54 protein-coding genes and 1 tRNA gene (1 of these 55 only partly in view) are annotated in these 56,614 nt (G+C 68.4%); 36 read left to right on the plus strand and 19 right to left on the minus strand.

Annotated features, from left to right (window positions below):
* The first annotated feature begins 87 nt into the window (after positions 1-87).
* The 4 genes from PQV94_RS00585 to PQV94_RS00600 are packed head-to-tail and all read left to right on the plus strand — an operon-like array spanning position 88 to position 3,703.
* Positions 88-1,452, plus strand: a complete 1,365-nt coding sequence (locus PQV94_RS00585; protein ID WP_274286878.1) for an ABC transporter substrate-binding protein — start codon at positions 88-90, stop codon at positions 1,450-1,452.
* 16 nt (positions 1,453-1,468) lie between these two features.
* Positions 1,469-2,458: a carbohydrate ABC transporter permease gene (locus PQV94_RS00590; protein WP_274286879.1), complete on the plus strand. Its 990-nt coding sequence runs from the start codon at positions 1,469-1,471 to the stop codon at positions 2,456-2,458.
* Positions 2,445-3,362: a carbohydrate ABC transporter permease gene (locus tag PQV94_RS00595; RefSeq protein ID WP_274286880.1), complete on the plus strand. Its 918-nt coding sequence runs from the start codon at positions 2,445-2,447 to the stop codon at positions 3,360-3,362. Before PQV94_RS00590 ends, PQV94_RS00595 begins: the two co-directional genes overlap by 14 nt.
* Positions 3,359-3,703 carry an L-rhamnose mutarotase gene (locus tag PQV94_RS00600; RefSeq protein WP_274286881.1) on the plus strand — a complete coding sequence of 115 codons (345 nt, stop codon included), beginning with the start codon at positions 3,359-3,361 and terminating at the stop codon, positions 3,701-3,703. Before PQV94_RS00595 ends, PQV94_RS00600 begins: the two co-directional genes overlap by 4 nt.
* Positions 3,704-3,757: 54 nt before the next feature.
* On the opposite strand, the gene PQV94_RS00605 is transcribed toward PQV94_RS00600, so the two are convergent.
* From PQV94_RS00605 to PQV94_RS00655, 11 genes are all read right to left on the minus strand, one after another.
* Positions 3,758-4,522, minus strand: coding sequence for a FadR/GntR family transcriptional regulator (locus PQV94_RS00605; protein WP_274286882.1), 765 nt, complete (start codon positions 4,520-4,522; stop codon positions 3,758-3,760).
* Positions 4,523-4,531: 9 nt separating this feature from the next.
* Positions 4,532-5,710 carry a mandelate racemase/muconate lactonizing enzyme family protein gene (locus tag PQV94_RS00610; RefSeq protein ID WP_274286883.1) on the minus strand — a complete coding sequence of 393 codons (1,179 nt, stop codon included), beginning with the start codon at positions 5,708-5,710 and terminating at the stop codon, positions 4,532-4,534.
* A gap of 55 nt (positions 5,711-5,765) precedes the next feature.
* Positions 5,766-6,518 carry an SDR family NAD(P)-dependent oxidoreductase gene (locus PQV94_RS00615; RefSeq protein ID WP_274286884.1) on the minus strand — a complete coding sequence of 251 codons (753 nt, stop codon included), beginning with the start codon at positions 6,516-6,518 and terminating at the stop codon, positions 5,766-5,768.
* Positions 6,515-7,366 carry a fumarylacetoacetate hydrolase family protein gene (locus tag PQV94_RS00620; RefSeq protein ID WP_274286885.1) on the minus strand — a complete coding sequence of 284 codons (852 nt, stop codon included), beginning with the start codon at positions 7,364-7,366 and terminating at the stop codon, positions 6,515-6,517. The genes PQV94_RS00615 and PQV94_RS00620 overlap by 4 nt, the downstream gene beginning before the upstream one ends.
* Positions 7,367-7,398: 32 nt before the next feature.
* Positions 7,399-8,355 carry a sugar kinase gene (locus tag PQV94_RS00625; protein ID WP_274286886.1) on the minus strand — a complete coding sequence of 319 codons (957 nt, stop codon included), beginning with the start codon at positions 8,353-8,355 and terminating at the stop codon, positions 7,399-7,401.
* Positions 8,352-8,999 carry a bifunctional 4-hydroxy-2-oxoglutarate aldolase/2-dehydro-3-deoxy-phosphogluconate aldolase gene (locus PQV94_RS00630; protein WP_274286887.1) on the minus strand — a complete coding sequence of 216 codons (648 nt, stop codon included), beginning with the start codon at positions 8,997-8,999 and terminating at the stop codon, positions 8,352-8,354. Before PQV94_RS00630 ends, PQV94_RS00625 begins: the two co-directional genes overlap by 4 nt.
* Positions 8,996-9,754, minus strand: coding sequence for an SDR family oxidoreductase (locus tag PQV94_RS00635; protein WP_274286888.1), 759 nt, complete (start codon positions 9,752-9,754; stop codon positions 8,996-8,998). Before PQV94_RS00635 ends, PQV94_RS00630 begins: the two co-directional genes overlap by 4 nt.
* Positions 9,751-10,776: a zinc-dependent alcohol dehydrogenase gene (locus PQV94_RS00640; protein ID WP_274286889.1), complete on the minus strand. Its 1,026-nt coding sequence runs from the start codon at positions 10,774-10,776 to the stop codon at positions 9,751-9,753. The genes PQV94_RS00635 and PQV94_RS00640 overlap by 4 nt, the downstream gene beginning before the upstream one ends.
* The gene (locus tag PQV94_RS00645; protein ID WP_274286890.1) at positions 10,773-11,645 is read right to left on the minus strand and encodes an amidohydrolase family protein; all 873 of its coding nucleotides are present in this window, start codon (positions 11,643-11,645) and stop codon (positions 10,773-10,775) included. The genes PQV94_RS00640 and PQV94_RS00645 overlap by 4 nt, the downstream gene beginning before the upstream one ends.
* Positions 11,642-12,601: an aldo/keto reductase gene (locus PQV94_RS00650; protein WP_274286891.1), complete on the minus strand. Its 960-nt coding sequence runs from the start codon at positions 12,599-12,601 to the stop codon at positions 11,642-11,644. Before PQV94_RS00650 ends, PQV94_RS00645 begins: the two co-directional genes overlap by 4 nt.
* Positions 12,602-12,710: 109 nt before the next feature.
* The gene (locus PQV94_RS00655; RefSeq protein WP_274286892.1) at positions 12,711-13,637 is read right to left on the minus strand and encodes a DUF368 domain-containing protein; all 927 of its coding nucleotides are present in this window, start codon (positions 13,635-13,637) and stop codon (positions 12,711-12,713) included.
* Between the two features lie 88 nt (positions 13,638-13,725).
* Here PQV94_RS00655 and PQV94_RS00660 point away from each other — a divergent pair, with 88 nt between their 5' ends.
* The 3 genes from PQV94_RS00660 to PQV94_RS00670 all read left to right on the plus strand — a co-directional run bounded on the left by PQV94_RS00660 (position 13,726) and on the right by PQV94_RS00670 (position 17,132).
* Positions 13,726-15,243: an SDR family NAD(P)-dependent oxidoreductase gene (locus PQV94_RS00660; RefSeq protein WP_274286893.1), complete on the plus strand. Its 1,518-nt coding sequence runs from the start codon at positions 13,726-13,728 to the stop codon at positions 15,241-15,243.
* A gap of 472 nt (positions 15,244-15,715) precedes the next feature.
* On the plus strand, positions 15,716-16,498 hold the full coding sequence (locus tag PQV94_RS00665; RefSeq protein ID WP_274286894.1) for a hypothetical protein: 783 nt from the start codon (positions 15,716-15,718) through the stop codon (positions 16,496-16,498).
* A 169-nt stretch (positions 16,499-16,667) separates the two neighbouring features.
* Positions 16,668-17,132 carry a hypothetical protein gene (locus tag PQV94_RS00670; protein WP_274286895.1) on the plus strand — a complete coding sequence of 155 codons (465 nt, stop codon included), beginning with the start codon at positions 16,668-16,670 and terminating at the stop codon, positions 17,130-17,132.
* A gap of 249 nt (positions 17,133-17,381) precedes the next feature.
* On the opposite strand, the gene PQV94_RS00675 is transcribed toward PQV94_RS00670, so the two are convergent.
* The gene (locus tag PQV94_RS00675) at positions 17,382-18,422 is read right to left on the minus strand and encodes a GTP pyrophosphokinase (RefSeq protein ID WP_274286896.1); all 1,041 of its coding nucleotides are present in this window, start codon (positions 18,420-18,422) and stop codon (positions 17,382-17,384) included.
* Positions 18,423-18,920: 498 nt separating this feature from the next.
* On the opposite strand from PQV94_RS00675, the gene PQV94_RS00680 reads away from it, so the two are divergent.
* Positions 18,921-19,358, plus strand: a complete 438-nt coding sequence (locus PQV94_RS00680; protein WP_274286897.1) for a Panacea domain-containing protein — start codon at positions 18,921-18,923, stop codon at positions 19,356-19,358.
* A gap of 32 nt (positions 19,359-19,390) precedes the next feature.
* Entirely contained in the window at positions 19,391-19,870 is a 480-nt protein-coding gene (locus PQV94_RS00685; protein WP_274286898.1) for a hypothetical protein, read from the plus strand.
* Positions 19,871-20,134: 264 nt separating this feature from the next.
* Here PQV94_RS00685 and PQV94_RS00690 read toward each other — a convergent pair.
* Positions 20,135-20,205: transfer RNA gene (locus tag PQV94_RS00690), tRNA-Gly, on the minus strand.
* Positions 20,206-20,255: 50 nt separating this feature from the next.
* On the opposite strand from PQV94_RS00690, the gene dcd reads away from it, so the two are divergent.
* Positions 20,256-20,861: a dCTP deaminase gene (gene dcd / locus PQV94_RS00695; protein WP_137418612.1), complete on the plus strand. Its 606-nt coding sequence runs from the start codon at positions 20,256-20,258 to the stop codon at positions 20,859-20,861.
* Between the two features lie 6 nt (positions 20,862-20,867).
* On the opposite strand, the gene PQV94_RS00700 is transcribed toward dcd, so the two are convergent.
* Complete coding sequence (locus PQV94_RS00700) at positions 20,868-23,417, minus strand: rhomboid family intramembrane serine protease (RefSeq protein ID WP_274286899.1); 2,550 nt, start codon at positions 23,415-23,417, stop codon at positions 20,868-20,870.
* 106 nt (positions 23,418-23,523) lie between these two features.
* On the opposite strand from PQV94_RS00700, the gene PQV94_RS00705 reads away from it, so the two are divergent.
* The 4 genes from PQV94_RS00705 to PQV94_RS00720 all read left to right on the plus strand — a co-directional run bounded on the left by PQV94_RS00705 (position 23,524) and on the right by PQV94_RS00720 (position 27,581).
* A complete protein-coding gene (locus PQV94_RS00705; protein WP_274286900.1) occupies positions 23,524-24,705 on the plus strand; it encodes a sensor histidine kinase in 1,182 nt (393 codons plus the stop codon).
* Between the two features lie 73 nt (positions 24,706-24,778).
* On the plus strand, positions 24,779-26,452 hold the full coding sequence (locus tag PQV94_RS00710; RefSeq protein ID WP_443192727.1) for a BCCT family transporter: 1,674 nt from the start codon (positions 24,779-24,781) through the stop codon (positions 26,450-26,452).
* Positions 26,449-26,907, plus strand: coding sequence for a GNAT family N-acetyltransferase (locus PQV94_RS00715; RefSeq protein ID WP_274286902.1), 459 nt, complete (start codon positions 26,449-26,451; stop codon positions 26,905-26,907). Before PQV94_RS00710 ends, PQV94_RS00715 begins: the two co-directional genes overlap by 4 nt.
* Before the next feature lie 38 nt (positions 26,908-26,945).
* The gene (locus PQV94_RS00720) at positions 26,946-27,581 is read left to right on the plus strand and encodes an NADPH-dependent F420 reductase (protein WP_274286903.1); all 636 of its coding nucleotides are present in this window, start codon (positions 26,946-26,948) and stop codon (positions 27,579-27,581) included.
* A 115-nt stretch (positions 27,582-27,696) separates the two neighbouring features.
* Here PQV94_RS00720 and PQV94_RS00725 read toward each other — a convergent pair whose 3' ends face one another.
* A complete protein-coding gene (locus PQV94_RS00725) occupies positions 27,697-29,055 on the minus strand; it encodes an MFS transporter (RefSeq protein WP_274286904.1) in 1,359 nt (452 codons plus the stop codon).
* A 261-nt stretch (positions 29,056-29,316) separates the two neighbouring features.
* Between PQV94_RS00725 and dnaK the strand changes: the two genes are divergently transcribed.
* The 17 genes from dnaK (at position 29,317) to PQV94_RS00810 (ending at position 47,979) form a co-directional block, all read left to right on the plus strand.
* A complete protein-coding gene (gene dnaK, locus PQV94_RS00730; protein WP_274286905.1) occupies positions 29,317-31,188 on the plus strand; it encodes a molecular chaperone DnaK in 1,872 nt (623 codons plus the stop codon).
* Between the two features lie 11 nt (positions 31,189-31,199).
* Positions 31,200-31,772 (plus strand): nucleotide exchange factor GrpE, encoded by a 573-nt coding sequence (locus PQV94_RS00735; protein WP_137418619.1) that lies wholly within the window; start codon positions 31,200-31,202, stop codon positions 31,770-31,772.
* A gap of 9 nt (positions 31,773-31,781) precedes the next feature.
* Positions 31,782-32,774, plus strand: a complete 993-nt coding sequence (locus PQV94_RS00740) for a DnaJ C-terminal domain-containing protein (protein ID WP_274286906.1) — start codon at positions 31,782-31,784, stop codon at positions 32,772-32,774.
* A gap of 81 nt (positions 32,775-32,855) precedes the next feature.
* Entirely contained in the window at positions 32,856-33,299 is a 444-nt protein-coding gene (locus PQV94_RS00745) for a heat shock protein transcriptional repressor HspR (protein WP_243226395.1), read from the plus strand.
* A gap of 76 nt (positions 33,300-33,375) precedes the next feature.
* Positions 33,376-34,035: a GntR family transcriptional regulator gene (locus PQV94_RS00750; protein WP_137418626.1), complete on the plus strand. Its 660-nt coding sequence runs from the start codon at positions 33,376-33,378 to the stop codon at positions 34,033-34,035.
* 148 nt (positions 34,036-34,183) lie between these two features.
* Positions 34,184-35,176, plus strand: a complete 993-nt coding sequence (locus PQV94_RS00755; protein WP_274286907.1) for a phosphoglycerate dehydrogenase — start codon at positions 34,184-34,186, stop codon at positions 35,174-35,176.
* Between the two features lie 41 nt (positions 35,177-35,217).
* Positions 35,218-36,525: an ABC transporter substrate-binding protein gene (locus tag PQV94_RS00760; RefSeq protein WP_274286908.1), complete on the plus strand. Its 1,308-nt coding sequence runs from the start codon at positions 35,218-35,220 to the stop codon at positions 36,523-36,525.
* Between the two features lie 56 nt (positions 36,526-36,581).
* Positions 36,582-37,508 carry a carbohydrate ABC transporter permease gene (locus PQV94_RS00765; RefSeq protein ID WP_234073980.1) on the plus strand — a complete coding sequence of 309 codons (927 nt, stop codon included), beginning with the start codon at positions 36,582-36,584 and terminating at the stop codon, positions 37,506-37,508.
* On the plus strand, positions 37,505-38,398 hold the full coding sequence (locus PQV94_RS00770) for a carbohydrate ABC transporter permease (RefSeq protein WP_274286909.1): 894 nt from the start codon (positions 37,505-37,507) through the stop codon (positions 38,396-38,398). The genes PQV94_RS00765 and PQV94_RS00770 overlap by 4 nt, the downstream gene beginning before the upstream one ends.
* A 1-nt stretch (position 38,399) precedes the next feature.
* Positions 38,400-39,137, plus strand: a complete 738-nt coding sequence (locus tag PQV94_RS00775) for an SDR family oxidoreductase (protein WP_274286910.1) — start codon at positions 38,400-38,402, stop codon at positions 39,135-39,137.
* A gap of 35 nt (positions 39,138-39,172) precedes the next feature.
* Entirely contained in the window at positions 39,173-40,042 is an 870-nt protein-coding gene (locus PQV94_RS00780) for a dihydrodipicolinate synthase family protein (protein ID WP_274286911.1), read from the plus strand.
* A 7-nt stretch (positions 40,043-40,049) separates the two neighbouring features.
* Positions 40,050-40,955 (plus strand): ribokinase, encoded by a 906-nt coding sequence (locus PQV94_RS00785; protein WP_274286912.1) that lies wholly within the window; start codon positions 40,050-40,052, stop codon positions 40,953-40,955.
* The gene (locus tag PQV94_RS00790; RefSeq protein WP_274286913.1) at positions 40,952-42,583 is read left to right on the plus strand and encodes a fucose isomerase; all 1,632 of its coding nucleotides are present in this window, start codon (positions 40,952-40,954) and stop codon (positions 42,581-42,583) included. Before PQV94_RS00785 ends, PQV94_RS00790 begins: the two co-directional genes overlap by 4 nt.
* A 29-nt stretch (positions 42,584-42,612) precedes the next feature.
* Complete coding sequence (locus PQV94_RS00795; RefSeq protein ID WP_274286914.1) at positions 42,613-43,380, plus strand: potassium channel family protein; 768 nt, start codon at positions 42,613-42,615, stop codon at positions 43,378-43,380.
* Positions 43,381-43,470: 90 nt separating this feature from the next.
* Positions 43,471-45,198 (plus strand): ABC transporter ATP-binding protein, encoded by a 1,728-nt coding sequence (locus PQV94_RS00800; protein WP_274286915.1) that lies wholly within the window; start codon positions 43,471-43,473, stop codon positions 45,196-45,198.
* Positions 45,195-47,309: an ABC transporter ATP-binding protein gene (locus PQV94_RS00805; RefSeq protein WP_274286916.1), complete on the plus strand. Its 2,115-nt coding sequence runs from the start codon at positions 45,195-45,197 to the stop codon at positions 47,307-47,309. Before PQV94_RS00800 ends, PQV94_RS00805 begins: the two co-directional genes overlap by 4 nt.
* A 10-nt stretch (positions 47,310-47,319) precedes the next feature.
* Positions 47,320-47,979: a DMP19 family protein gene (locus PQV94_RS00810; protein ID WP_274286917.1), complete on the plus strand. Its 660-nt coding sequence runs from the start codon at positions 47,320-47,322 to the stop codon at positions 47,977-47,979.
* 9 nt (positions 47,980-47,988) lie between these two features.
* Here the strand turns inward: PQV94_RS00810 and PQV94_RS00815 are convergent, their stop codons facing one another.
* Positions 47,989-48,582, minus strand: a complete 594-nt coding sequence (locus PQV94_RS00815; RefSeq protein ID WP_274286918.1) for a hypothetical protein — start codon at positions 48,580-48,582, stop codon at positions 47,989-47,991.
* A 107-nt stretch (positions 48,583-48,689) separates the two neighbouring features.
* On the opposite strand from PQV94_RS00815, the gene PQV94_RS00820 reads away from it, so the two are divergent.
* Both PQV94_RS00820 and PQV94_RS00825 read left to right on the plus strand, forming a co-directional pair.
* Positions 48,690-49,907: a glycosyltransferase gene (locus tag PQV94_RS00820; RefSeq protein WP_443192697.1), complete on the plus strand. Its 1,218-nt coding sequence runs from the start codon at positions 48,690-48,692 to the stop codon at positions 49,905-49,907.
* Complete coding sequence (locus PQV94_RS00825; RefSeq protein WP_274286919.1) at positions 49,904-51,037, plus strand: glycosyltransferase family 4 protein; 1,134 nt, start codon at positions 49,904-49,906, stop codon at positions 51,035-51,037. Before PQV94_RS00820 ends, PQV94_RS00825 begins: the two co-directional genes overlap by 4 nt.
* A 285-nt stretch (positions 51,038-51,322) precedes the next feature.
* On the opposite strand, the gene PQV94_RS00830 is transcribed toward PQV94_RS00825, so the two are convergent.
* Complete coding sequence (locus tag PQV94_RS00830; protein WP_274286920.1) at positions 51,323-51,643, minus strand: hypothetical protein; 321 nt, start codon at positions 51,641-51,643, stop codon at positions 51,323-51,325.
* A gap of 86 nt (positions 51,644-51,729) precedes the next feature.
* Here PQV94_RS00830 and PQV94_RS00835 point away from each other — a divergent pair, with 86 nt between their 5' ends.
* Positions 51,730-52,707, plus strand: coding sequence for a helix-turn-helix domain-containing protein (locus PQV94_RS00835; RefSeq protein WP_274286921.1), 978 nt, complete (start codon positions 51,730-51,732; stop codon positions 52,705-52,707).
* Positions 52,708-52,744: 37 nt separating this feature from the next.
* On the opposite strand, the gene PQV94_RS00840 is transcribed toward PQV94_RS00835, so the two are convergent.
* A complete protein-coding gene (locus tag PQV94_RS00840; RefSeq protein ID WP_274286922.1) occupies positions 52,745-53,092 on the minus strand; it encodes a DUF4870 domain-containing protein in 348 nt (115 codons plus the stop codon).
* Between the two features lie 223 nt (positions 53,093-53,315).
* On the opposite strand from PQV94_RS00840, the gene PQV94_RS00845 reads away from it, so the two are divergent.
* Positions 53,316-53,993, plus strand: coding sequence for a TetR/AcrR family transcriptional regulator (locus PQV94_RS00845; protein ID WP_274286923.1), 678 nt, complete (start codon positions 53,316-53,318; stop codon positions 53,991-53,993).
* Here the strand turns inward: PQV94_RS00845 and PQV94_RS00850 are convergent.
* Positions 53,945-54,592, minus strand: a complete 648-nt coding sequence (locus PQV94_RS00850; protein WP_274286924.1) for an ECF transporter S component — start codon at positions 54,590-54,592, stop codon at positions 53,945-53,947. The two genes, PQV94_RS00845 and PQV94_RS00850, sit on opposite strands and share 49 nt — an antisense overlap.
* A gap of 90 nt (positions 54,593-54,682) precedes the next feature.
* Between PQV94_RS00850 and PQV94_RS00855 the strand changes: the two genes are divergently transcribed.
* Positions 54,683-56,614, plus strand: the 5' portion of a protein-coding gene (locus tag PQV94_RS00855) for an ATP-dependent Clp protease ATP-binding subunit (protein ID WP_243226415.1). Its footprint extends 276 nt past the window's final position; 1,932 of the gene's 2,208 nt are visible here — the first part of the coding sequence; its start codon is at positions 54,683-54,685; its stop codon lies beyond the right edge, outside the window.

Below are 56,614 nucleotides of genomic sequence, written 5' to 3' on the forward strand. Positions count from 1 at the left end.
GCGATTAGGTGAGATGTATGATGTACTAGCTCCCGCCGTCACACGACGGCCCTGTCGTCAAAGACGCCGACCAGAAAAGGACGCGCAATGGCTTCACAGCACCGACGCTCTCGTCTCCTGACCCGCTCCCTCGCCCTGACCGTGGGATTCGCCGCCGTTGCGGCGCTGACTGCCTGCTCCGGTGGAACCGATGGCGGAGGCGGATCCGAGTACGGCTTCGACGCCGCCGAACAGGACGCGAGCGCTCCCATCACCGTGTGGGTCGACTCCTCCCGCGAACCGATCGCCAACGCGTTCAAGGCCGCCAACCCCGACCTCACGGTCAACATCGAGACCTACGATGGCAACTCCGGCGGGAGCGACTCGTTCAAGACGAAGATCGCGCTCTTCGACCAGTCCGACTCCGGCTGGCCGGACGTCGTCTTCTCGACGCAGCAGAACGACACCTCGTGGGCGAGCAAGTCCAACAACGGCGGTCAGCCCTTCGCGGCCGTCCTGAACAAGGGTCTTCTCTCCGACGACTTCCTCAGCGGCTTCACCAAGGGCGCCAACGACCCGATGACGGTCGACGGCAATGTCTACGGCGTGCGCAACGACCTCGCTCCCGTCGTCTACTGGTACAACGACGCGCTGATGAAGCAGTTCGGCTACGAGATCCCGAAGACGTGGGAGGACTACCAGGCGCTCAGCGACAAGGTCGCGGCCGAGCACCCCGGCTACATCCTCGGCTCGGTGGGCGACTCGTTCCAGGGTCCCTACATCTACTACTGGGGCTCCGAGGCGCCGATCTTCCAGGTCGACGGCGACACCTTCACGAGCAACTTCTCCGACCCGAACTCCGAGAAGGCCACCAAGCTCATCGACCACATGCTCGCGAACAAGACACTGGTCAACGACAGCGTCTTCGGCGCCGACTTCGTGCAGAAGTACAGCGACAAGGTGCTCGGCATGCCGGGACCTGCCTGGTACTCCGGCGCTCTGTTCCAGAACAAGGACAGCCTCAACGCCGCCACGGGCACCATCGGCGCCGCAGCGCCCCTCTACTGGGACGGCTCGGACAAGGTGACCGGCAACGTCGGCGGTGGCGTCTGGTACGGCTCGAGCCACTCCAAGAACCTCGCGGCCGTCGCGAAGTTCCTCGAGTACGTCACGAGCTCCGACGACGCCGTGAAGCTCGCCGCGGGTCTTCCGGCCTACCAGTCGGCCGCAGACAAGTGGCTCTCCGAGCAGTCGAGCTCCGGCTACTACGTGGGCGACTTCCAATCCGCGCTGTCCACCGCTGCCGGTAGCGTGTGGAACGGTTGGGGCTACCCGTCGTTCAGCGCTGAGACGGCCTACGCCTCGATCGTGGTCCCGGGTATCGCCGCAGGCAAGAGCCAGTCCGACCTGGTGGATGCGCTCCAGAAGGAGTACCAGAACCAGGCGCAGGTGCAGGGCTACACCGTCAAGTAATTCCCGTTCCACGCGGATGCTGCCGCATCCGCCGCGAGCAAAGGAAGACATCATCGTCACCTCGGTCACCGCTCCCGTCGCCGCTTCCGCCTCTTCTGAGGCGGGGCGGCGGCGGGAGCCCCGTTCTCCCGCCCGTCGCCGACCCGATCACTCGCAGAGTCGTATCGGCTACGTGTTCGTCTCCGGCTACACCGTTCTGCTGCTGGCGTTCGGCATCTTCCCGACGCTCTACGCGGTGTATCTGTCCTTCACGAAGGACGGCGCCTTCGCCGGTGTGCAGAACTTCGTGAAGGTCTTCGCCGACTACCGGTTCCTCCCGGCCGTCATGCACGTCGGCGTCTACCTGGTCTTCTATCTGATCTCGCTGCTCGTGTTCGTCGTGCTGCTGGCGCTGCTGGTGCACGGGGTCGGACGGCGCTGGCTCTCCAGCAGCTACCGCTTCGTCTACTACATCCCCGGGGCGCTCGCCGGTGCCTCGAGCGTCATGCTGTGGCTGTTCCTCCTCGACCCCACCGTCAGCCCGGTCGCGTTCGTGCTGCGCTGGTTCGGGTTCGAGAACTTCGTGCAGACCGTCTCGGTCGACAACCTGCCGATCATCTTCACGATCATCGCGTTCTGGACCGGGGCGGGTGGATGGATCGTGATCATGTACGGCGCGTTGAACAACATCTCGGCGGACGTGCTCGAAGCCGCGCGCATCGACGGCGCGGGTCCGGTGAAGACCGCCATCCACATCCAGATCCCGCTGCTGCGCAAGTGGATCTCCTACATGGCGATCATGTCGTTGGCGGCCGGTACCCAGCTCTTCGTCGAGCCCCGTGTGCTTTCGCAGGCGTCGAAGGGCGTCGTGCCCCCGGACTACTCCATCAACCAGCTCGCGTACCTGTACGCGTTCCGCCAGGGCGATTTCAACGGCTCGGCCGCGATCTCCCTCCTGCTGCTGCTCGTCGCGGGCGCACTGTCGGCGGTCTTCGTCTTCCGAGGAGGACTCTTTGAGCGCGACTAGCATCGACACGCGTGTGCGCCGAGCGCGCTCAGCGATCTCGCCGGCGCAGTGGATGGGTAAGGCGCTCGTCGCGGTCGTCCTGATCTTCTTCGTGCTGTTCTTCGTGGTGCCCATCGTCTGGCTGCTGCTGGCGCCGACGAAGACGCCCAGGGAGCTCCTGGTGGACGGCCCGTTCAGCTTCGGCGGCTTCGACACGCTCGCCGCCAACTGGAACGATCTCATGCAGTTCCAGAACGGCATCGTGTGGACGTGGATCGGCAACTCGGTGCTGTACACGGGCGTTGCGCTGATCGTCACGCTCATCGTGACGATCCCCGCCGGCTATGCTCTGGCGCTCACCGAGTTCAAGCTGCGCAAGACGCTCCTCATCGTCACGCTGATCGTCATGCTCATTCCGAGCACCGCGCTGGTGCTGCCCGTCTTCCTGGAGATGTCGGCGGTGAAGCTCGTCGGCAACCCACTCGCGGTGATCCTGCCGTTCTCGTTCTTCCCGTTCGGCGTGTACCTCACCTACATCTACTTCTCGACCAGCGTGTCGAAGGATCTCCTGGATGCGGGGCGCATCGACGGCGCGGGGGAGTGGCGCGTGTTCGCGCGCATCGCGATGCCGTTGGCGACGCCCGTGATCGCCCTCGTGGGCTTTTTCAACCTCGTCGGCAACTGGAACAACTACTTCCTGCCGTTCGTGATGGCGCCGGGGCGCAAGTCGCCGATCCAGGTCGGCCTGGCGGAACTGCTGTCGAACGTGCCGCTGTTCAACCCGACGAGCGGGGCATCGATCACGATCTCCCTGCCGGTGCTCGCTTTGGCGACACTCGTGTCGGTCGCGCCGGTGCTCGTCATCTTCCTCTTCTCGCAGCGCTTCCTCGTGAGCGGGATGACGGCCGGAGGAACGAAGGAATGAGCACCCACGATCGGACCGTGCGCCGGTTCGGGATGGCGGCGCGTCTCGTGCCCGCCAAGCGCGAGGAGTACCTCGCCCTGCACGCCGAGGTCTGGCCGCAGGTGGAGGCGACCATCACGCAGTGCGGCATCCGCAACTTCACGATCTTCGTGCTCGACGACGTGATCCTCGGCTACTACGAGTACGTGGGCGACGACTACGAGGCCGACCAGGCGCTCATGGCTGAAGACCCCGTCACGCAGAAGTGGTGGTCGTACACCGCACCATGCCAGCTGCCCTTCCGCGAAGGATCGAGCTCCCCGAACTGGGAGCACTTCGCGGAGGTCTGGCACCAGGACTGACGGCGGGCGCGGGGCTTCTGGGGGGCGCCCCGCCCTCGTCGTCGCTGCGTCGTCTCAGGGCTGACGAGTCGTCGGCTGTCGCCGGCGCTGCCAAGCGTCGAGGATGTGGGCGCGCATCGCCGCCTCGGCGGCCGCCGCATCCCCCGCCTCGATCGCCTCGAGCACACGGCGATGCTCTTCGAGGGTCTGCTGGAACACGTCCTTGGACGGGTTCGTGGTGAAGCGCGCCGACTCGCGTGCCCGGGAGTAGAGGGTGCGCGTGATGCTCTCGGCGAGCGGGATGTGCGACTGCTGCATCACTGCGAGGTGGAACAGCATGTCGGCGTCGTTGTACTCGTCCTCGCGGTCGATCGTGTGCTCCATGCGCTCGAAGGCGCCGCGGAGCTCGGCCAGCTCGTCGTCGGTCCGGCGTGCTGCCGTGGCGGCCGCCATCGCACCCTCGAGCGAGCCGCGGACGATCGCGAGGTCGTCGAGCACGCCCAGCGATGCGTCGTTTTCGAGCATCACCTGCAGCACGACCGGGTCGAGCACGTTCCACGACTCGCGCGTGCGCACGGTGGTGCCGCTGCCCTGGACGACGGCGACCAGCCCCTTCTCCTCGATGCGCTTGATCGACTCGCGGATGACGGTGCGGCTCACACCGAAGTGGGCGCTCAGCTCCGTCTCGATCGGGAGCATGGCGCCTTCGGCGATCTCGCCGGTGATGATGGCGGTGACGAGGTCGTGGACGACGGCGACACCCAGGCGTGACACCGGAGTACGCGCGGGGCCCCGATCGAAGACGCGCGCCGGAGTGCCGTTCGCGCGAAGATCATTCATCGCAACATTCTAGGCGTCGTGGGGCGCGAATGCGGGGCTGATCGCGGGCAGTTCCCGATCGAGGGTCAGTCCTGCTCGCGCCGGACGCACGTGGGGACCTGCGGCCTGCAGCCAGTCGCCCTCGTGCTGCACCGAGCGGATCGCCGTCTCATCGATGGAGAGCCCCGCTCCGGGGCGATCGCCGAGGACGATGCCGCCGTCTGCGTACTCCTCGTCGATGTCGACGCCGAAGGGTGCGCCGAGATCCTGCACCTCAGCGGTCAGGTGGTTCGGGATGGTGGCCGCCGCGTGCGCCACGGCGGGGTTGCTGGTCAGGCCCACCGGACTGATCGGGAGGTCCCGCGCGTGCGCGGCGTAGGCCAGGCGCAGGAAGTGGGTCACGCCCCAGACGGCGCCGGCCTGGACGACGTCCACGGCGCCCAGGTCGAAGAGGCTTCGGAACTGTTCGAGACCGGTGAGGTTCTCACCCGTCGCCACGGCGGCTTTGACCGACTGGGACAGGCGGGCGTGACCGTGCGCGTCCCAGCGGCGCAGTGGCTCCTCGATCCAGGCGAGATCCAGCTCCTGCTCGACGGCGGCGACGTACCGCACGGCCTGCTTGAGGTTCCAGGACTCGTTCGCGTCGAGCATGAGGGTGGGGTGGGACGAGTTGGGAGCCAGGGTGTCGCGGATGATGCGGAGCCGGCGCAGGTCGGCCTCGAGATCGCGACCGCCCTTGAGCTTTCCGCTGGCGAAACCGTGCTCGGCCATGACGGAGTAGAAGCGGGCGAGCTGCTCGTCGGTCAGGGCGATGTCGAGACCCGACGCATAACCCGGCACGAAGCGGTCGCTCGCGCCCAGGAGGCGCCAGAGGGGTTCCCCGACGAGCTTCGCCTTGATGTCCCACAGCGCCGCGTCGAGGGTCGCGATTCCGCCGAACGTGGCGCCGTTGTGGCCCGCCTTGAACACGTGGGCCAGCATCCGGTCGTAGAGCGCCGACACGCCTCGAGGGTCCTGCCCCTCCAGTGCGGGGAAGATGCGCTCGATGTCGTGGTCGGATCCGAGGGCCACGCCGTCGACGCCCTCATCCGTCTCGACGATGACGATGGACACCTCGGTGATCCCGGAGGCGATGTAGCCGTTGACGTCGCCGACGGGCCGCCCCCAATCTCGGTGGGTGCGAATCGTGCGGTAGCCCGTGATTTTCATATCGTCCTTGACATTTCTGGGACCGTGACCTGCCATAGAGCATACATCATATGAACTATGAACGGGTGCGAAGATGCGTCACGCCGCCGTCGACCTCGAGGGCTGTTCCCGTCGTCGATCCCGAGCGCGGGCTCGCGAGATACGCGATCGCGCCCGCCACCTCTTCGGGGGTCACCATCCGTCCCGTGGCCTGGCGGGCATCGAGCGCCGCGCGTTCGGCGACCGGATCGTCGAACTGCTGGAGCATCCTCTCGACGAACGGCGTCGACACGGTTCCGGGGCTCACGCAGTTCACCCGCACGCCCTCGGCGACGTGATCCGTGGCCATGGCGTAGGTCAGCGACAGGACGGCACCCTTCGAGGCGTTGTACACGGCACGACGCGGCAGGCCGTTGAGGGCTCCGATGGAGCAGACGTTGACGATCGCGGCGTGCGCGGAACGCCGCAGGTGCACGAGTGCCGCGGCGCTCGCCCTCGCGGTCCCGCGCACATTGATGTCGAGCACGCGCTCCCAGTCCTCCTCGGTCGCCTCCTCGACGGTGCCGACGCAGCTGACGCCCGCACTGTTGACGAGGATGTCGAGGCCGCCGAAGCGATCGACGATCCTGGCGAGGGCCTGCTCGAGCGACGCGCGGTCCCGGACGTCGGTACGCACACCTTCCAGCGGCGCCGGCAGGGCGTCGACGTGGAGATCGAGCACGACGACGCGCGCCCCCTGCTCGGAGAGTGCGATCGCGGACGCCAGACCGATCCCCGACGCGCCGCCGGTGACCGCGGCCACCAGGCCGTCGAACTCCCCGGTGCTCATGCCGCCACCATCCGCTGCCGGGCACGTCCGAGCCCCTCGATCTCCAACTCGACCTCGTCACCCGTCCGCAGGTAGGGGTGATCAGGCAGACCCAGGGCGACGCCGGCGGGCGTTCCGGTGTTGATCAGGTCTCCGGGGCGCAGAACCATGAACTGCGAGAGGTACCAGATGACGTGAGCGACCGAGAAGATCTGCTGCGCGGTCGATCCGTTCTGGCGCAGTTGCCCGTTGACCCACAGTCGCAGCGCGAGGGACTGCGGGTCGGGGACATCGGCGGCGGGGACGATGATCGGACCGAGCGGATTGAAGGTCTCGCAGCTCTTGCCCTTGTCCCACTGGCCGCCGCGTTCCAGTTGGAACTCCCGCTCCGACACGTCGTGGGAGACGACGTAACCGGCGACGTGGCCGAGGGCTTCGTCGGGGGAGCGCAGGTAGCGCGCGGTCGAGCCGACGACGACGCCCAGCTCGACCTCCCAGTCGGTCTTCTCGGAACCGCGCGGGATGAGGATGTCGTCGAACGGGCCGACGATCGTGCTGGGGTCCTTCATGAACACGACGGGCTCGGCGGGAACCGCGGCGCCGGTCTCTGCGGCGTGATCGTGGTAGTTGAGACCGACGCACACGATCTTGCCGGGCTGGGCGAGAGGCGCACCGACGCGGAGGCTCTGCCATCCCGCGGCCACGCTCAGCTCGCCCTTCGCGGCGGCCCGACGGGCGGACGCGATACCGTCGGCGGCGAAGAAGTGCGCGTCGATGTCGGTCGTGATCGGACGCAGATCGAGCGGAACGCCGTCGTGCCACAGAACGGGGATCTCCTGGCCCACCGGGCCCAGTCTCGCGAGGCTCATGCTCTTCCTTTACTCGTTCGCGGGGTCGGCGGTCAGCGGATGACCACGTCGTCGATGCGGACCGCGAGATCCTCCTCGCGGGCTGCTCCCTGCCAGTCGCTGGGATGGAGGCATGCCCAGGCGCCGCAACGCGTCGCGATGCGCAGGCTCTCGTCGGTCGACAGCCCTCGGGCGCGTCCCGCGAGGAACCCCGCCGCGAAGGCGTCTCCGGCGCCGACCGTGTCGACGGGGACGATGCGTTCGGCGGGCACCTGGTAGACGGTGCCGTCGATACCGGCGACACACCCGCGACTGCCGAGCGTCACGATGACGTCGGAGGGGCCCGACGCCGCGATGAGCGGCGGCAGGTCGTTGAGCGCGGCCGATCGAGCGGCGGGCGTCAGCATCCGCGCTTCCTCGTCGCTCGCGAACAGGATGTCCACGAAGGGGAGGAGTTCGTTGCACACGCTGCGCGCCGTGCTCATGCTCCAGAGCTTCGCCCGGTGGTTCACCGCGAACGAGACGATCACGCCCTGCGCCCGGGCGCGCCGGACCGCCTCGAAGACGGCCTCGCGTGCGCGGAGGGAGATGGCCAGGGTCACCCCCGTGACGTGGAGCACGTCGTAGGCCGCGAAATCCACTCGATCCAAGTCGGCGACGTCCAACCTGCTGCCCGCGCTGCCCGAGCGGTAGTAGTTGACGACGGTCGCGCCGGCGCGGGGCGTCGACTTCAGCATCAGGCCGGTCGGGGCGGACTCGTCGGTGACCGCCACGACGTCCACGCCCTCGGAGCGCAGGTCGGCGACGACCCGTCGGCCCAGTGCGTCATGTCCGACGCGTCCGAGCCAGGTCACCGGCACGCCCAGCCGCGAGAGTCCGATCGCGGTGTTGCCCTCAGCCCCGCCGGTGTCGACGGATGCGGTGGCGAGGCGCTCGAATCCGCCGAGCGCGTCGCCACGGATGAGGCCCATGCTCTCGCCGAACGTCAGCACCCGCTTCGGTGTCGTCATGCGCTGCTCCTGGCCTCGTCGTGGAGCTCTCGGCACTCACGTGCCAGCTCGCGGATCGCGGCGAAGTCGCCCGCGGCGATCGCGGCCCGCGGCGCCATCCAGCTGCCGCTGACGGCGAAGACCGTGGGGCGCTCGAGGTACGCGGCGGCGTTCTGCGGTGAGACGCCGCCGCTGGGGAGGATCCTCATGTCGGGGAAGGGCCCCGCGAGCGCATCCACATAGGAGGGGCCGCCGAACGCGCCCGCCGGGAAGAGCTTCACGTGGGTGTGGCCGCCCTCGCGCGCGCGCTGCAGCTCGGTCGCCGTCGCGACGCCGGGAACGGCGGCGATTCCGCGTGCGCGTGCGCGGTCGTCGACGACTGGTGAGAAGCCGGGGGAGACGAGGAAGCCCGCGCCGGCGTCGGTGACCGCGTCGACCTGTGCCGCGTCGAGCACGGTGCCCGCACCCGCGAGGAAGCCCTCGACCTGGGCCGCTTCGCGCAGCGCGCCGAGGCCGGCGGGTGTGCGCAGCGTGAACTCCGCGCAGCCGATGCCGCCGGAGAGCAGCGCTTCGGCCAGTGCAGCGCCGTGGTGCGCGTCGTCGAGCACGACGACCGGGACGATACCGATGCGCTCGAGCTCGGCCACCGCATCCGTCGTCGTCATCTCCCGAGCCAGCCCCCGTCGACCGGCAGGGTGATGCCGTCGACGTAGTCCGAGGCGCGGGAGGCGAGGAACACCGTGGCGCCGGCGAGGTCGTCGGGCCGCCCCCAGCGGGCGGCGGGAATGCGCTCGAGAATCGCGGCCGAGCGGTCGGGGTCGTCGCGCAACGCCTGCGTGTTGTCGGTCGCGATGTAGCCGGGGGCGATCGCGTTGACGTTGACGCCGTGCGCCGACCACTCGTTCGAGAGCGCCTTGGTGAGCCCGGCGATGCCGGATTTGGCGGCCGTGTAGCCGGGTACGTTGATGCCGCCCTGGAAGCTCAGCAGCGATGCGGTGAAGATGATCTTCCCCCGCCCGCGGGCGAGCATCTGCCCGCCGATCGCCTGGGCGAGCGCGAATGGCGCGGACAGATTGATCTGCAGCACGCGGTCCCAGGACGAGAGCGGATGCTGGGCGGCCGGTGCGCGTTCGATGGTGCCGGCGTTGTTGACGAGGATGTCGATGTGCCGGGCGGCGAGCGAGCGGGCGAGCGCGTCGACGGCGAGCGGGTCGGAGAAGTCGCACGCGATCCCCTCGAACCGGCGGCCGAGCGCCGTGACCGCACGCTCGATCTCGCTGCCCGACGACGCCTGCGACGCGCTGACGCCGATGATGTCGGCGCCGGCCTCGGCCAGGGCCAGTGCCATGGCCGATCCGATTCCGCGGCGTGCGCCGGTCACGACGGCGGTGAGCCCGGTGAGGTCGAACAGCCCGCTCACTGTGCGCCCGCCACATCCACGAGGATCTTCATCGCACGACCGGACTCCAGCTCCGCGAACGCCGCGGGTGCTTCGTCGAGCGAGACGATGCGGCTGATGAGGCGGTCGGCCGGGATGACGCCGGCGGCGATGAGCTCGACGGCGGTCTCGAAGTCGGCGCGCTGGTAGACGCGAGCGCCGAGGATGCGCAACTCGCGCCAGAACACGCGCTGCAGGTCGAGCGGGCGGGGCGTGGGGTGGATGGCGACCACGACGATCGTGCCACGTACCTTCGCCAGATCGGTGGCGCCCAGCACGGCCTGCGCCGCGCCGGAGACCTCGAACACGACGTCGGCACCGGCTCCGCCGGTCCACTCGTCGACAGCATCCTTCTGGGCGCGCTCGCGCGGGTCGAGGGTGGCGAATCCGAGGTCGGCGGTCTGCGCGCGCCTCTTCTCGTCGAGCTCGATGACGAGGACGTCGGCCCCGAAGTGGCGAGCCACCGTGGCGATCAGCAGACCGATCGGGCCGCCGCCGATGACGACCGCCCGTTCTCCGGGAGTCAGCTCGCTGCGGCGGACGTCGTGGACGGCGACGGCGACGGGCTCGATGAGGGCGGCGTGGTCGAGCGGCGTGCCGGCGGGAATGCGCACGAGCGTGCGTTCGGGCACGTTCCACAGCTGCTGGAGCGATCCGGGTGAGTCGATGCCGATGAAGTCGAGGTTCTGGCAGATGTGCTGATTGCCCGCGAGGCAGGCGGGGCAGGTGCCGTCCCAGTCCAGCGGCATCACGGTGACCGCGTCGCCGACCTGCCAGTCGGTCACGCCCTCGCCGACGGCCGACACCGTGCCGCTCATCTCGTGCCCGAAGACGAGTGGGGTGCGTACGCGCTGATCCATGCTGCCGTGCACGATGTGCAGGTCGGTGCCGCAGAGTCCCGTGTAGGCGACCGCGATCTGCACGTCACCCGCGATGGGGGGTGTGGCTGTGAGCTGCTGTGTGGGGCTGACGGTGCCGTTGCCCTCGTACACGAGGCCGTTCATGCGGTCGTCCTTTCCGAGTGGATGCGGGAGAAGCGGTAGAAGTTCGTGGCGGTGCCGGACAGCACGGCGGCGCGTTCGGTGGCGCCCCAGCCGTCGAGGATGTCGAGCAGCGCGCGGTGCACCCGTGCGTGTCCGCCCGCCCGCTCGACGATGGGCCAGTCGCTGCCGTACATGAGCCGATCGGCGCCGAACACCGCGGCGGCATGCTCGACGAACGGGCGGACGTCGTCGACCCCCCAGGCGCGCGCGTCGCCGATGGGCGGATACAGACCCGACACCTTCGCGTGCACGAGGGGATGCGCGGCCGCCGCTGCGAGAAGCTCGCGCCAGGCCGCCCGTTCGGAGGGGCTGCCGCCGATGGGAGGCTTGCCCAAGTGGTCGATGACGATGCGCAACGTCGGGTGGCGCTCGACGATGCCGGGGATCTCGGCCAGGGTGCCGGCCGAGCCCGTGACGAAGTCGAGGCTGAGCCCCGCGTCAGCGAGCAGGCCCAGTGAGGCGCGCTGCGCGGGTTGCGACAACCACCCGGGCTCGCGTTCGTGGATGAGGTTGCGCACGCCCACGAGGAGCGGATCCTCGATGAACATCGCGAGGCCCTCCTCGACGGCGTCCGGATCGTCCAGCGGCAGCCAGCCCACGATCGCGGCGACGCGGTCTGGGTGATGCGCGGCCTCGACACGCATCACCGCGGTGTCGTCGGCGTTGTCCGCGGCCTGCACGAGCACGACGCGGGCAACTCCCGCCCGGTCGAGATCCGGTGCGATGTCGTCGATCAGCAGCGTGCGATTCAGCGGATGCAGGTCCTCCGTGAGCCAGGGGTAGGGCGCGCGGCTCGGGTCCCAGACGTGCAGGTGGGCGTCGACGATCATGCGGACTCCAGTTCGTTCCACGCCGCTTCGGAGATCGCGGTCTCGTACCGGTCGACGGTTCCGTCCACCTGTGCGGCGGTCCGCATCCCGATGACCACCGAGGCGACGGCGTCGTCGCGCAGCGGGTACTGGACCGCGGCGTCCGGCAGGGTGACGCCGTGGCGCTCCGCGATCGCGGCGAGACGACGTGCGCGGGCGAGCACGCCGGCGGGAGCGGGGCCGTAGTCGTAGGTGGCGTCGTCGCGGACGACCGCGTTGCTCAGCAGGCCGGAGTTGTACACGGCGGCGGAGACGACCGAGATGCCCCGCTCGTGTGCGAGTGGCAGCAGCCGCTCCTGTGCGGTGCGGTCGAACAGCGTGTCGCGACCGGCGACCATCACGACATCGATGTCGCACTCCTCGATGAAGCGCACGAGCATCGCGGTCTGGTTCATCCCGGCACCGATCGCGCTGACCACGCCCTGATCCCGCAGCTCGATGAGGGCCTCGACGCCGCTCGTGGAGGCCGTGTCCCAGTGCTCGTCGGGGTCGTGCAGGTAGACGATGTCGACGCGGTCCAGCCCGAGGCGGTCGAGGCTCCCCTCGAGCGAGCGCAGGATGCCGTCGCGCGAGAAGTCCCATTCGCGACGGTGGGTGGCGGGAGCCATGAAGCCGTTGTCGTCGTCGAGGATGCCGGCGGCGGCGCGGTCGGGGGTCGGGATGAGAGCGCGGCCGACCTTGGTGGAGACGACGAAGTCCTCCCGACGCCGGCCCTGCAGGGCGTGACCGAGGCGCTTCTCGGAGAGGCCGACGCCGTAGTGCGGGGCGGTGTCGAAGTACCGGATGCCGCGCGCCCAGGCCGTGTCGACCGCGCCCGATGCTTCGTCGTCGGTCGTCACGCGATAGAGGTTGCCCAGTTGCGCCGCACCGAACCCCACGTCGGATACGGTCAGCCCACCGATCGTCCGCTGATGCATGAAACCCCTTCGTCCGCGAATGATCATACATCTTATGTAGCTATGTGCACATGATGAATCGCGCCAGAGCCCGAAGTGCCGGGTCCTCTGGGTTTCGTAGCCGGGCCGGTTACGCGGAGCGCTGCGCTCGCCGGTCGAGGGTCAGCTGCATCGCCACGACCGCCAGCACGACGGCGGCGCCGGCCACGGTCAGCAGCATGGGTCCGAGGACGTCACCCGTCGGCGCGGTGGCGGCACCCGCCGCATCCTGCCAGGGCCAGAGAGCCCGGAGGGAGCCCAGCATGAGGCCGGTCATGATCGCGAGCATCGCCGTGTGGAAGCGGGCGAGCAGCATCCGCAGGATGTTGACGAACAGGCTGAGGCCGACGATCGCGCCGACGGCGAAGGCGAGGATGTAGGGCACGTTGCGCTCGTTCAGGGCGACGAGCGTCGTCTCGTAGAGGCCGAACACGAGAAGCAGGAAGGCGCCCGACAGGCCGGGGAGCACGAGAGCGCAGACGGCGACGGATGCGGCGAGGGCGACGATCACGAGCGGCGGATCCTCGAGATTTCCCGACGGCAGGCCGGTGAGGAGGAAGGCGGCGCCGGCAGCGAGGAGGATGAGCACGGCGGTGCGCCATGTCCAGTCGCGACCCAGCATCCGGATCGGGATGAGCAGGGACGCGGCGATCATGCCGCCGAACACCGCGCGGGTCTCGGTCGGGAACTCCTGCACGAGCGGGGCGAGGAGCTTCGCGCCGAGCACGACCGCGAGCACCATTCCCAGGAGCACCGGTACGACCACCGCCCAGCGCACGGCGCGGAAGTGGGATGCGGCGCGGGCCAGACCCTTGCGGCGGAAGACATCGGTCAGCGCAAGCGTGCCGCGCACGACGTGGCTGGCCGCTTCGATGAGCGTCGCGTAGACGCCTACGATGAGGGCGACCGTGCCGCCGCTGACCCCCGGAACCACCTCCACCGCGCCGATCAGCGTGCCGCGGACGAGATCCACGGCGGGTCGGAGGGGTGAGCGTCGGTCGGCAAGGGTGTCGGCCATGCCTCCCTACGCTACGGGAGGGGCCTGTGAGGGGCCACTCGGGCAGGATGGAACCGTACCCCCATCACGCGGCGAAAGGCGGGCCGCCATGGCTGACGACGAGACTCCGGTCTATCCCGAGGAGCCCTGGTATCTCGGAGGCTCGCTCGACGTCTCCGTCTTCCTCGTGCCGGAGCACGAGCTTCCCGCGTTCGCGATGCCGCGGGGCCGTCGCCCGCTGATGGTGGGTCGCCGGGTCGTGGTGGGCGTCGCGTCGGTGCGGTACGTGCCCGGAGGCGTGTTGGCCTACGACGAGTTGCTCGTCGCGATCCCCACCCTCGGTGCGGGCGGCGCGGCGGTGACGATCCCGCAGATCTGGGTGAACAGCGACACGTCGCGTCGGGGCGGGCGGGAGCTGTGGGGAATCCCCAAGGAGCTCGCCGACTTCGGCCGGTCCGGCTCCGTGACGACGATGCGCGTCGCCGGGAGGGACGTCGTGAGCGTGCGAGCCCGCCGCGGGTCGCCCCTGTCGCCGGGGATGCGGCAGGTTCCGCTGCCCGTGGTGCAGGTGCTCGACGGCGTGCGCACGCGCTCGGTGAATCGCGTCATCTCGAAGGTGTCGGGATTGCGGACGTCGTGGCGCTTCGCCGCCGACGGGCCGCTCGCATACCTGCGCGGTCGGCGACCGATCATGAACATCGCGCTGCACGACGGATCCGTCGTGTTCGGGATGGATGTCGAGCGGAGCCCCGAGAGTGCGGATGCCGCGCATCCCGTCGATCGTGGTGTCGCCGTCGTCACCGGCGGTGCGCGGGGGATCGGCTATCAGGTGGCGCAGGATCTGGGCGCGGCGGGCTACACCGTCGTGATCGGCGATCTCGACGAGGCCGAGACGGTGGCCGCGGCGGAGAAGCTGGGCCGCGGCGCCGTCGGCCTCCGGCTGGACATCACCGACGCCGACCTCGTCTCCGCGGTGGTGGACCGCATCGAGACGGAGGTCGGTCCGATCGCGGTGTGGGTGAACAACGCGGGCATCATGCCGACGGGGCGGTTCGCCGAGCAGGATGCGGATGTGGCCCAGAAGACGATCGACGTCGACTACTCGGCGCTCGTGCGCACCACATCCGCCGTGCTGCCGCGGATGATGGCGCGACACAGCGGCACGATCGTGAACCTCGCCAGCGCCACGGGGCTGAAGCCGCTCGCCGGTCTCGCCGTCTACTCCGGCGCGAAGGCCGCGGTCATCGGATTCAGCGACGCCCTGCGGCGAGAGCTGCGCGGCACGGGCGTGGACGTGCACGTCGTCCTCCCGAACCTCGTTTCGACGCCGATGGGCGCGGGCATCACGCCGCCGAAGGTCTCGCCTGCCGTGACCCCGCAACAGGTGAGCCGAGCGGTGGTCGACCTGATCGGTTCGTCGCGCTTCGCTGTCACGGTGCCGCGGGTGCTGAGTCCGGTGCTCCGCTTCTCCCGGCTCCTGCCGACGGCGGTGCAGGACTGGCTGGACGACGTGATCGGCACCGACCGCATCGGCCTCGGCGGCGATCCCGCGGTGCGTGCCCGGTACCTCCGCGAGGTGGATCAGCGGTTGGGGCGAGCTGCGCCGGTGGTGCGGCCCACGCAGTGACAGGTACGCCCGCTGGACTGGCGTGAGCCCGGCCGGCTAGCTCCGTAAGCGGTGGGAGTCTGTGACCCCCACCCAAACCATTGGCGTCGCTGATGCAACCGCGCGGAGATGATCTGTGTGTTACGAGTGCATGGGCGATGTACGGTTTCGTCATGAGTACACCGGGAACTGGAACCACGAAGTCGAACGGGTTGTATAGCCTCCTCAGCATCGAGTTGTCTGAGAGACCCGAGCCGCCGAGTCCGTCGACGACACTCACTGCGACTATCGAGACGGTGGACAATGACCGAGCATTGTCGGTCGTGCTTCACGGAACCGGTCTGCCTCTTCCGTGAGACAGCCGTTAGTCGTTGGGGAGCGGAACGATCCCCACGTTGTGGCTGTGCTTGAGCATATGCATATCGAGCCTATTGTCCTGGACGCGGCAAGTTTAGGCAGTGGGACCTTCAGCTGGTGTCGGGGTCGGCTTCTGATGGGCGACGCAGAGATCGCACTCAGCGCTCGAGAAGCGGGCACGCGGGGATGGGTTAGGCGTGTTGCGCCAGCTGACTGGCTCATCGGAGTCCAGGCGGAGTCGCTGGACGCAGCAGTGCGCGGGTCATGGCTGACACTTATCGGCGCTCTGCTGCGGTCGCCGGGGCTGGAGTGGTTAACCAGGATCGACGACATCTCAGCGGCGGAGAACAAACTGGTTCTCGACGCGGCTGCTCGGAGACTCGGTCTCGCCACGCCCGTCACGCTCGTGACGAATGATCCGAGTCTCGTGCGATCGGAACTCGGGGGAGTAGTCTCAGCCAAGCCTCTCGGTCCAGGCCATTATTTCACCGGAGACCGCGCTTTCAATGTGTTTGCGACGGAAGTGTCCACATCGGACCTTGATCATGCTGCCTTGGCGCAGGCGCCTTTCCTTCTGCAGGAGCGGCTGCACGCACGGGTGCACCACCGAGTTGTAGTTGTCGATGGCCAGGTGTGGGGGGCGTCGTTGGATGCGACCAATCTCCCGCTCGACTGGCGCTCGGAGCCAAGAGCTCATCGATCGTTCGTGGCGAACGCGATCCCTCGCGATCTGGCGGTGGCAGCTGTGGCTCTCGCGGCCGAACTCCGCCTGGGGTACTCCAGCCAGGATTGGATCGAAACAGACTCGACGTTCGCGGTGCTTGATGTGAACCCAGGGGGTCAGTGGATGTTTCTCCCCGAGCCGTTGGGCGATGAGGTGGCCAGCGCGATCGCACGATGGCTGAGCCATGGTTCATGAGCACGATGGCTGAGCGATGATGAATGAGTCCGGACGCGGCGCTATGGGCCGATGGTGGTCAAGTGTCCAGCTCGAATGGGCCGTCTACTTTTGGCACGTTCTTGCACTCATTCGCCCAGGGAGGGACGTGCCGTCCTTCGGAGCGCACACGCAGCAGGAAGCTCCCGATATGGACGGCTGGCGGGATGCCGACTACGAATTGCTGATTACTCAGGGGCGCGCCCAGATAGCCCGGCAGAGAAGTGACTTGGAACAGATCAGATCTCGGGCCCAGTTTCTCTTCACGACGACCTTGGCGGCGATCGCGTTGGCGATGGCCGCACTCCCTCATGTTGCAGGTAGTTTGAGCGCATTTCTCGTGTGGACAGTTGCTGTACTAGCTATAGGTATCTCCGCCCTTGGCGCTGCCGCGGTTGTTGTTGTGCGTAAGGACTTCATGGACATCGATACCGCGCGGGTGGCGCTTCAATACTCGCCCGTGAACGTAGCTGTGGCGAAAGCCTATGCGCAGTCAGTCTCGACGGGCGAAAACACCGTTGCGACTCAGATCACTAATCTACGTAACGCGGTTCTCGCGCTGCTGCTTGGAGTGATCTTGTTGGGCATAGGGTGGGTTCTCGGGATTGAAGTATGACCGTGATCTCTCAGCTTCGTGCGCCCCATCGAGTGCGCCATTCGGCTCGCTGTGAGAAGTTTGAGTGGGCATCGGGTAATGGCGTTCGCGAACCAGTAACGACGCGCGCTGATTGTCGCAGGCCCCGTATTGGGTAGATCGACGACGAGTCCCTCGCTGCAGTCGTGGGTGGTCTCCGGACGATAGTTCGAGGGCGTCGGAACGTGCGAATCGTCTTCCGCGTTTGCTCTGCTCACGATAGCCACTACGTCAGCCGTGGCTATCTTTGTAGGCTGCATGGTGTATCTCGAGGAACTGGATGCGAACAGTCGAGTCTCCGAGCGACCCAACCGACTCGAGTTCGTTGTATCGTTCGTTCGCCACGAGCTCGTGTAGGTAAAGGTAGAAGAGGCTGATCCCGGCAGGCAGTCTCTTGAAGTGACCGTTATCGTCCAGGTCCTCGTCCTCGTCGATGTTCTTGACATCGGCTGGGTTCATTAGCCATCCTGCAGCGAATCGAGTGAGCTGAGCTTCTTCCTTCTCTAGGGCTGCGATAACCGCGCTGGTATTCGTCAACCCGACGTCGAGGAGTTCTTCCGCTCTCGCGTCCGCATAGATTCCGCTAGGTGTGTGGTCAATGACCGCGCCAGTGCGCGCGGCGATGTCACGATCGGCTCGCGCAATCGAGCCATCTGACGCGATGAGCGCCTGGATCGAGTCGCGGTCAACCGGGACCACATCTCCGTCGGCGACCTGACGGCTGACCTGCTCCACATGATCGGCCACCTGTTGGCTTATGCCGTCAAATTCCGCATCGGCCAGTTCCAACAGTCCGGCGAGCCGCGCGAATCTTCGCTTCAAGTGAGCGGGAATTCCCGAAGAGGATTTGTAGCCGAGGTCGTGCTCAATCTCAGCCCAAGCGTGTTGGAGAACTGAACGTATCTGGATTTCCATCGGGAAGCCTGCGAAGGGCGCCCACTCTGCGAGCGCCCCACGATTGCTGCCAATTTGACCGACGAGGTGGTATGACAGGTACCCAAAGCGATCCGGGTCGAGTGAGTCGACCTTGTCCAGTGAGCGTGCCGGGTCAATCTCGAACTCGCTGGTGAGCAGGCGCTGAACCTTCTCGACGTCACTGGCGAGGTAACACACGACCCGAACGCCTAGGAAGTCATGAAGATCGGCAAAGTCGGAATAGCGGCTAGCGCTCCTAGCCACCTTCGCGCGGGCGCTGTCTTCCGCTTTGACTCTGTACGACACCGCGAGTACTTGTATCCCGTTGCGGCCCAACAGGTCTTCGATGAGCTGCATGACCCGGGGACCGTAGATTCTTGGGATGGAGGCGTACGAGTCGTATTCCGCTGAGGGCCGGTCGTCAACGTTCACTCGAACAAACTACGCTCCTCGGATCACGAGGGGCCATCGCGATGGACGCGTTCAGTAGATCAAATCGTCGGTGTGTTTCTGGGCCGCTCCTCCTCCCGCTGGGCGGCCGGGGAGCCTCTGCGCCGTGCGCGGCGCCTCTGGCGGCGGGTCGACCCATAGTTCGGTTCACTCTGCCGTCCCGCGTCGTCGCGTCGCAATCTGTCACCACTGGCTCGCGACGACCGCTGCCGCCGCGACCGCGACGATGAACGCGGGAGGGCGGCGGGGTCAAGCGACATAGGTCGGATCGTATCCCTGTCGTCCGGCGCGACGAACGTCGATGTCGGAGCCCCCGCCTAACATCAAAACAAGCGATACGGCACGGGCTCAGAGGGTGACCAGGTGTCGCTGCTACATTGAGTCGAATCGGGGAGGAGGACAGCCATGGCCAACGTGCAGGATGTTGCCGCATACATCATAGACAAGTGCGGCGAGATGACAGCGATGAAGTTGCAGAAGCTCGTCTATTACTCGCAGGCTTGGCACGCCGTGTGGTCCGATCGCGCGCTCTTCGACAACGAGATTCAGGCATGGGCGAACGGCCCCGTGGTCTACGACCTCTATCGCAAGCACTCCGGTCAGTTCCGGGTGTCCTCGTGGCCCGACGGCGATGCCTCGCGCCTGACCGCTGACGAGGCTGGCTCCGTCGACGCCGTGCTTGACGCGTATAACGAGTACACCGCTCACCAGTTAAGCGAGATGACTCACCGCGAAGAGCCATGGCTCCTCGCGCGCGAAGGGCTCAGTGACGGTGCACGAAGCAATCGACCGATCACGCTCGCCTCGATGCACGAGTACTACTCGGCCCGCACCTCTTCCTAGCGCGGATGGCGAAGTCCCCGAAGCTGAAGCGCGTGAGCGTCGAAGTTCCTCCCGGCGGATGGCAGGCCGCGAAGAAGGGTGTTCCGAGCACGCCTAACGTCAGCGACGTGAAGCGCGTAGTCGTTCTGGACATTGATCACCCCGAGATAGCCGCGCGCCGACTCGTGTGGCGGTTCAACGAGGTGGACACAGGTGGAGCCTGGCCGCCCGCCGCGATCGGCATAGACGCAATGGCGGATCTTCTGAAGAAGATGGGTGACTTCGAGAGCATGACTCTCGGGGAGTTGTTCAAGCCCGGGTCGGAACATGGCAAGCGCTACGTGGTGGAGAGCCTGCCAGCGCCCGCATTGAAGCGCCTTCGTGATATCGAGCGCGATGATGAGACGGAGATTGCGCGTCTCCGGTGTGGTGGGAGACCACGTCTCTACGGCTTCCTTCGCCAGCATGTGTTCCATGTGGTCTGGTGGGACGCAGAACACCGGGTCTACCCATCGAAGAAGCGCAACACGTAGCTAGGGCTGAGTACTGATCTTCAGTGCCTACGCACCGCAACTACGGATTCATGCTCGGCATCCTCTGTGGCCACGCATCACTCTTGGCGTAAGCCTGAACTTGTCTGTTTGGGGGGCTGACGGGAATCGTCCCCACCGCCTCCTCCACCCGCGGCTGCGCCGCGCGCGGAGCCTCTGGCGGCGTGGGCCCACCCAAGGGTTCGATTCACTCTGCCGATACATGGAAATAGCGGCCCGGACGAGCCGGACCGCTATTTCCATATGAGGGGCTGACGGGAATCGAACCCGCGCTGTCTGCTTGGGAAGCAGAAGTTCTGCCATTGAACTACAGCCCCGGGGGTACGCGGCCAGCATAGCAAAGGGCATTGCTCGCTAGGCTGGGCCCGTGCTGCTCTCGGATCGCGACATCAAGCAGGAACTGGCTGACGGACGCATCGGATTGGAGCCCTCCGATCCTCAGATGGTGCAGCCCTCCAGCGTCGACGTGCGCCTCGACAGGTACTTCCGCCTGTTCGACAACCACAAGTACCCCTTCATCGACCCGGCCGAGGACCAGCCCGAGCTCACTCGGCTCATCGAAGTGCGGCCCGACGAGCCGTTCATCCTGCATCCGGGCGAGTTCGCGCTCGGCGCCACCTTCGAGCGCGTCACCCTGCCCGACGACGTCGCCGCCCGCCTCGAGGGCAAGTCGTCGCTCGGCCGCCTCGGCCTGCTGACCCACTCCACGGCCGGCTTCATCGACCCCGGCTTCACCGGCCACGTGACCCTCGAGCTGTCGAACGTCGCGACACTGCCGATCAAACTCTGGCCCGGCATGAAGATCGGCCAGCTCTGCTTCTTCCGTCTCAGCTCGCCCGCCGAGAACGCCTACGGCTCCGGCCCCTACGGCAACCGCTACCAGGGCCAGCGCGGGCCGACCGCGTCCCGCTCCTCGCGCAACTTCCACGTCACCGACGTGGGCATCACGGATGCGGGAGCCGCCGGCAGCTGACCCGGCTCAGCCTCGCGTGCGGTCGCGGCCGAGCGTCGCCGCCATCCGCGCGGCCTGCCGCAGCGTGAGCTGAGGCAGGTAGCACCGCACGAGCGCCAGCCCCGTCGCCGGCAGTGCCGCCGAATCGGCGACAACGAGCCACACCGGCGAGAAGTCGGGCTGGAATTTGCGCTTGAAGCTGTGCAGCGAACGGAACCCGTAACCCGGCTCCAGCAGCGACCCCGCGAGATCGAGCATGCGCTGCACCGCATCCGATTCCGCACCGGCCTCCGCCGTGTATGCGAGGGGCGCGCCCGACAGGCTGAGCGTCTGCAATCCCTCCTCCTTGAGCTGCACGACCACCGCGCCGATCACGAACTCCATCACGCCGTTGAACGCCTCGTGCCGCCGGCGCATCACATCGAGCACGTAACCGCGGAGACCGTCGGGTCCATACAGCGGCAACCAGCTCGTAATCGCCTCGATGCGGCCGTCCTCGGCGATGGCGAGCATGAGCCGCACATCCGGATCGTCGACCTGGTCGAGCCCGCCGAGCGTGAACTCCATCTCCGGGAGCTCCTTGTCGGCAAGCCACGACTCCGACAACGTGCGCAGCTGCAGGTGCTGCGCGATGGACAGATCCGCCCACCGCGTCCACACCGCCGTCACGCCCTCGCGCGCCGCCTTGTTCGTCGCCGTGCGGATGTCCTGCCGCTTCTTACCCGCGGGAGTCCACTCCTGCGCGTCGAGCAGCGCCTCCTCCGCGATCCGCAGCCGGTACCAGCCCCGCGACGCGAGCTCGGCGCTCGGCCCATCGCTCACACTGTAGAACACCGGCCGCCAGCCATTGTCGCCGCAGAACGCCGCGAACTGCTCGAATACGCGCACGTCCGCGAACGCCGGACCGAACGGGCCGCCCACCGTGACGGCGACGTTGTGGTGCACCTGATACGCGATCGCAGCGGTGCCGTCGGGCGAGAACCAGTAAGAGTTGCCGGGCCACGTCGACATGAAGCTGAACGAGTCGCCGCCGCCCGCGCGCAGCAGCTCGCGCGCCCGGATGCGGTCGTCCCGGTCGCCCACGGCCGCCGGCGCGAAGATCAGATACGCCGTCGCGAGCACCGCCCCGGCCCAGAAGATCGCCGGTGGCAGGTACCAGAAGATGCGCGCCTCGAGCGTCTCCGGAACGAACGTCACCACGTCGGGTGGCAGCAGCGTGGGCGGGATGAAGCGCAGCGGCAGGGCGAGCAGGATGTCGCCCAGATCGATCACCGGGTCGTAGCCCTGGCGGGTGAGCACCTGCCCCGCGGTCGCGATGAGCACCGTGAGCACGGTCGCGGTCCCGAGCACCACGAGATAGCGGCGCCGCGCCGCGGGGCTCGACGTCACGCGCAGGTGCCGGCGGAAGACGAGCAGCGCGATCGTCGTGCCGAGCGGCGCGACGGCGGCCAGCAGCGCCCCCGAGATCGTCTGCCAGACGTAGGTCTCCGCATCCGTGCCCTGATACGCGGCGATGTCGGCCACCGTCTCGGGCTGCAGCGTGATCCACTGCACGAGGATCCACGCGAACACGGCGGCGTTGAGCAGCACCGCGATCCACAGCGCCGCCCGTCGTCCCCGCAGGATGCCCCACGCCGCGATCAGCGCGATGATCATCGGCAGCAGCGCGATCCAGCCCGCCGCCGGGAAAACCTCGGCCGCCGTCGTGTACTCGGAGGGGCAGTCGACCGCGGAGCCGAACGCGCACGTCGTGCCGTCGACCACGACCACGGGATCGATGCTGAGGAAGCCATAGAACGACAGCAGGCCGGTGCCCGATCCGAACCACGTCGCGATGACGGGACCGATGCCGCCCACGGCCACGAGCGACGCGAGCAGCACGCGGATCTCGTGGTGCGAGCTGCGCACCACGAGGGTCTTCGCTCGCCGGCCGCCGAGGAGGAAGCCCACGCCGAGCCCCACCGGCAGCGCGACGAGGATGAAGAGGCTGTCCGCGTCGCCCCGGTAGAGGAAGAGCACGCACACCGCGAGAAGGGATGCGAGGCGCACTCGTCGTCGCCACAGCGCACCGATGAAGCAGCTCGCCGCCATCGCCGTGCACACGAGAGCCGCGAGCGGGGTGAGCGTGAAGAAGAACACGTCGTTGAGGGGCAGGAACGCGAGGAAATGCTCCTCGAGCAGTCCCACCGCGATCGAGACCGAGGTCACGAGCAATCCTCCGGCGATGTAGGCGATCGCCGCCCGCGCCGTGCCCATGACCCGTTCCGCCTGACTCACCACGACCGCGGCGAGCACCAGCGTCGTGAGCAGCTCGGGCACGGAGCCCGTCACGAACATGGGGGTGATCGCCGACCACCAGCGGAAGTCGTCGAACGAGTCGTTCCACGGCGGAAGCAGTCCGGTGTCGGCATCCGGGGGTGAGGTGATGACGATCTGCGCGACGCTCGTCACCAGCATCACGAGCAGCAGCGCGCTCGTGAACGGATGCCGCCGCAGCCACGCCCCAACCGTCGCAGCGATGGTCCGCATCCGGTTCAGAGGCGACTCCGAGACGGATGCGGGTGTGGCTGCGGACATGGCGTCATTGTCGCAGGAGGACCTTTCGACTTCGTTCGCGCCACGGCGCGGGCCGGAGCCCTAACCTGGAGCGAGACAGCGACCACGGGGGCCGGGAGACGACACGATGACGGTGCAGGAAGTGATCTCGGAGTACGACGTGCTGGGAAACCCTCCCGACGCGCTGCGCTCGGTCGTGGAACTCGCCGCCTTCGTCGCCGAGGTTCCGATGGCGACGATCAACATCATCACCGACGACGCGCAGTACCAGCTGGCCGCCGTCGGATTCGATGCGGCGATCTGCCGCCGCGAGGACTCGATGTGCGCTCTCAATCTGCACCTCGGTCAGCCCGTCGCGGTCGCCGACGCCAGCCAGGATCCGCGGTACCGGTCGAACCCCTTCGTCACGGGTGCTCTCGGAGACGTCCGTTTCTACGCCAATCACCCGCTCGTGCTGGCGGGGGAGACCATCGGCACCCTGTGCGTGTTCGACACCGTGCCGCGCGAGATCGACGAGCACCGCACCGCACTGCTGGCCGTGCTCGCCGCGCGGATCGTCGACATCCTCGAGCTCGAGCGACGCACCCGCTACCTCCACACCGTGCTGCAGCGGGCGGAGGAGCTGAGAGACGAACTGCGTCGCTCGAACGATCACCTCTCGGCCTTCGCCGGACAGATCAGTCACGACCTTGCCGGCCCCCTCACCTCCGTCACGATGTCGCTGCACCTGCTGCAGGAGCAGTTCGAGGAGCAGCTGAAGGTGCCGCCGTCCGTCGAGAGCTGGGTCGAGACCGGCATCCGCGGCACGTCTCGGATGCAGGAGATGATCCGCGACATCCTCGCCTTCGCGCGCCTCGGCGGGGTGCTGAACCTCACCCCCACCGATCTCGGAGCGCTGGCACAAGACGTGCGTGCCGACCTGGGCGTCACCGATGACGACCCCCGCATCACGATCGGCGAACTGCCCGTCGTGTCCGGCGATGCCACCCAGCTGCGTGCCGTGCTGCAGAACCTCGTCTCCAACGCGCTCAAGTTCGGCGGCCCGGATCCTCGGGTCGAGCTGCGCTCGCTGCGCACGTCCGAAGGATGGCGCATCGAGGTCGGCGACCGCGGCCCCGGCATCGACCCCGCCGACGTCGAGCGCGTCTTCGACCCCCTCGTCCGCGCGAACACCGAGGTCGAGGGCACCGGAATCGGCCTTTCCACCTGCCGTCGCATCGTGCAGGCGCACGGCGGTTCGATCGGCATCGAGCCGCGTGAGGGCGGCGGCACCACCGCGTGGTTCGAGGTGCCCGCATCCCGCGACTGACGCGGCTTTTACCCCGCCGTGTCGCGCGGCACAAGAGGTGAGCGGGTCTCTCACGCCCGTTGTCTACGGTGAGGTGGTGAGCACCGCACCCGAATCGGCCACCGCATCCGCAGCTTCGCCCAGCAGGGGGATCGCTCGATGGGTCTTCTGGCCCGCCGCATCCGTCGTCTTGATCGCCGCCGCGTTCGCGATCATCTTCCCGGATGCGGCGGAGGTGTTCTTCGGCACCATCCAGACCGGCATCGTCAACACCTTCAACTGGTACTACGTGCTGATCGCGGCCTTCTTCGTGGCCTTCGCCCTGTTCATGGGATTCAGTCGCTTCGGTGACATCAAGCTCGGCAAGGACACCGATGAGCCCGAGTTCTCGCTCGGCGCGTGGTTCTCGCTGTTGTTCGCGGCGGGGATGGGCATCGGCCTCGTGTTCTACGGGGTGAGCGAGCCGCTCAGCCACTACGTCGATCCCCGCCCCGGTGTCACCGGAACACCTGAGCAGCTCGCGCAGGGCGCGCTCACCCAGACCTACCTGCACTGGGGTGTGCAGGCCTGGGCGATCTACGTCGTCGTCGGACTCGCCCTCGCGTACGCGATCCACCGCCGTGGACGCCCCATCTCCATCCGCTGGGCGCTCGAGCCCCTGCTCGGGCGCCGCGTGCGCGGCGGGTGGGGCAACGCCATCGATGCGATCGCGCTGTGCGGCACGATCTTCGGCGTCGCGACCTCGCTCGGCCTCGGCGTGCTGCAGATCGGTTCCGGCCTGCAGGCGGCGGGCCTCCCTGAACCCGACACCCTGATGAACGTGCTGATCATCGGTGTGATCACGGTCTTCGTGCTGTTCTCGGTGCTCTCCGGCGTCGCCAAGGGCATGAAGTGGCTCTCGAGCGCCAACCTCATCCTCGCCGCAGTACTGCTTGTGTTCGTCCTGATCTTCGGGCAGACCGAGTACCTGCTGCGTGAATGGGTGCAGTCGATCGGCGCCTACCTGCAGAACTACGTCGGCCTCAGCTTCACGGTGAGCGCCTTCCAGGGCACCGCGGGCGAGGAGTGGCAGGCCGCACGGACCTCGTTCTACTGGGGCTGGTGGATCGCGTGGGCCCCGTTCGTCGGCGTCTTCATCGCGCGCGTCAGCCGCGGCCGCACAGTGCGTCAGTTCGTCATGGGTGTGCTCCTGGTGCCCACCCTCGTCGGCATCCTGTGGTTCGCGGTGCTCGGCGGTTCGGGGCTGTACCAGGAGCTGCACCACCCCGGCTCGATGCTCACCGACGGCGAGGTCGACCTGCAGGGCGCGCTCTTCCGGCTGTTCGAGTTCCTGCCGGGCACCCCCGTGCTCACGATCGGCGCGATCGTGCTGATCGCCATCTTCTTCGTGACCTCGGCCGACTCGGGAGCCCTGGTCATGGCGATGCTCGCGACGGGCGGCAACCCGGAGCCCAAGCGGTGGGTGCGCGTGTTCTTCACCCTCGCCACCGCCGTTCTCGCCATCGCGCTGCTGATCGCCGGCGGCCTCACGGCTCTCCAGTCGGCCGCCATCCTCATCGCGCTGCCGTTCAGTGTGGTCATGCTGCTCATGTGCTGGGCCACGATCGTCGCCTTCCAGCGCGAGAGACGCGTGTACGACCGTGTTCAGCGCGCGCAGCTGCTCGAGCAGATCGGCGATCACTACGGCCTCGAGGTCGAGCAGGAGAACGAGGGTGGCCTGCGCATGCCCGCGTGGATGCGGCGGGCCCGCAGTAACGTGAAGGAGTGACAGAGCTCTCCTACCGCTCAGCCCGCCTGGCGGACGTTCCCGCCGAGACGCTGTACCGGCTGATGTGGCTGCGCGTCACGGTGTTCGTGGTCGAGCAGGCCGCCGCGTACCCCGAGCTCGACGGACGTGACCTCGAGCCCGACGCGGAGCTGTTCTGGGCCGAGCAGGCCGGCGACGTCGTCGCGACCCTGCGCCTGTTGCACGACGCCGGCACGGGCCACGCGCGGATCGGCCGTGTGGCGACGGCTCAGGCCGCGCGCGGTCGGGGTGTGGCCGCCGAGCTCATGACGCGCGCCGTTCTGCGAGCGGGAGAGCGCTGGCCCGGCGCAGCGATCGTGCTCGACGCGCAGGAGCACCTCGCACCCTGGTACGCCCGCTTCGGGTTCGCCGTCGACGGCGAACGATTCCACGAGGACGGCATCCCCCACGTGCCGATGCGGCGAATCGCCGACTGAGCGGGAATGCGCCGCATCCGTCAGCGTTCTCCTTCACCATGACACGCGTCGGAATCATCGGAGCAGGACATATCGGATCGGCCCTCGCGAAGGGCCTCGTCGACCGGGGGTACGAGGTGGCGATCGCCAACTCCCGTGGTCCCGAGACACTGACAGACCTCGTCGCGGAGCTCGGCCCGAAAGCGCACGCCGCCACCGCAGCGGATGCGGCCGCCTTCGGCGAGTGGGCCGTCGTCACCGTGCCGCTGAAGGCCATCGACCAGCTGCCGGTCGCTGAGCTCGCGGGCAAGATCGTCGTCGACACCAACAACTACTACTGGGAGCGGGACGGCCGCATCCAGGTGCTCGAGGACAAGCAGACCACGACGAGCGAGATGCTGCAGGAGCGTCTGCCGGAATCCACCGTCGTGAAGGGCTTCAACCACATCATGGCCGCCCAGATCAACACCGACGGCACCCCCGCGGGCACCGAGAACCGCCGGGCGCTGGCGACCGCGGCCGACACGGACGAGGGTCTCGCCTTCATCACGGCCCTCTACGACGAGTTCGGCTACGACACCGTCACCGTCGGTCCGCTGGCCGAGAGCTGGCGCGTCGAGCGCGACCAGCCCGCCTACGTGGTGCGCCAGAACGCCGACGAGCTGCGCGCCAACCTCGCCCGCGCCGCCCGCTGACCCGCATCCCTCGCCCTCCGCGAGACTGCATCTTTCGCACGAGATCACGGGTAAAGACAGTGATCTCGTGACGGAAATGCCGTCTCGCGGGCTCGGTAGGGGTTACGAGGGCCGGTTACACGGAGGCAGGCAGGGGGCGGGATGCGGCGCGCACCGGGATGAGCATCGCGAGACCGATCGCCAGCACCAGCACGATGCCGAGGATGCCCCAGTACTGCTCGCCGCCGATGACCACGAACAGTCCGAACGCGGTGGGTGCCAGGAACACCGCCGCGCGGCCGGTGGTGGCGTAGAGACCGAAGACCTCGCCCTCGCGTCCGGGCGGGATGAGTCGGGCGAGGAACGTGCGGGATGCGGACTGCGCCGGCCCGACGAACAGGCACAGGATCAGGCCGAACACCCAGAACATGCTGGCGCCGCCGGCGTGGAAGATGAAGATGCACGAGCCGCTGAGGATGAGTCCGATCAGCGCGACGACGATCAGCGGCTTCGGCCCGAAGCGGTCGTCGAGCGGGCCCGAGACGATGGTCGCGAGTCCCGCGACCACGTTCGCCGCGATGGCGAAGATGATGACCTCGCCAGGGCTGAAGCCGAAGGTGCCCGCCGCCAGCACGCCGCCGTATGTGAACACGCCCGTGAGGCCGTCGCGGAACACGGCGCTGGAGAACAGGAAGTAGACCGTGTGGCGGCTCTCGCGCCACAGCTTCGCGATGTTGCGGAACAGCAGCGCGTACGACGCGAAGAAGCCCACCCGCTCGGCCTCGATCGGGCGCAGGAGCGTGTTCTCGGGCACGGCGATCAGCACGGGGATCGCGGACAGACCGAACCAGAGCGCTGCCACGATCATCGACACGCGCACGGCCCAGCCGTTCTCGCTCGTCACGCCGAACAGCCCGACCTCGGGGTTGATGAAGCCGAAGTACACGATGAGCAGCAGCACGATGCCGCCCAGGTAGCCCATGCCCCAGCCGAAGCCCGACACCTTGCCGACGGTCTTCGGCGTCGAGACCTGGGCGAGCATCGCGTTGTAGTTCACGGATGCGAGCTCGAAGAACACCGTGCCGACAGCGAGCAGCACCAGGCCCAGCCACAGATACGCCGGGTCGGGCGCCACCAGCGACATCAGGGCGAGCATCAGCACGACGACGGCCGTGTTGATGGCGAGCCAGCGCTTGCGGTGCGCCGACACGTCGGAGCGCTGCCCGGTGATCGGCGCCGTGAGCAGCACGATGATGCCGGCCGCGGCGAGGGCGAACGACATCGCCGCCGAGGTGTCGGCCGTGTTCCCGAACGAGCTGCTGGTCAAGTACACGGTGAAAACGAACGTGGTTGCCACGGCGTTGAAGGCCGCGGATCCCCAGTCCCACAGCCCCCACGCGATGACGGGTCCGCGACGGGCGCGTAGGGGAGCGGCGGTGTCGGCGGCGAAGGCCGCCCGAGCTTCCGCGGGGGCCGGCACAGGCTTGTCGGACATATCGGGCACGGTAGGACCTCTCGGTGAACAGCCGGTGCCGCGGATGCGCCGGCCCGCGTCGTCGCGGTGCGCTCAGCGTAACCGCTGCCGCCCGCATCCCCACCGAACAAAGTTGAGCGCATTCATATCAAGTTCACTTGACGCTCAGGATCGATGTGTCTATCCTTGAGTCATCGCGGCTCAACCTGAGTCGGCGAGCAGATTTCACACACATCGGGCCGTCGCATCCGTGAGGGCCCTTGCAAAGGGAGAGGGAAACACATGCCCCGTGCAGTAGGTATCGACCTCGGTACGACGAACTCCGTCGTCAGCGTCCTCGAGGGCGGCGAGCCGAAGGTCATCGCGAACGCCGAAGGCTTCCGCACCACCCCGTCCGTCGTCGCCTTCACCAAGGACGGCGAGGTTCTCGTGGGCGAGACCGCCAAGCGTCAGGCCGTCACCAACGTCGACCGCACGCTCACCTCGGTCAAGCGCCACATGGGCACCGACTGGAAGACGCAGGCGATCGACGGCAAGCAGTACACGCCGCAGGAGATCTCGGCCCGCATCCTTCAGAAGCTCAAGCGCGACGCCGAGCAGTACCTCGGTGACAGCGTCACGGATGCGGTCATCACCGTCCCCGCGTACTTCAACGACGCCGAGCGCCAGGCCACGAAGGAGGCCGGCGAGATCGCGGGCCTGAACGTCCTGCGCATCATCAACGAGCCCACCGCGGCGGCCCTGGCCTACGGCCTCGACCGCGGCAAGGAGGACGAGCTCATCCTCGTCTTCGACCTCGGTGGTGGAACCTTCGACGTGTCCCTCCTCGAGGTGGGCAAGGACGACGACTTCTCGACCATCCAGGTGCGCTCCACCGCCGGCGACAACCGCCTCGGTGGTGACGACTGGGACCAGCGCGTCGTCGACTACCTCATCAAGCAGTTCAAGGACACGACCGGTGTCGACGTCTCCGGCGACAAGATCGCGCTGCAGCGCCTCAAGGAGGCCGCGGAGCAGGCGAAGAAGGAGCTGTCGAGCTCGACTTCGACCTCGATCAACCTCCCGTACCTGTCGCTGACCGACTCGGGTCCCGTCTCGCTGAGCGAGACCCTCTCGCGCGCCAAGTTCGAGGACCTCACCAAGGACCTCCTCGACCGCACGAAGAAGCCCTTCGACGACGTCATCCGCGAGGCCGGCATCAAGGTCGACGACATCGACCACGTCGTGCTGGTCGGTGGTTCGACCCGTATGCCGCAGGTGACCGAGCTCGTCAAGAAGCTCACCGGTGGCAAGGAGCCCAACAAGGGCGTCAACCCGGACGAGGTCGTCGCCGTCGGCGCCGCCCTGCAGGCCGGTGTGCTGAAGGGTGAGCGCAAGGACGTGCTGCTCATCGACGTGACCCCCCTGAGCCTCGGTATCGAGACCAAGGGCGGCATCATGACCAAGCTCATCGAGCGCAACACGGCCATCCCGACCAAGCGCAGCGAGACCTTTACGACCGCCGACGACAACCAGCCGTCGGTCGCCATCCAGGTCTTCCAGGGCGAGCGCGAGTTCACCCGCGACAACAAGCCGCTCGGCACGTTCGAGCTGACCGGCATCGCCCCGGCCCCCCGCGGTATCCCGCAGGTCGAGGTCACCTTCGACATCGACGCGAACGGTATCGTCCACGTCTCGGCGAAGGACAAGGGCACCGGCAAGGAGCAGTCGATGACCATCACGGGCGGCTCCTCGCTGCCCAAGGAGGACATCGAGCGCATGGTGCGCGAGGCCGAGGAGCACGCCGCCGAGGACAAGAAGCGGCGCGAGTCGGCTGAGACCCGCAACCAGGCCGAGACCCTCTCGTACTCCGTCGACAAGCTGATCTCCGAGAACGCCGACAAGCTGCCCGCCGAGGTCAAGGACTCCGTGCAGGCCGACGTCGACGCGCTGAAGGCGGCGCTCGCCGGTGAGGACGACGACGCGGTCAAGACCGCGTTCGACAAGCTGAACCAGAGCCAGAGCCAGCTGGGCGAGGCCCTCTACCAGGCCGCACAGGCCGAGGGTCAGCCCGCCGACCCGTCCGCCACCGACCCGGGCAGCGGCAGCACGCCGAACCCCGAGGAGGACGTCATCGACGCCGAGGTCGTCGACGACGAGGACGAGAAGAAGTAAGAGACACAACCATGACGGACAAGAACTTCGAACAGCCGGACGACGGCGACGAGGTTCGGCCCGGCGAGGAGGGGTCGGAGGCGCACGCCTCCGACCCCGCTTCGCAGGAGCCGGAGCTCACGGTCGACGACATCCTGGGTGCCGAGCAGAACGCGGATGCGGCTGCGGAGGACCCCGACCTGCTGGGAGATCTCAAGCGCCTGCAGGCGGAATACGCCAACTACCGGCGCCGCACCGAGGAGCAGCGGGAGGTCGAGATCGAGCGCGCGAAGGGCTCGGTCGCCAAGAACCTGCTGCCCGTGCTCGACGACCTCGACCGTGCTGCCAAGCACGGCGACCTCGCCGAGGGCACCCCGTTCGCGGCGATCGCCGAGAAGCTGCGCGGCGTGGCCGAGCGCATGGGCCTGGTCACCTACGGTGCGGCCGGCGAGGCGTTCGACCCGCAGCAGCACGAGGCGATCTTCCAGCAGCCGACACCCGGCCAGACCGAGGCGACGATCCTCGAGGTGGTCGAGGTCGGTTACCGACTCGGCTCCGTCGAGCTGCGCCCCGCGAAGGTCGTGGTCGCCGTGCCGGCGGACTAGGAGGAGAACGTGGCCAGCCAGGACTGGTTCGACAAGGACTTCTACGCGGTGCTCGGCGTCGCGAAAGACGTCTCCGACGCCGACCTGAAGAAGACGTACCGCAAACTCGCCCGGCAGTACCACCCGGATTCGAACCCGGGGGATGCGGCGGCCGAGGCGCGCTTCAAGGAGATCAGCGAGGCGTACTCGGTGCTCAGCGACAAGGAGCAGCGCGAGGAGTACGACCAGATGCGCGCCATGGGCTCGGGCGCTCGCTTCACGGCGGGCGGCGCGGGCGCGGGCGGCTTCGAAGACGTGTTTTCGCGATTCGGCCAGGGTCGCGGCGGCAGCCAGTTCGATTCGGGCGGCTTCGAGGACTTCTTCACGATGTTCGACCGCGGTGGCGGGGGAACATTCGGGTCGGGCCGTTTCGGTCAGACGTCGGGTGGCTTCCGTGGATTCGGCGGTCCGACCAAGGGTGCCGATGTCACCGCGCGGACGACGCTCGACTTCGCGACGGCCGTGGGCGGCGAGACGATCACGCTCCAGGGCGAGGACGGCAAACCGTTCAAGGTGAAGATCCCCGCCGGCGTCGCCGACGGGCAGAAGATCCGACTGCGCGGCCGCGGGCGTCCCTCGCCCGATGGCGGCGAGGCGGGGGACATCGTCGTGCAGGTGTCGGTGCGCCCGCATCCGGTCTTCACGCGCGACGGGCTCAACCTGCGCCTGACCGTGCCGATCACCTTCACCGAGGCCGTGCTCGGAGCGACGATCGAGGTTCCCACCCTGGGTGGCGACCCTGTGCGCCTGCGGGTGGCTCCGGGCACGCCGTCCGGTCGTGTCCTGCGGGTCAAGGGGCGCGGCGTCCACACCCAGAAGGGCACGGGCGATCTGCTCGCCGAGGTGCAGGTGGCGGTTCCCGCCCACCTCGACGACGCGGCCAAGGAGGCGCTCGAGCGCTTCCAGGAGCTCGAGCCCAAGGAGAACCCGCGCGCCGACCTGATGGCCAAGGCGCGCAACTGAGCAATGACCCGTGGGTGCCGCATCCGAATCCGGATGCGCACCCGCGGGTGACGAGATGATCGGGGCAAGGAGGTGAGCGGGATGGACGAGAACGAGATCGACGACGAGGCGCCGGTGTTCGCGATCGCGACGGCCGCGGAACTCGCCGGCATGCACCCGCAGACATTGCGTCAGTACGACCGGCTGGGGCTGGTCGTGCCCGGACGCACCAAGGGCGGCTCGCGCCGGTACTCGGTGCGCCATATCGAACAGCTGCGCGAGGTGTCGCGTCTGTCGGCGGACGGCATGAGCCTGCCCGCCATCGCCCGCATCATCGAGCTCGAGAACCGCGTGCGTGAGCTTCACGGGCGCGTGCGCGACCTCGAGAACGCGATGCGTGCAGAGCTGGACCGCCGGCCCGGCGCGCGCGTGTTCGCCGCCGGCCCTTCGGGTTCCGTCGTCCCGCTGCGCTCGGGCACGCGCGTGCGTCGCGCCACCGAGATCGTGGTCTGGAGACCCCGGCGCGAGCTGCCTCCCGCGGACTGAATCCGCCGCGCGGCGATTTGACCCGCGGACGAGCGCGATGCAACGCTGATTGTTAACCGACGACAGTGAGGTGCTCGTGTCCGATCTCCGCCCCCTCGCGATGGGTGACCAGATAGCCCATCGTCTTCGCGTCGAGATCATCAAGGGGATCATCCCCGCCGACACGCACCTCGCCGAGGACGCCCTCGCGACGCGGTTCGATGTCAGCCGCGGCCCGGTGCGCGATGCCTTGCGGCACCTGGAGGCGGAGGGTCTGGTCGAGGACCGCCGCAAGCGCATCTATACGCGCGCGGTCGGCATGACCGACATCGAAGAGCTCTACATGCTGCGCGAGGTGCTCGAGTCCCTCGCCATCCGGCTCGCCATCGCTAACGCCAGCTCGAAGGACTGGGACAGAGTCCAGGCGATCGTCGACGACATGGCCGCCGCCGCCGAGAGTAATGACGGTGAACGCTTCGCGGATGCCGACATGCAGTTCCACACGAGCTTCTACGTCAACGCGCGCAATCGCCGACTGATGGAGGCGTGGCGCCCGTATCAGCGCATCTTCGCCATCCTCTTCGAGCTCAGCGACACGAGCGACATCGCCTCGGCAACCGCCGATCATCAGGGCTTTCTCGATGTGATCCGTACCGGCGACGCCGACGCTGCCGTCAAGCGGCTGCACCTGCATCTCACCCTCGCAAAGGGCCACGTGCGCGACGCCCTGCGCAGTCTTCCCGACGCCGCGCACTGAGGCCTTCTCGGTCGATGCCCGCCCCGCGGGCATTTGACACGGCCCTCTTGCTGTCCTATGTTGACTGTTAACAGAAAACAGATCGTTCAACGGTGACCGGTCGCTCCGTCTGGAGCCGCCCTCGCCCGTTTCGAGGAGGGGCTCTCAGATGGCAGGACATGACTCGATCGCACCGGTGGGTGCAGGTCGCACCGTCATCGTCGGACCGGTTCGCTATCCGGCCCTGTGTGCCTCCGGTCGCGCGCTGCTTCTCGAGCACGGCTTCACTCTCGTCGAGAACGAGTCCACCGTGCCGTGGACGGCCGAGGAGCTGCACGCACGCATCGCGGATGCGGATGCGGCCGTCGCCGGTGTCGAGGTATACGACGCCGCGGCTCTCGAGCGTGCCGACCGGCTGCAGATCATCTCGCGCCTCGGTGTGGGACTCGACAACATCGACCTCGACGCCGCCCGCGCCCGAGACATCCGCGTCGTGAACGTCCCCGGCGGAAACGCCGCAGCGGTCGCCGAACTGGCGATCGGCTTCATGCTGGCTCTGCTGCGCCGCATCCCCGAGCTCGACGCGGCGACGAAGAACGGTCGCTGGGACCGCTACGTCGGCCGCGAACTGGCGGGCAAGAGCATCGGCCTCGTCGGCTTCGGCGCCATCGCGCAGACGGTCGCCCGCCGCCTCGCCGGCTTCGACGTCGACCTCGTGGCCTTCGACCCGTTCGCCGACCGGCAGGCGGCCGAGCGTCTCGGCGTTCGCCTCGTCGACCGCGTCGCGGATGTCGTGCGCGACGTCGACATCGTCTCGGTGCACGCGCCGCACACTCCCGACACGCACCACACCGTCGACGACGAGCTCATCGCCGCCATGCGTCCCGGCACCCTCCTGATCAACACGAGCAGGGGCGGGCTGGTCGATGAGGCCGCTCTCGTGCGCGGGCTCGCCTCCGGCCGCATCGGCGGGGTAGGACTGGACGTGTTCGAGGTCGAACCCGTCGCCGCCGACAACCCTCTCTTCTCGTACCCCAACGTCGTCGTGGCCCCCCACGCCGCCGCCGACAGCGCCGAAGCGTACGAGCGCATCGGCCTCGCCACCGCGCAGGCCATCGTCGACGTCTTCGCGGGCCGTGTGCCCGCCGCCCTCGCCTTCTGACCCGCACCCCACGCACCACCCACCTCCTGAAAGGAACAACGATGTTCACGACACGCAAACCCCGTCGGCTGGTCATCGGTATCGCCGCCGGGGCCGTCGCGGCCCTCGGCCTCACCGCCTGCGCCAGCGGCACAGGCGACGCAGGCGATTCCGCCGACGTCTCCGAGATCACCGTCGTCGCCGCCAACAGCCCCTGGGTCGAAGGTCTGAAGACCCTCGGCACCCAGTACGAGCAGGAGACCGGCGTCAAGGTCAACATCGAGGCGTACGGCAACGAGCAGCTCAACGACAACTACAAGGTCAAGCTCAACGCCCAGTCCGCCGACTTCGACGTCATGGCCTTCCAGGTGCAGGACGTCATGCGCGAGTTCTCGCGCAACGGCTGGCTCACCGACATGACCGAGCAGGTCGAGAGCGACGCCGACTGGAACTGGGAGGACTTCCAGTCCGCGGCCCGCGACGCGGTGGAGCTCGACGGGGTCGTCTACGGCGTTCCCGTCATGACCGAGCGTCAGATCGTGTACTACCGCACCGACCTGCTCGAGGCCGCCGGCATCCCCGTGCCCAAGACCCTCGACGAGCTGAAGTCCGCGGCCGCTGCCCTCAACGACCCGGACAACGGGATGTACGGAATCGCCATGCGCGGCTCTCGCGTGCCGCTGGTCACGCAGCTGTCGTCGTTCCTCTACAGCTTCGGCGGCGACTTCCAGGATGAGGACGGCGACGCGAGCGTCGACACCCCGGAGGCGAAGAAGGCCTACGAGTTCTACGGCGACCTGCTGCGCCAGTCGGGCCCTCCCGGAGCCACAAACATGGGCTGGGTCGAGGCATCCGCGCTGTTCGCACAGGGCAAGGCGGCGTTCTACATCGACGCCGACAGCCAGGCGTACACCTTCCTCGACGCCGACAACAGCGCCGTCGTCGACACCGTCGGCTTCGCGCAGTTCCCGGAGGGGCCGGCCGGCTCCAAGTTCTACAACATCGTTCCGCAGACCGTCGGCATCAACGCCTTCTCCAAGAAGAAGGAGGCCGCGTGGGAGTTCATCAAGTGGGTGACCAACGAGGAGAACACCAAGTGGCTGCTGGCCAACGAGACGGTGCCCGGCGCGCGTGAATCCGCCTGGAACGACGCCGAGGCCACCGCATCCTTCCCCGCGGGTCTCGTCGAGATCATCCAGAACGTGGGCGACCACGGCGTCGGCCACGACCGGCCCCAGCTCGAGCAGGTCGCCGCGGCCCGCGAGATCGTCGGCGGTCCCGCCATCACCGCGATCGAGGGAGGCGACGTCGCAGACGCCGCCAAGACCGCCAACACGCAGTTCCAGGAACTGCTCGACTCCGAGAAGTGATCTCCCGACCCCGGGCGGCGCTCGCCGCCCGGGGTCACCCGGACCAAGGAGGCTCCGTGTCCTCGCTCACCGCGCGCAGGTCGACGTTCGGCAACCGCGCACTCAACTGGATCGACGCTCGTCTGAAGTGGATCCTGATCGTCCCGTCGGTGCTGTTCATCGCGCTGCTGATCGCGTTCCCGATCGGTTACACGGTCTTCCTCTCCCTCACCGACTCGGCGGGCGCCGTCACCCGGCCCTTCTCCTTCGTCGGCCTCGACAACTACGTCACCTGGCTGAGCGACACCGACCGGTTCTGGCCGGCCGTCGGCCGCACCGCTTACTTCACGATCCTGGCGCTCGGCATCGAGCTCATCCTCGGCCTGGCGATCGCGCTCCTGCTGCGTAAGACCTTCCGCGGTCAGGGCCTGGTGCGCGTGTTCATCCTGCTGCCGCTGGTTGCCACGCCCGTCGCCGTCGGCATGATGTGGCTGCTGATCTTCGAGCCGTCCATCGGCTTCGCCAACAGCGTGATGCAGTTCCTCGGCCTTCCGCGTCAGGGCTGGCTGAGCGATCCCTCGACCGCGCTGAACACCCTCGTCTTCATCGACGTGTGGCAGTGGACGCCGATGGTCATCCTCATCCTCCTCGCCGGTCTGTCGACCCTCCCGGAGGAACCCGACGAGGCGGCGCGCGTGGACGGCGCCAACGCGTGGCAGCGGTTCCGTCACATCACCCTGCCGCTGCTCGCCCCCGTGATCGGTGCGGCCGCCATCCTCCGCTCCATCGATGCGATGAAGACCTTCGACATCATCTACGCCACCAAGGGCATCGGAGGCGGATCGAGCCACGAGGCCGAGACGCTCAACATCCTCGCGTACGGCCAGGCGTTCCAGTTCTCGCAGTACGGCAAGGCGTCGGCGCTGCTGATCCTCTTCTTCCTGCTGATCGTGGTCGTGCTGCTGGCCCTCGCGATCCTTCGCAAGAAAGGAACCCGGGTATGAGTGAGACCCGCGCCCTCGTCCAGCCCGTCGGTCGTCGCGGCCGCCGCGCTGCCGCCTCGAAGCGTCGCCCCCGCCGCCCGATCGACATCGTCGGCCAGACCGCACGCGTCGTCGGAATCGTCCTCGTCGTGATGGCCTTCCTCGTGCCGCTCGTGTGGATGCTGCTCGCGAGCTTCAAGCGCAACCTCGACGTCGTGAACCCGGACAAGATGTTCGCGTTCGAGCCGACGCTCAAGAACTACGAGACCGTCTTCACGGTGCAGAACTTCCTGCCGGTGATCGGCAACAGCCTGCTGGTCGGCGTCGGGGCCACCCTGCTCGCGCTCGTGATCGGGGTACCGGCGGCGTACGGCATCGCCCGGTACAAGGTGCGCAGCACGACCGGCTTCCTGCTGATGGCGCGCGTGATCCCCGGTGTCAGTCTGCTGATCCCGTGGTACTTCCTCTTCTCGCAGGTGCAGCTCGTCGGCAGCTACACGGTGCTGATCCTCACGCACCTGTTCGTGACGATGCCGCTCGTGGTGGCGATCATGTCGAGCTTCTTCGACGGCATCCCGACGGAGCTGGAGGAGGCCGCGCAGATCGACGGGTCGAGCAAGATCGGCGCGTTCGTAAGGGTCGTGCTGCCCCTGTCTCTGCCCGGCATCGCGACGGCGTCGATCCTGTCGTTCATCTTCAGCTGGAACAACTTCCTGTTCGCCTTGGTGCTCTCCAGCCAGTCCACGCGCACCCTGCCGGTCGCGATCGTGAACTTCACGAGCTACGCGTCCGTCGACTGGGGCGGGCTCATGGCCGCCGCGGTTGTCATCACGGTGCCGGTCATGATCGTGGCGCTGTTCGCGCAGCGCTACGTCGTCAGCGGACTCACCGCCGGCGCGACCAAGGGCTGACATGGGCGAGGCATCACGCACCGCCTGGGTCGTCGGCGGCGGAACCGGCATCGGTCGCGCCGCGGCCCAGGCTCTCGCCGGCGACGGGTTCCACGTCGTCGTGTCGGGCCGTCGGGCGGCGGAGCTGGACGCGACGCTCGATGCGATCCACCACAGCGGCGGTGCCGCATCCGCCCTCGTGCTCGATGTCACCGACGACGACGCCGTCCAGGATGCGGCCGCGCGCCTGGCCGAGGCACACGGCCACATCGACGCCCTGGTCTACTGCGCGGGCACGAACGTCGCCGGTCGGTTCTGGGACCGGGTGTCGGCGACCGACATCGCGCACGTCATGGACGTCAATCTGCAGGGCGCCGTGCGCGCCGTCCACGCGGTTCTGCCGGGGATGCGGGCGGCGGGCGCGGGGCTCGTCGTGCTGGTCTCCTCGTGGGCCGCTTGGCGGCACTCGCCCGGCGCCGGCGCCGCGTACGCCATGAGCAAGACCGCGCTCGGGGTGATGGCCGAGACGCTCAACGCGCAGGAGAGGCTGCACGGCATCCGCGCCACTCATCTGTGCCCCGGCGAGGTGGCCACCGACATCCTCGACACCCGGCCGAACCCGCCCTCCGCCGAGGCCCGGGCGCTCATGCTCGCGCCCGACGACGTGGGCGAGACCGTCGCCTGGATCGCCCGTCAGCCCGCGCGCGTCTGCGTGAACGAGCTGGTCCTGACCCCCACCGCCAACACCTCCTACGCGTGAGCGGCTCGCTCCGCATCCTCTCGAAAGGCATCGACATGACCCGTCGCGACATCGTGACCGCCATCCCCACCAGCTTCCACGCCGACGGCTCGCTGGATCTCGACGGCAGCCGCTCGATCTTCCGGTACGTCGGCGAGTCCGGCAACGAGGGCGCGTTCGTGCTCGGAACCACGGGTGAGTTCCCCGCGGTCGACGACGACGAGTTCGCACAGCTCATCCGCGCCGCTGTCGAGGAGCTCGCGGGTCGCATGCGTGTCATCGCTCACGTCGGCCAGCCGAGCGCCTACGAGGCCGTTCGGCGCGTGAGGATCGCGAAGGATGCGGGCGTCACCGAGTTCGCCGCCCTCACGCCCTACTACCTGCCCGCTGCCGAGTCGGCGGTGTACGACTACTTCGTTCAGGTCGCCGAGGCGGTCGGCGACGGCGCCCTCTACGTCTACATCTATCCGCGACGCAGCGGCATCACCGTGAGCCCCGAGCTGCTGGCGCGCCTCGCCGAGCTTCCTGCCGTGGTGGGGGCCAAGGTCAGCGAGCTCAGCCTCGAGGAGCTCGCCGCGTACCGCGCGGCCGTGCCGAGCGACTTCATCCTCTACACCGGTGCCGACAAGGACCTCGTGGCCGCAGGCGAAGTGGGCGCGCAGGGCGTCGTCTCCGGCGTCTCCTCGGTGCTTCCGAAGCCGTTCCGTGCGCTCGCCGCCGCGGCGGACACGGGCGATGCCCAGACGATCGCCGACGCCCAGGCGGCGGTCGACGACATCGTCTCGGTGATCGGCGGGGACATGGCCCGGATGAAGGCCGCGTACCGGTCGATGGGCATCGCCGACGGCACCTGCCGCATGGCTCTCGTGCAGCCCGACGAGGCGGCGCTCGCCGAGATCGAACGCGTCATCGCGACCTACCGCTGAGTCTGCCGTGGCATCGTCGGTCGCCGTGTTCGGCAGCGCCAACATGGACCTCGTCGTCCGCGTCGCCTCGGCAGTGCGCCCGGGGGAGACCGTGAGCGGATCGTCGTTCGCGACGGGCCCCGGCGGCAAAGGGCTGAACCAGGCCGTCGCGGCTGCGCGCGCCGGAGCGAACGTCTGCTTCCTCGGCGCGGTCGGCGCGGACGAGTTCGGGGGGAGGCTGCGCGACTTCCTCTTCGCCGAGGGCATCGACGCATCCGGACTCGCATCCAGCGCCGAGCCCACGGGCATCGCCGCGATCACGGTCACCGACGACGGCGAGAACGCGATCGTCGTCGTCGCGGGCGCGAACGCGGTCGACCGCATGTCGGATTCTGACCGCGCCGCGGTCGCCGGCGCCGGCTATCTCGTCGTCCAGCTCGAACGGCCCGTCGCGGTGGTCATCGAGGCGATGCGGTGGGCTCGCGGGCACGGCGTGGCGACCGTGCTGACACCGGCACCGGTGCCCGACGCACGCATCGACGAACTCCTGTCTCTGAGCGACATCCTGCTCGTCAACCAGCACGAGGCCGCAGCCCTCAGCGGCGACGCGGATGCGGCGGATGCGGCCCGCGCGCTCAGCCGTGTCGCCGGGACGGTCGTGGTGACCCTCGGTGCCGCGGGCGCGCTCGTGGGGCAGGACGGCGAGGTCACGGCCACCGTCGCCGCGCCGGCCGTGGCAGCCGTGGACACCACCGGCGCGGGCGACACCTTCGCCGGCGTGCTGATCGCCTGGCTCGCCGCAGGCGCCACCCTTCATTCCTCGCTCGAAGCCGCGGCCGCCGCGGCCGCTCTCACCGTCACCCGTGCGGGTGCTGCGGCCTCGATGCCGCAGCGTGCCGACATCCTCACCGCTCTGCAAGGAGATCGATCATGACCTACACCCTTCCCGCCGCGCCCGACGCCCTCGTGGCGCCGCCGAACACCGCGTACCTGATCTCGTCGGGCGACCTGCGTGAGTCGGCGAACACCGCCGGATGGCCCGCGCAGGTCGAGCTCGAGGCCGCCGTGACCCGCGTGCTGGGCGAACTCGGCTGGAGCGTGATCCGGGCCAACGACGTCGACCCCGCGACCGGCCACGGCTTCATCTCGAGCCAGCGCATGGGCATCGAGGTGTTCAAGAGCATCCCGGCCGAGGCGCCGCTCATCGTCGCAGAGGCCGTGTGGCAGTACTCGCACCACGTGCTCGCGGGGCTGCGCACCCACCGCGGTCCGATCCTCACGGTCGCGAACTTCGCCGGAGAGTGGCCGGGTCTCGTGGGGCTGCTGGGGCTCAACGCGGGCCTGACGAAGATGGGCACGCCCTACGCCACGATCTGGTCGGTCGACTTCGCCGACGACTGGTTCCGCGACGGGCTGCTCGAGTGGACGCGCACGGGGCGCATCACCCACGACACCTCCCACGTGCGGCCGCTGCCTGCACTTGCCGAAAGCCCGGAGCGGGAGCTCGGCGAGGCGATCGGCCGGCAGCTGCGCGAGGAGAAGGCCATCATCGGCGTCTTCGACGAGGGCTGCATGGGCATGTACAACGCGATCTTCGACGACGAGCTGCTGAACCCTACCGGCATCTACAAGGAGCGCCTGTCGCAGTCCGCGCTCTACGCGGAGATGCTCGCGGTCACTGATGCGGACGCCGACGCAGCGTTCGACTGGCTGATCGAGCGGGGCATGACGTTCCGCTTCGGCGAGGACCCCGCTACCGAGCTCACCCGTGAGCAGGTGCAGTGGCAGCTGAAGATGTACATCGCCGCCGTGCGCATCGCGGACGACTTCGGTCTGGATGCGGTCGGCATCCAGTATCAGCAGGGACTCAAGGACCTCGTGCCCGCATCCGATCTCGCCGAGGGCATCCTGAACACGACCGAGCGGCCGCCGGTGTTCTCGCGCGACGGACGCCGGGAGCTGCACGCGGGCCGGGCGCTGCCCCACTTCAACGAGGCCGACGAGGGCGTCGCGGTCGACGCGCTCGTGACCGACCGCGTGTGGCGCGCCATGGGGCTCGTGCCCGACAACACGCTGCACGACGTGCGGTGGGGTGAGGAGTTCGACGGCGAGTTCGTGTGGGTCTACGAGATCTCGGGCTCCGTGCCCGCATCCCACCTCGGCGGCTGGGACAAGGCCGAAGGCTGGCGCCAGGGACACGTGTTCTTCCCCGCGGGCGGTGCGACGATCAACGGCGTCAGCAAGCCGGGCGAGCTCGTCGTCTCGCGCGTGTTCATCGCCGAGGGTGTGCTGCAGGCCGACATCTTCCGGGCGAGCGCGGTCGAGCTGCCCGAGGCGGAGACCCGCCGGCGCAAGGAGGCGACGAACCCGGAGTGGCCCATCGCCCACGTCGTGCTGCACGGCATCGGCCGCGACCAGTTCATGGCCCGGCACAAGGCGAACCACGCGCAGGTCGTCTACGCGCCGGATGCGGAGACGGCCGACCGTGCGCTGATCGCGAAGGCCGCGGCCTTCGACGCCATGGGCATCCGGGTCAACCTGGTCGGCGACGTCGCCGTGTGAGGCGGGCGGGCGCGCTCTAGAGTGCAGGTGTGCACGGGGACAGGCGGCAGGCGGGGGTGAACCCGCGCGGTGAGACCGCGGCCACCGCCAGGTGGGAGCGGATGACGTACTGGCCGCTGACGGTGGCGGCGCTCGTGTTCATCCTGACCCAGACGGTGCACGTCATCGCGGACGTGTCGGGAGTCGCCGCGATCATCACCTCGTCGATCCTCACGATCACCTGGGTGATGTTCATCGGCGATTACCTCGCGCGTCTGGCGATGTCGCGTCCGAAGTGGCGGTGGTTCCGCACGCACCTGTTCGATCTCGCCGTAGCGCTCCTGCCGATCCTGCGGCCGATACGTCTGCTCGGCGCTCTGACGCGCATTCCCTCGTTCACCCGCACCGCGGCGAGCTCGCTGCGGGCAAGGATGCTCGTGTACGGCATCGCGGCAGCGCTGCTGCTGATCTGGACCGCGGCCCTCGCCGTGCTCAACGTGGAACGTCACGCGGAGGGCAGCAACATCCGGAGTTTTGGCGATGCGGTGTGGTGGGCGTTCTGCACGGTGACGACCGTGGGCTACGGCGACTTCACCCCCGTCACCGTGCCGGGCCGCGTCATCGCGGTCGCGCTCATGGTGGGCGGGGTGGTGCTGGTCGGACTCATCGTCGCGACCTTCTCGTCGTGGGTCATGGAGCGGGTCACCCGGGGCCATCAGGAGCAGCTGCCCGCCACGCGCGCCGACGTCGCACGGCTCGAGCAGGAACTCGCCGCAGCCCGTGCGGCCCTCGCCGCCGCGGAGAAGTCCACGCCCTGAGCGAAATCCTCCCGCCGGCGGATGCGGGGTGTCGGAGCTCGGGCCTAACCTGTGCTCGGCGTGTGAACCGCGCCCCGCCCGGGAGGCATCGTGCTCGTAAAACTCCTGCTGCGCTATCTCGCGCCCTATCGCTGGTGGCTGCTGGGTCTGCTCATCTTCCAGTTCGCCTCCGCCATGGCATCGCTCTACCTGCCGCGTCTGAACGCCGACATCATCGACAACGGCGTCGCCCGCGGCGACACCGGCTACATCTGGTCGACCGGCACGATCATGCTGGTGATCTCGCTCGGGCAGATCACCGCATCCGTCATCGCCACCTTCTTCGCCGCCCGTGCCGCGATGTCGGCGGGCCGCGACATCCGTCGTGACGTCTTCCAGAAGGTCAGCGGCTTCTCCGAGCGCGAGGTGTCGCAGTTCGGACCGGGCTCGCTCATCACCCGCAACACGAACGACGTGCAGCAGGTGCAGATGCTCGCGATGATGGGCTCCACGATGCTCGTCACCGCGCCGCTGCTGGCCATCGGCGGCATCGTCATGGCGGTGCAGCAGGATGTGGGGCTGAGCTGGCTCATCGCCGTGGCGGTACCCGCGCTGCTGCTCGTGGCGGGGCTCATCATCGCGCGAATGGTGCCGTTGTTCCGCCAGTTCCAGAAGAAGCTCGACGCCGTCAACCGCGTCATGCGGGAGCAGCTCACCGGCGTGCGCGTCGTGCGCGCGTTCGTGCGCGAGTCGATCGAGGCCGAGCGCTTCCGCCTTGCGAACACCGACATCATGGTCATCGGACGCAAGGTCGGGTCGCTCTTCGTTCTCCTGTTCCCGCTCGCGATGCTCGTGCTCAACGTCACGGTCGTCGGAGTGATCTGGTTCGGCGGCCGTCAGATCGACGCGGGAGGCGTCGAAGTCGGAACGCTCTTCGCTTTCATGCAGTACGTCGGGCAGATCCTCATGGGCGTGCTCATGGCGAGCTTTATGACGATCATGATCCCGCGCGCCGCCGTGTCGGCCGAGCGCATCGGCGAAGTGCTCGACGCCGAGGGTGGCCTCGCCCGCCCGGCGCAGCCCGTCACGGTCTTCCCCGCACCGGGTGCGCTTGAGCTCGACGACGTGTCGTTCAGCTACCCCGGCGCGAACGCGCCCGTGCTGCAGGGCATCTCCTTCCACGCCGAGCGCGGCGAGACCGTCGCGATCGTCGGTTCGACCGGATCCGGCAAGTCCACCCTCGTGTCGCTCATCCCGCGGCTGTTCGACGTCACCGGCGGTGCCGTGCGGGTGGCGGGCGTCGATGTGCGCGAGGCAGATCTCGACCTGCTCTGGAAGGGCATCGGGCTCGTTCCCCAACGCCCGTTCCTGTTCAGCGGAACCGTGGCCTCCAACCTCCGGTTCGGTCGGGAGGAGGCGAGCGACGAGGAGCTCTGGGAGGCGCTCGAGATCGCTCAGGCCAGGGACTTCGTGTCCGAGATGTCCGGCGGACTCGAGGCGACCATCGCGCAGGGCGGCACGAACGTATCGGGCGGCCAGCGTCAGCGCCTCGCGATCGCCCGGGCGATCGTGCACCGGCCCGACCTCTTCGTCTTCGACGACTCGTTCTCCGCGCTCGACCTGCGCACCGACGCCAGGCTCCGCCAGGCGCTGTGGGAACGCCTGCCGGAAGTGACCAAGATCGTCGTCGCACAGCGGATCTCGACGGTCACGGGCGCCGACCGCATCGTCGTGCTCGACGGCGGACGGATGGTGGGTGTGGGCACGCACGAGCAACTGCTCGCCGATAACGAGACGTATCGCGAGATCGTCGAGTCGCAGCTGGGGGTGGACGCATGAGCACGCCTGATGCCCTGACCGAAGAAGAGCGCCTCGAACTGGAGCTCGCCGAACAGGCGCGCCAGAGCTCCGGCAGCTGGGACTCCGTCGCGCCCGGCAAAGCCGCGAACTTCGGCAAGTCCTTCCTCCGGCTCATCGGGCTGCTCAAACCCCACGCCCTCGCCTTCACGCTCGTCTCCCTGGCGGGTGCCGCCGGCGTCGTGCTGGCCGTCATCGCCCCGCGTGTTCTCGGCGAGGCGACCAACGTCATCTTCGAGGGTGTCGTCTCCGCCGGTCTCGGCGGGCAGTTCCCGGCCGGCACCTCGCAGGCCGATGTGGTCGCCGCCCTGCAGGCGGCGGGCCAGGGAGACATCGCCAACATCGTCGGCGCGATGCCGAACTTCGCGGTGGGCGCGGGCATCGACTTCGAGCGACTGCGGGTGGTCACCATGGCCGCGCTGGCGATCTACATCGCCTCCGCCGTGCTCACCTGGTTCCAGGGCTACGTCATCAACGTGATCATGGTGCGTACGATGTGGCGCCTGCGCGAGTCCGTCGAGGCGAAGATCAACCGCCTGCCCCTGTCGTACTTCGACCGGGTGCAGCGCGGGGAGCTCATCTCCCGCGTCACGAACGACATCGACAACATCACGCAGACGATGCAGCAGTCGCTCTCCACCGTGGTGACGTCGGTGCTGACCGTCGTCGGCGTGCTCGTGATGATGTTCTCCATCTCGTGGCAGCTCGCCCTCGTCGCCCTCGTCTCCCTGCCGCTCATGGCGGTGATCTTCGGCGTCATCGGACCGCAGTCGCAGAAGTCCTTCGCCCTGCAGTGGCGCAAGGTGGGTCGGCTCAACGCGCGCGTCGAGGAGTCCTTCTCGGGCCACGCGCTCGTCAAGGTCTACGGGCGCGAGGCGGATTCGCGCGAGAAGTTCCAGGCCGAGAACGAGGAGCTGTACCGGGCGAGCTTCCGGGCCCAGTTCCTCTCGGGCATCATCATGCCGGGCATGATGTTCGTCGGAAACCTCACCTACGTGGGCATCGCCGTGCTCGGCGCGTTGATGGTGGCATCGGGGCAGCTGCGCCTGGGCGACGTGCAGGCCTTCATCCAGTACTCGCAGCAGTTCACGCAGCCGCTGTCGGAGCTGGGCGGGATGGCGGCTGTCATCCAGTCGGGCACCGCATCCGCTGAGCGGGTGTTCGATCTGCTCGACGCCGAAGAGCAGCAACCCGACTCCGAAGATGCGCCCGCGCCCGCGGGCGGCCGGGGCGTCATCGAGTTCCAGAACGTCGCGTTCTCCTACTCGCCCGACAAGCCGCTCATCACCGACCTGTCGTTCCGCGTCGAGCCCGGGCAGACGGTGGCGATCGTCGGACCCACCGGCGCCGGTAAGACCACGCTGGTCAACCTGATCATGCGCTTCTACGAGCTCGACGGCGGCCGCATCCTGCTCGACGGCCAGGACATCGCCGAACTCACGCGCAACGACGTACGCTCGCGCACCGGCATGGTGCTGCAGGACCCGTGGCTGTTCGCAGGGTCCATCCGCGAGAACATCCGCTACGGCCGCGCCGACGCCACCGACGAAGAGGTGATGGAGGCCGCCGTCGCGACGCGCGTCGACCCGTTCGTCCAGACGCTCCCCGACGGGTATGACACAGTCCTCGACGAGGATGCGGCGAACGTCTCCGCGGGCGAGAAGCAGCTCATCACGATCGCCCGCGCGTTCGTCGCGCGCCCGGAGGTGCTGATCCTCGACGAGGCCACCAGCTCGGTCGACACCCGCACCGAGCTGCTCCTGCAGCACGCGATGGCGGCACTGCGCGAGGGACGCACCTCGTTCGTGATCGCACACCGTCTCTCGACGATCCGCGACGCGGACCTCATCCTCGTGATGGAGCACGGCGACATCGTCGAACAGGGCACGCACGAGCAGCTCATCGCCGCCGAGGGTGCCTACTGGCGTCTGTACCGCTCGCAGTTCGAGCAGGCGGCCGCCGAGCTCGTCGAGGACGCGCCCGTGGCCTCTGAGGCGACCGAAGCGGTGGCGGAGTCCGTGAATGCTGAGGAGGTCCCCTCAGCCCCGCTTCCGCCGTCGGCGCCGCCCGCGCCGGGCGTTCCTTCCAGCTGAGCGAGGCCGCATGACACGCCAGGAGCCCGGGTCGCCCGTGCGCGACGTCGTCTTCGAGCACGACCGCGTGCTGCTCGTGCTCGAAGACGGCCGTTCGCTCGCCGCCCCCCTCGGACGGGTCGGGGCGGTGGCCGGTCTGGAACCGGAGCAGCGCGCGCGCTGGGTCGTGACGGCCGACGGACGCGGGGTGAACTGGCCGGACGCCGTGCCGACGAGAACCGACGGCGTGCTGAACGTCTGGATGCTGGAGCAGGATGCGCTCTTCGAGCAGTCCCTGCGGGATCTCGCGGCCGTCGACGGCCAGACGGATGCACTGGCTCCGCGCTCGCGCAGTCTGCTCGCCCTGTGGCGGCTCACCGCCGACGGCTATAACGGGGGACTCCTCCAGTTCGTCGGCAACTGGGGCTTCGCCGAGGCCGGGCACGCCCGCGATGCTCTCGTGACGATCGGGGCGGAGCAGACGCGGGGCGTGCTGGACGAGTTCCTCGAAGTGGTTCAGCCGATCGCCGCATCCGACGAGGTGACGACGATCGACGACGTGTATCGGCGGATCCAGGAACTCGGCCTCTCCGACCGTGTCGACGAACTCGATGAGTCCTTCTGGGAAGCGGCGGAAGAGCTGATCACTCGCGTGCCCCGCGCCTTCGGTCCGGCTCCGTCCGTGCGCTGACCGTAGGCCTCAGGCCGGGTCGATGCGCAGGATGTCGGGCGACTCGCCGATCGGCAGGTCGTCGACCGCCCGCAGCGTGCGGGCGAGCGCGTCCACGGCGGGGACCGCGGTCTTCACCCGCTCGCGGTCGCCGAAGACCGCGGTCAGGGTCACCAGGTGCGTGCCGATGTCCCACGTGTAGGTCGCGAACGGCGGCGCCTTGGGGTTCGAGGGAAGATCGATCAGCAGGCGCTCGCCGGTACCGAGATGCGGATTGCGGAAGTCCTCTGTGTCGTCGTACTCCATGGGCATCATGGCGCGGGCCGTCCGCAACTGCGGCGTGGCCTCCTGCACCTGCGCGAGCACCACGACCAGTTCGGGGTCGGCGCGCCACATCCACGCCAGCACGCGTCCGGCGGCCCGTCGCATGAGCAACGGCGTCGCCTGGCTCATGAGCCAGGCAGCGAAGCCGCTGCCCGCGCGCTGCTCGGCGCCGGTGGCGAGCGAGCCCTGTGCCATCAGCATCCGCAGCGCCTTCTTGCGGTGACGGCGACCGCGCAGGCCCAGCGATTCGGTGACGGGAACCCACTGGGCCTCATCGGCATCGGCCTGCAATCGCATCATGACAACCAGAGTAGGCGGGGTGCCTCGGTGACGCTCGGGAGGGCTCCGGTAGACTCGGGACGCCTGCGCACCCCGCAAACGACCCCCCAGAGAGGCAGCCACCACACGTGACTACCCCCTCGACGCCCCACGTTCCCGAATCGGCGCCGGATACCGACCGCCCCCTCACGATCGTCATGGGCTGCGACACGTTCGCGCCCGACGTGAACGGTGCCGCGCGTTTCGCCGAGCGCCTCGCTGCCGGTCTGACGAGCCGGGGCCACGACGTGCACGTCGTCGCCCCCGGCCTCAAGTACCGCACGTATCCGCCGGCGACCGAGATCATCGAGGGCGTGCCGGTCACGGTGCACCGGCTGCCGGCCGTGCGCTGGAAGCCGCACGACTGGCTCCGTTTCGTGTGGCCGTGGCGCTCCAAGCACTACGCCCGTCAGGTTCTCGACAGCGTGAAGCCTGACGTCGTGCACATCCAGTCCCACATCGTCATCGGTCGTGGGCTCGCGCGCGAGGCCCGCAAGCGCGGCATCCCGGTCGTCGCTACCAACCACGTCATGGCCGAGAACATCCTCGACTTCACGACGCTGCCGCCGGTGCTCGACAAGGTCTTCGTCAAGCTCGCGTGGGACGACGCGTCGCGCACCTTCGACATGGCCCGCGCGGTCACGACCCCCACGCGCCGCGCGGCCGACTTCCTCGAGGCGACGATCGACATCCACGGCGTGATCCCGATCAGCTGCGGCATCGACGCCTCGGGCTACACGGCGGATCTGTCCCCGCGCGACGGGAACCGCATCCTGTTCGTCGGGCGCCTCACCACCGAGAAGCACGTCGACACCCTGCTCCAGGCGGTGACCAAGCTCGATCCCGCGCTGAACGCCACGGTCGAGATCGTGGGCGGCGGTGACCAGCGCAGGTCGCTGGACGCCCTCGTGCAGCAGCTCGGGCTCGCCGATCGCGTGACCTTCCACGGTCGCGTCGAAGAGGAGGAGCTGCGCCGCATCCTCACCCGTGCGTCCGTCTTCGCGATGCCCTCGATCGCTGAGCTGCAGTCGATCGCGACCATGGAGGCGATGGCGTCGGGTCTGCCCGTCGTCGCCGCCGACGCTCTCGCGCTGCCGCACCTCGTGCACGACGGCGAGAACGGCTGGCTCTTCCGGCCGCAGAACGCCGACGACCTCGCCGAGAAGCTCACGCGGGTGCTCACCGCATCCCCCGAGGAGTATCGGACGATGCAGGAGGCGTCGCTGAAGGGCGTCGAGATCCACGACATCGCGCGCACCCTCGACACCTTCGAGAAGCTCTACCGGGGCCAGCCGGTCGAGCCGTGACGGCAGCCGAGCCGCTTCGGCTGTTCTTCGACGCGCGGTACATCCGCACGGACTTCCACGACGGCATCAGCCGCTACTCCGCGGAGCTCGCGGCCGCGGTGTCGGCGGCCGCGGCGGATGCCGGCGTCGAGGTCACCTTCCTCGTGCACGACGCCCGGCAGATCCCGCTGCTGCCCGATGGTGCGCAGACGCTCGCGATCCACGCGCCGACCTCGTGGCGTGAGCCCTTCACGGCCCGGCTCCTCAACCGGTTCTCGCCGGATGCGGTCTTCTCCCCGATGCAGACGATCGGCACGGGTGGACGCCGTTACCGTGTCATCCTCACGCTGCACGACACGATCTATTACCGCCATCGCACACCCCCCAAGGACCTGCCCGCCCCGGTGCGTCTGGGCTGGCGACTGTTCCACCTCAGCTATCTCCCGCAGCGGCTCACACTCAACGCCGCGGATGTGGTGGCCACGGTCAGTGAGACGAGCAAGCGCCAGTTCGCGGCCGTGAACCTCACATCGCGCCCGGTCGTCGTGATCCCCAACGCCCCGCAGCGCCTGGCCGATCACCTCGACGGCGTCGCGGTGGACGCGAGCGGACCCGTGCGCAACGTCGTCTACATGGGCTCGTTCATGCCGTACAAGAACGTGGGCAACCTGGTGCGCGCGATGGCCTCGCTTCCGGGTCGCACCCTGCACCTGCTCAGCCGCGTCTCGCCCGAGCGTCGGGCCGAGCTCGAGGCGATCACGCCCTCCGGCGCCGACGTCGTGTTCCACAACGGCGTAAGCGATGAGGAGTACGCGCGCCTGCTCGCCGACCGCGCGGTGCTCGCGACGACCAGTCTCGACGAGGGTTACGGCCTGCCGATCGCCGAGGCGCTGGAGCTGGGCGTTCCCGCCGTCGTCACCGACCTCGAGATCTTCCGCGAGGTGGCCGGCGGCGGCGCCCTGTACGTCGATCCGCACGACCCGCGGGCGTTCGCCGCGGCGGTCGCGAAGCTGGACGATCCCGATGTGCGTGCCGCAACGATCGCCGCCGGCCGGGAGCACGTGGCGCGGTTCTCTTGGGAACGGTCGGCCCGCATCCTGCTCGACACCGTGCGGGCGATGACGCCGCACCCCCGCGCGCCGCGTCGCTGATCCGCATCCCGCGTCGGTCCGGGGCCACGCCGGGGCGTGAGGGCCGGCGTGTTCGAGGGACGCGAGGTGCGGCGTTTCGGGCGCCGGGTGCGCAACACGAGTCCCTTGAACTGGGTGGGGTCGGGTTCGAGGGACGCGATGTGCGGCGTTTCGGGCGCGGGGACCGCAACACGAGTCCCTTGAACTGGGTGGGGTCGGGTTCGAGGGACGCGACGTGCGGTGTTTCGGGCGCCGGGGCCGCAACACGGGTCCCTTGAACGGGTGGGGCGGGGCAGCGACCGGAGGTCACGCCGACGCGGTGGAACCAGCGTGTTCGAGGGACGCGACGTGCGGCGTTTCGGTCGCGGGGACCGCAACACGAGTCCCTTGAACGGGGGCGGCCGGTGTCGCATCGCGTTCGGGGGACGCGATGTGCGGTGCTTCGGGCGCGGGGGCCGCAACGCGGGTCCCTGGAACGCCGGTGGTGGGGGTGGCGGGGGAGTCGCGGTGGTCGGGGAGGCGGCTCCAGTCGGTGCGCACCGGGCCGTACCCGTCTCGCGCGACGGCGATGACGGTGGCGACGATGGCCACGATCGAGAGGATGCCGAGGACGATGAGTGCGATCATGGCAGAAAAGCTACGTGTTGTGCGATCGTGCCACGACTGGCAGGATTGCCCATAAGCGCGTTAATCCTGCCAACCACGGAGAGCCCATGAGAACTGTCGCCGTCGTCGTCCAGCACGGCTTCACCCCGTTCGAATTCGGCCTGGCGTGCGAGGCGTTCGGCCTCGACCGCACCGACGACGGCATCCCGATGTTCGACTTCCGGGTCTGCGCCATCGAGCCGGGCGCGATCATGTCGAACCTCGGCTTCTCGATCAATGTCGAGCACGATCTGTCGTTCGCCGACGAGGCCGACCTCGTGGTCGTCACGCCGGTCCCCCGCGACACCTGGGGCACGATCGACGCGCGGCTCGCCGACCTGCTGCGCCGCGCGGAGCGCCGCAACGCCTGGCTGTTGAGCGTGTGCAGCGGGTCGTTCGTGCTCGCCGCATCCGGAGTGCTCGACGGACGCCGCGCGACGACGCACTGGAAGTACGCCGACCGCATGGCCGAGATGTACCCGAGTCTCGACATCGACCCGGACGTGCTCTACGTGCAGGACGGAAAGGTGATCACGAGCGCAGGGACGGCGGCGGGACTGGATGCGTGCCTACACTTGCTTCGGCAGGAGCTCGGCGCCGAGGCGACCAACACGATTGCGCGTCGCATGGTCGTGGCTCCGCAGCGCGAAGGCGGGCAGGCGCAGTTCATCTCGCGTCCGCTCGCGCAGACCGCGTCGCTGTCGCTCGCGCCTGTGACGGAGTGGATGGTGCAGAACCTGCGCCAGGACCTCTCGGTCGAACAGCTCGCGGCGAAGGCGCACATGTCACCCCGCACCTTCGCGCGGCGGTTCAAAGCCGATCTCGGCGCCACGCCCGCATCCTGGCTCGCGCGCCAGCGGGTCCTGCACGCGCAGCGACTGCTCGAGCAGACCGATTACGGGCTCGACCGCATCGCCGCGGAGTGCGGGTTCGGATCCGCGGCCGTGCTGCGGCAGAACTTCACCCGCGTGCTGTCGACGACGCCGACCGCCTACCGGGCGCGCTTCGCATGCCCGACCCAGGACTCGGTCGCGGCGGTCGCCTGAGTGCCGGGCTGCGCGGTGGTGCGCAGCCCGGCACGGCTCAGCTGACCAGGCGCAGGATGCTGCGATTGCGGTACAGCTCGCCCTTGGCCGCGGCGCGGGCTCCGATCACGGCGAAGATGACACCCACGATCCACACGAGTCCGCCCACGGGCACATTGACGATGAACGCCAGGATGCCGGCAACGACCATGCCGAGGAAGACCGTGATCTGCAGGTTGAGCGCCTCCTTGGCCTGCTCGTAGAGGTTCGAGCCCGTCCCGCGCTGCACGAGGAAGACGATGAGGCTGGGGATGAACGAGAACAGGATGCCGCCCAGGTGCGTCAGCACGGCCGGAGTGTTCGACGTGGAGCCGGTTTCGGCAGTGGGCTGGGGCATGGAGGTCATGGGGGGATGTTCCTCTCGGGAAGCGGATGGGGGTGCGCCCGACGGGTAGCGGGCCGACGCGAGAGTACGGCCTCGTCGGCGGACCGGGGGTGAATCGCTGAGCGATCGTCACCTCCGGCGCTGCAGGATTGACGTCCTCGGTGTCGGGGCGCGAGCATCGAAGGCGGATGGGATCGCCCATCGTCGTGATCGCGCACCACCGCGGCGAGGGGAGGAGACCCGTATGCCCCACAGTCTGAGCCGGCCGACGCCGGTCACTCGTCTGCGCCGGCTTCCCGTGCAGGAGCGTTCGAACGAGCGGGTGGAGGGTCTGCTGCGCGCCGCCGCATCCGTCGTCGACCGGGTGGGCTCGATCGAGCTCACGCCCGCCCTCGTCGCCGAGGAGGCGCACACCTCCGTCGGCACGGTCTACCGCTACTTCCCGGACGCCAAGGCCGTCATCGTCGCCCTCGGCGAACGGAACTTCCAGCTGCTGCGGCGTCTCATCGCGACGGCGCTCGCGCAGCCGCATCCGGATTGGCAGAGCGTGTTCCACGCGCTCGTGCGATCGCTTCTCACGGCGTACCGCACCATCCCGTCGTTTCGGGCGATCCGCACCGCCGGATGGCTGCTCGTGGACATTCCGGCGCGGGACGCGCCCGCCGACCTCACGATCCTCGACGATGTCGTCGCAGCTCTCGAGCGGCAGGATGCGGTGTCGCTCACACCGCACGCTCGGGCCGCGCTCGGGCGCGCCTTCGTGGTGGTCGACGCCCTGGTGCTCGCGGCATTTCAGCGGGCCGCAGCGGGTGACCCGGAGACGCTGCACCTGGCCGTGCGACTCGGGATGCGGGAGGCAGCGGCCGCATTTGCTCAGGCGGACGTCTCAGAACGGCCGGATGCGGCCCCGCTCGCGGACTGACCGCCGACGCCGGTGCGCCGCAGCCGCCGAGCCAAGGCGACGCCCGCGATGGCTGCGAGCACGGGTGCGGCGATCGAGAGGGCGACCGTGAGCACCTGCGCGGAGAAGCCGAGTGTCGGCAGCACGCCCGTCGCGGCGGACACCGCGATGCTCGCGAGCCCGGCCACGATTCCGCCGCACACGTGCAGCAGGAGCGTCCAGCGGCGGTAGCGCGTGATGAGGAACGGGAGCTCGCAGGCCGCGGCCCACCAGAGCGCCGCCAGGATGACGGATGCGCCCTGCGGGCTGAAGGGCGTCATCGCCAGGCCCGCGATGAGTCCCGTGAGCACGCCGACGCCCGGGCGGCGCAGCAGGGCCAGCGCGAGCGTCGCCGGCACCGCCCACAACCCGGCGAGGATGTACGCCGACGGCGGGAAGACCGGGATCAGCAGCTTGGCGGTGAGGTTCGCGACCGTCAGAAGGACGGCGCCGGCCGCACCTATCGCGGCGCAGCTGAGGAGCACGCGGGTCGCCAGGGGTCTGCGCGAGGCTCGGCGGATCACCCGCAGCACCGTAGTCGCTGCGTCGATCGCCGGGGCGGCTACGTGACGAACGCTCATCTGCGGTCCCCTCTGGCGTCCGGAGAGCCCCGGTGATAAACTTGAGCCCGTGAGACTCAAGTTTGAGTCCCGGAGACTTCAGGAGAACACATGAACGCCACACAACAGCCCGGACAGGAGGAGTCGCAGAGCGCCCTCGAGCAGTTCGGCATCAACCTCACCGAGCGCGCCCGTCAGGGCAAGCTCGATCCCGTCATCGGGCGCGACAGCGAGATCCGGCGCGTCAGCCAGGTGCTGACCCGTCGCACCAAGAACAACCCCGTCCTCATCGGCGAGCCCGGCGTCGGAAAGACCGCCGTGGTCGAGGGGCTCGCTCAGCGCATCGTCGCGGGCGACGTCGCCGAGAGCCTCAAGAACAAGGAGCTCGTCTCCCTCGACATCTCGGCGCTCGTCGCCGGTGCCATGTACCGCGGCCAGTTCGAGGAGCGCCTCAAGAGCGTGCTGAAGGAGATCACCGAGTCCGACGGTCGCATCATCACCTTCATCGACGAGCTGCACGTGCTCATGGGTGCGGGTGGCGGCGAGGGCTCGGTCGCCGCATCCAACATGCTCAAGCCCATGCTCGCGCGCGGTGAGCTGCGCCTGATCGGCGCCACGACCCTCGACGAGTACCGCGAGTTCATCGAGAAGGATGCGGCCCTCGAACGCCGCTTCCAGCAGGTATACGTGGGTGAGCCGACGGTCGAGGACACCGTCGCGATCCTGCGCGGACTGAAGGAGCGCTACGAGGCCCACCACAAGGTGGCCATCGCCGACGGTGCCCTCGTCGCCGCTGCCGCGCTGTCGAACCGCTACATCCCGTCGCGCCAGCTGCCCGACAAGGCGATCGACCTGATCGACGAGGCCGCGTCGCGTCTGCGCATGGAGATCGACTCCGCGCCGCTGGAGATCGACGAGCTGCGTCGTCACGTCGACCGGCTGAAGCTGGAGGAGCTCGCGCTCAAGAAGGAGAAGGACGCGGCCTCGAAGGAACGTCTCGAGAAGCTGCGTGAAGACCTGCGCGTCGAGCAGGAACGCCTCGGCGAGCTGCAGGCCCGCTGGGAGCACGAGCGTGCCTCGCTCAACCGCGTCGGTGAACTCAAGACCCGACTGGATGCGGCCCGCATCGACGCCGAGCGTGCGCAGCGCGAGGGCAACCTCGAGCGTGCGTCGCGGCTGCTGTACGCCGAGATCCCGGCGCTCGAGCGCGAGCTCGGAGTGGCCGAGCAGGCCGAGTCGACCGGCGACCGCATGGTGAACGATCAGGTCACCGACGAGGACATCGCCTCGGTGATCGCCGCGTGGACCGGCATCCCGGTGGGGCGTCTGCTGCAGGGCGAGAGCGAGAAGCTCGTGCGTCTGGAGGCGGAGCTCGGCAAGCGTCTGATCGGTCAGAAGGAGGCCGTGAAGGCGGTCTCGGATGCGGTGCGCCGCTCGCGTGCGGGCATCAGCGACCCGAACCGACCCACCGGTTCGTTCCTGTTCCTCGGGCCCACAGGTGTCGGCAAGACCGAGCTCGCGAAGGCGCTCGCCGAGTTCCTGTTCGATGACGAGCACGCGATGGTGCGCATCGACATGTCCGAGTACGGCGAGAAGCACTCCGTCTCTCGCCTCGTCGGTGCTCCTCCCGGATACATCGGCTACGAGCAGGGCGGTCAGCTGACCGAGGCCGTGCGTCGTCGTCCGTACTCGGTGGTGCTGCTGGACGAGGTCGAGAAGGCGCATCCGGAGGTCTTCGACGTGCTGCTGCAGGTCATGGACGACGGTCGCCTGACCGACGGTCAGGGGCGCACGGTCGACTTCCGCAACGTCATCCTGATCCTCACCTCGAACCTCGGCTCGCCGATCCTCATCGACCCGACGCTGACGCTCGAACAGAAGCGCGAGCAGGTGCAGGTTCTGCTGCGGCAGGCGTTCCGGCCCGAGTTCCTCAACCGTCTCGACGACATCGTGATGTTCCAGGCGCTGAGCCAGGACGACCTCGCGCAGATCGTGGAGCTGTCGGTCGATGCGCTCCAGCGCCGGCTGAAGGACCGCCGCCTC

It is taken from the genome of Microbacterium sp. Clip185 (assembly GCF_028743715.1).
Classification (GTDB): Bacteria; Actinomycetota; Actinomycetes; order Actinomycetales; family Microbacteriaceae; genus Microbacterium.

Excerpts from the sequence above, each read along its gene's own strand:
- PQV94_RS00680 (WP_274286897.1), top strand. The coding sequence starts at position 18,921 with ATGGCCAACGTGCAGGATGTTGCCGCATACATCATAGACAAGTGCGGC.
- PQV94_RS00615 (WP_274286884.1), bottom strand. The coding sequence starts at position 6,518 with ATGAGCACCGGGGAGTTCGACGGCCTGGTGGCCGCGGTCACCGGCGGC.
- PQV94_RS00720 (WP_274286903.1), top strand. The coding sequence starts at position 26,946 with ATGACACGCGTCGGAATCATCGGAGCAGGACATATCGGATCGGCCCTC.
- PQV94_RS00600 (WP_274286881.1), top strand. The coding sequence starts at position 3,359 with ATGAGCACCCACGATCGGACCGTGCGCCGGTTCGGGATGGCGGCGCGT.
- PQV94_RS00645 (WP_274286890.1), bottom strand. The coding sequence starts at position 11,645 with ATGATCGTCGACGCCCACCTGCACGTCTGGGACCCGAGCCGCGCGCCC.
- PQV94_RS00830 (WP_274286920.1), bottom strand. The coding sequence starts at position 51,643 with ATGATCGCACTCATCGTCCTCGGCATCCTCTCGATCGTGGCCATCGTC.
- PQV94_RS00745 (WP_243226395.1), top strand. The coding sequence starts at position 32,856 with ATGGACGAGAACGAGATCGACGACGAGGCGCCGGTGTTCGCGATCGCG.
- PQV94_RS00660 (WP_274286893.1), top strand. The coding sequence starts at position 13,726 with ATGGCTGACGACGAGACTCCGGTCTATCCCGAGGAGCCCTGGTATCTC.
- dnaK (WP_274286905.1), top strand. The coding sequence starts at position 29,317 with ATGCCCCGTGCAGTAGGTATCGACCTCGGTACGACGAACTCCGTCGTC.
- PQV94_RS00815 (WP_274286918.1), bottom strand. The coding sequence starts at position 48,582 with ATGATGCGATTGCAGGCCGATGCCGATGAGGCCCAGTGGGTTCCCGTC.
- PQV94_RS00850 (WP_274286924.1), bottom strand. The coding sequence starts at position 54,592 with ATGAGCGTTCGTCACGTAGCCGCCCCGGCGATCGACGCAGCGACTACG.
- PQV94_RS00835 (WP_274286921.1), top strand. The coding sequence starts at position 51,730 with ATGAGAACTGTCGCCGTCGTCGTCCAGCACGGCTTCACCCCGTTCGAA.
- PQV94_RS00805 (WP_274286916.1), top strand. The coding sequence starts at position 45,195 with ATGAGCACGCCTGATGCCCTGACCGAAGAAGAGCGCCTCGAACTGGAG.
- PQV94_RS00670 (WP_274286895.1), top strand. The coding sequence starts at position 16,668 with ATGGACGGCTGGCGGGATGCCGACTACGAATTGCTGATTACTCAGGGG.
- PQV94_RS00665 (WP_274286894.1), top strand. The coding sequence starts at position 15,716 with ATGGGCGACGCAGAGATCGCACTCAGCGCTCGAGAAGCGGGCACGCGG.
- PQV94_RS00775 (WP_274286910.1), top strand. The coding sequence starts at position 38,400 with ATGGGCGAGGCATCACGCACCGCCTGGGTCGTCGGCGGCGGAACCGGC.
- PQV94_RS00760 (WP_274286908.1), top strand. The coding sequence starts at position 35,218 with ATGTTCACGACACGCAAACCCCGTCGGCTGGTCATCGGTATCGCCGCC.
- PQV94_RS00725 (WP_274286904.1), bottom strand. The coding sequence starts at position 29,055 with ATGTCCGACAAGCCTGTGCCGGCCCCCGCGGAAGCTCGGGCGGCCTTC.
- PQV94_RS00620 (WP_274286885.1), bottom strand. The coding sequence starts at position 7,366 with ATGAGCCTCGCGAGACTGGGCCCGGTGGGCCAGGAGATCCCCGTTCTG.
- PQV94_RS00790 (WP_274286913.1), top strand. The coding sequence starts at position 40,952 with ATGACCTACACCCTTCCCGCCGCGCCCGACGCCCTCGTGGCGCCGCCG.
- PQV94_RS00605 (WP_274286882.1), bottom strand. The coding sequence starts at position 4,522 with ATGAATGATCTTCGCGCGAACGGCACTCCGGCGCGCGTCTTCGATCGG.
- PQV94_RS00705 (WP_274286900.1), top strand. The coding sequence starts at position 23,524 with ATGACGGTGCAGGAAGTGATCTCGGAGTACGACGTGCTGGGAAACCCT.
- PQV94_RS00810 (WP_274286917.1), top strand. The coding sequence starts at position 47,320 with ATGACACGCCAGGAGCCCGGGTCGCCCGTGCGCGACGTCGTCTTCGAG.
- PQV94_RS00735 (WP_137418619.1), top strand. The coding sequence starts at position 31,200 with ATGACGGACAAGAACTTCGAACAGCCGGACGACGGCGACGAGGTTCGG.
- PQV94_RS00590 (WP_274286879.1), top strand. The coding sequence starts at position 1,469 with ATGCTGCCGCATCCGCCGCGAGCAAAGGAAGACATCATCGTCACCTCG.
- PQV94_RS00655 (WP_274286892.1), bottom strand. The coding sequence starts at position 13,637 with ATGGCCGACACCCTTGCCGACCGACGCTCACCCCTCCGACCCGCCGTG.
- PQV94_RS00840 (WP_274286922.1), bottom strand. The coding sequence starts at position 53,092 with ATGACCTCCATGCCCCAGCCCACTGCCGAAACCGGCTCCACGTCGAAC.
- PQV94_RS00625 (WP_274286886.1), bottom strand. The coding sequence starts at position 8,355 with ATGACGACACCGAAGCGGGTGCTGACGTTCGGCGAGAGCATGGGCCTC.
- PQV94_RS00755 (WP_274286907.1), top strand. The coding sequence starts at position 34,184 with ATGGCAGGACATGACTCGATCGCACCGGTGGGTGCAGGTCGCACCGTC.
- PQV94_RS00700 (WP_274286899.1), bottom strand. The coding sequence starts at position 23,417 with ATGTCCGCAGCCACACCCGCATCCGTCTCGGAGTCGCCTCTGAACCGG.
- PQV94_RS00780 (WP_274286911.1), top strand. The coding sequence starts at position 39,173 with ATGACCCGTCGCGACATCGTGACCGCCATCCCCACCAGCTTCCACGCC.
- PQV94_RS00585 (WP_274286878.1), top strand. The coding sequence starts at position 88 with ATGGCTTCACAGCACCGACGCTCTCGTCTCCTGACCCGCTCCCTCGCC.
- PQV94_RS00650 (WP_274286891.1), bottom strand. The coding sequence starts at position 12,601 with ATGCATCAGCGGACGATCGGTGGGCTGACCGTATCCGACGTGGGGTTC.
- PQV94_RS00675 (WP_274286896.1), bottom strand. The coding sequence starts at position 18,422 with ATGCAGCTCATCGAAGACCTGTTGGGCCGCAACGGGATACAAGTACTC.
- PQV94_RS00640 (WP_274286889.1), bottom strand. The coding sequence starts at position 10,776 with ATGAACGGCCTCGTGTACGAGGGCAACGGCACCGTCAGCCCCACACAG.
- PQV94_RS00610 (WP_274286883.1), bottom strand. The coding sequence starts at position 5,710 with ATGAAAATCACGGGCTACCGCACGATTCGCACCCACCGAGATTGGGGG.
- PQV94_RS00630 (WP_274286887.1), bottom strand. The coding sequence starts at position 8,999 with ATGACGACGACGGATGCGGTGGCCGAGCTCGAGCGCATCGGTATCGTC.
- PQV94_RS00770 (WP_274286909.1), top strand. The coding sequence starts at position 37,505 with ATGAGTGAGACCCGCGCCCTCGTCCAGCCCGTCGGTCGTCGCGGCCGC.
- PQV94_RS00845 (WP_274286923.1), top strand. The coding sequence starts at position 53,316 with ATGCCCCACAGTCTGAGCCGGCCGACGCCGGTCACTCGTCTGCGCCGG.